47 protein-coding genes and 1 pseudogene are annotated in these 54,302 nt (G+C 73.3%); 16 read left to right on the top strand and 32 right to left on the bottom strand.

Going from position 1 to position 54,302, the window contains the following annotated elements; all coding sequences use genetic code 11:
• Positions 1–314: 314 nt before the first annotated feature.
• Together ACFWA9_RS14770 and ACFWA9_RS14775 are read right to left on the bottom strand one after the other, a co-directional pair.
• A complete protein-coding gene (locus ACFWA9_RS14770; protein ID WP_352294018.1) occupies positions 315–1,067 on the bottom strand; it encodes an alpha/beta fold hydrolase in 753 nt (250 codons plus the stop codon).
• 123 nt (positions 1,068–1,190) lie between these two features.
• Complete coding sequence (locus ACFWA9_RS14775) at positions 1,191–1,814, bottom strand: AAA family ATPase (protein ID WP_380387097.1); 624 nt, start codon at positions 1,812–1,814, stop codon at positions 1,191–1,193.
• 251 nt (positions 1,815–2,065) lie between these two features.
• Here ACFWA9_RS14775 and ACFWA9_RS14780 point away from each other — a divergent pair, with 251 nt between their 5' ends.
• The 4 genes from ACFWA9_RS14780 to ACFWA9_RS14795 all read left to right on the top strand — a co-directional run bounded on the left by ACFWA9_RS14780 (position 2,066) and on the right by ACFWA9_RS14795 (position 6,060).
• Entirely contained in the window at positions 2,066–3,682 is a 1,617-nt protein-coding gene (locus ACFWA9_RS14780) for an AMP-binding protein (RefSeq protein WP_380387100.1), read from the top strand.
• Between the two features lie 241 nt (positions 3,683–3,923).
• On the top strand, positions 3,924–4,109 hold the full coding sequence (locus ACFWA9_RS14785; RefSeq protein ID WP_352294024.1) for a hypothetical protein: 186 nt from the start codon (positions 3,924–3,926) through the stop codon (positions 4,107–4,109).
• A gap of 252 nt (positions 4,110–4,361) precedes the next feature.
• On the top strand, positions 4,362–5,171 hold the full coding sequence (locus ACFWA9_RS14790) for an aldolase (RefSeq protein ID WP_380387103.1): 810 nt from the start codon (positions 4,362–4,364) through the stop codon (positions 5,169–5,171).
• A 1-nt stretch (position 5,172) separates the two neighbouring features.
• Positions 5,173–6,060, top strand: a complete 888-nt coding sequence (locus ACFWA9_RS14795) for a dihydrodipicolinate synthase family protein (protein WP_380387106.1) — start codon at positions 5,173–5,175, stop codon at positions 6,058–6,060.
• Between the two features lie 7 nt (positions 6,061–6,067).
• Here the strand turns inward: ACFWA9_RS14795 and ACFWA9_RS14800 are convergent, their stop codons facing one another.
• The 4 genes from ACFWA9_RS14800 to ACFWA9_RS14815 all read right to left on the bottom strand — a co-directional run bounded on the left by ACFWA9_RS14800 (position 6,068) and on the right by ACFWA9_RS14815 (position 14,061).
• Positions 6,068–6,643 (bottom strand): helix-turn-helix domain-containing protein, encoded by a 576-nt coding sequence (locus ACFWA9_RS14800; RefSeq protein WP_380387109.1) that lies wholly within the window; start codon positions 6,641–6,643, stop codon positions 6,068–6,070.
• A gap of 122 nt (positions 6,644–6,765) precedes the next feature.
• A complete protein-coding gene (locus tag ACFWA9_RS14805) occupies positions 6,766–7,755 on the bottom strand; it encodes an ABC transporter ATP-binding protein (protein ID WP_380387112.1) in 990 nt (329 codons plus the stop codon).
• A gap of 160 nt (positions 7,756–7,915) precedes the next feature.
• Positions 7,916–10,789 (bottom strand): hypothetical protein, encoded by a 2,874-nt coding sequence (locus ACFWA9_RS14810; protein ID WP_380387115.1) that lies wholly within the window; start codon positions 10,787–10,789, stop codon positions 7,916–7,918.
• A complete protein-coding gene (locus tag ACFWA9_RS14815; protein WP_380387117.1) occupies positions 10,786–14,061 on the bottom strand; it encodes an FtsX-like permease family protein in 3,276 nt (1,091 codons plus the stop codon). The genes ACFWA9_RS14810 and ACFWA9_RS14815 overlap by 4 nt, the downstream gene beginning before the upstream one ends.
• A 356-nt stretch (positions 14,062–14,417) precedes the next feature.
• Between ACFWA9_RS14815 and ACFWA9_RS14820 the strand changes: the two genes are divergently transcribed.
• Positions 14,418–15,128: an ABC transporter ATP-binding protein gene (locus ACFWA9_RS14820; RefSeq protein ID WP_352294036.1), complete on the top strand. Its 711-nt coding sequence runs from the start codon at positions 14,418–14,420 to the stop codon at positions 15,126–15,128.
• A 114-nt stretch (positions 15,129–15,242) separates the two neighbouring features.
• Here the strand turns inward: ACFWA9_RS14820 and ACFWA9_RS14825 are convergent, their stop codons facing one another.
• From ACFWA9_RS14825 to ACFWA9_RS14835, 3 genes are all read right to left on the bottom strand, one after another.
• A complete protein-coding gene (locus ACFWA9_RS14825; RefSeq protein WP_329485884.1) occupies positions 15,243–15,518 on the bottom strand; it encodes a hypothetical protein in 276 nt (91 codons plus the stop codon).
• 332 nt (positions 15,519–15,850) lie between these two features.
• A complete protein-coding gene (locus tag ACFWA9_RS14830; RefSeq protein WP_380387120.1) occupies positions 15,851–16,633 on the bottom strand; it encodes an ABC transporter substrate-binding protein in 783 nt (260 codons plus the stop codon).
• A 528-nt stretch (positions 16,634–17,161) separates the two neighbouring features.
• Positions 17,162–17,704: an EF-hand domain-containing protein gene (locus ACFWA9_RS14835; protein ID WP_352294041.1), complete on the bottom strand. Its 543-nt coding sequence runs from the start codon at positions 17,702–17,704 to the stop codon at positions 17,162–17,164.
• 249 nt (positions 17,705–17,953) lie between these two features.
• On the opposite strand from ACFWA9_RS14835, the gene ACFWA9_RS14840 reads away from it, so the two are divergent.
• Positions 17,954–19,303, top strand: a complete 1,350-nt coding sequence (locus ACFWA9_RS14840; protein WP_380387123.1) for a hypothetical protein — start codon at positions 17,954–17,956, stop codon at positions 19,301–19,303.
• 111 nt (positions 19,304–19,414) lie between these two features.
• Here ACFWA9_RS14840 and ACFWA9_RS14845 read toward each other — a convergent pair.
• From ACFWA9_RS14845 to rho, 3 genes and pseudogenes are all read right to left on the bottom strand, one after another.
• Positions 19,415–19,699: pseudogene (locus tag ACFWA9_RS14845) on the bottom strand (hypothetical protein); the annotation flags it as partial.
• The gene (locus ACFWA9_RS14850; protein ID WP_380387192.1) at positions 19,594–19,947 is read right to left on the bottom strand and encodes a hypothetical protein; all 354 of its coding nucleotides are present in this window, start codon (positions 19,945–19,947) and stop codon (positions 19,594–19,596) included. The pseudogene ACFWA9_RS14845 and the gene ACFWA9_RS14850, both read right to left, overlap by 106 nt.
• Positions 19,944–21,341, bottom strand: coding sequence for a transcription termination factor Rho (gene rho, locus ACFWA9_RS14855; RefSeq protein WP_380387126.1), 1,398 nt, complete (start codon positions 21,339–21,341; stop codon positions 19,944–19,946). The genes ACFWA9_RS14850 and rho overlap by 4 nt, the downstream gene beginning before the upstream one ends.
• A 631-nt stretch (positions 21,342–21,972) precedes the next feature.
• Between rho and ACFWA9_RS14860 the strand changes: the two genes are divergently transcribed.
• The 3 genes from ACFWA9_RS14860 (at position 21,973) to ACFWA9_RS14870 (ending at position 29,103) form a co-directional block, all read left to right on the top strand.
• Positions 21,973–23,232 carry a phosphatidylserine/phosphatidylglycerophosphate/cardiolipin synthase family protein gene (locus ACFWA9_RS14860; protein ID WP_380387129.1) on the top strand — a complete coding sequence of 420 codons (1,260 nt, stop codon included), beginning with the start codon at positions 21,973–21,975 and terminating at the stop codon, positions 23,230–23,232.
• A gap of 328 nt (positions 23,233–23,560) precedes the next feature.
• A complete protein-coding gene (locus ACFWA9_RS14865; protein WP_352294051.1) occupies positions 23,561–24,061 on the top strand; it encodes a hypothetical protein in 501 nt (166 codons plus the stop codon).
• 62 nt (positions 24,062–24,123) lie between these two features.
• Positions 24,124–29,103, top strand: a complete 4,980-nt coding sequence (locus ACFWA9_RS14870) for a tetratricopeptide repeat protein (protein ID WP_380387132.1) — start codon at positions 24,124–24,126, stop codon at positions 29,101–29,103.
• Between the two features lie 94 nt (positions 29,104–29,197).
• Here the strand turns inward: ACFWA9_RS14870 and ACFWA9_RS14875 are convergent, their stop codons facing one another.
• The 3 genes from ACFWA9_RS14875 to ACFWA9_RS14885 all read right to left on the bottom strand — a co-directional run bounded on the left by ACFWA9_RS14875 (position 29,198) and on the right by ACFWA9_RS14885 (position 33,618).
• Entirely contained in the window at positions 29,198–30,172 is a 975-nt protein-coding gene (locus ACFWA9_RS14875) for a RimK family alpha-L-glutamate ligase (RefSeq protein ID WP_380387195.1), read from the bottom strand.
• 272 nt (positions 30,173–30,444) lie between these two features.
• Positions 30,445–32,322, bottom strand: a complete 1,878-nt coding sequence (asnB, locus tag ACFWA9_RS14880; RefSeq protein WP_380387135.1) for an asparagine synthase (glutamine-hydrolyzing) — start codon at positions 32,320–32,322, stop codon at positions 30,445–30,447.
• A gap of 36 nt (positions 32,323–32,358) precedes the next feature.
• Positions 32,359–33,618, bottom strand: coding sequence for an MFS transporter (locus ACFWA9_RS14885; RefSeq protein ID WP_380387138.1), 1,260 nt, complete (start codon positions 33,616–33,618; stop codon positions 32,359–32,361).
• A gap of 91 nt (positions 33,619–33,709) precedes the next feature.
• Here ACFWA9_RS14885 and ACFWA9_RS14890 point away from each other — a divergent pair, with 91 nt between their 5' ends.
• Entirely contained in the window at positions 33,710–34,249 is a 540-nt protein-coding gene (locus tag ACFWA9_RS14890; protein WP_352294059.1) for a TetR family transcriptional regulator, read from the top strand.
• A gap of 144 nt (positions 34,250–34,393) precedes the next feature.
• On the opposite strand, the gene ACFWA9_RS14895 is transcribed toward ACFWA9_RS14890, so the two are convergent.
• The 15 genes from ACFWA9_RS14895 to ACFWA9_RS14965 all read right to left on the bottom strand — a co-directional run bounded on the left by ACFWA9_RS14895 (position 34,394) and on the right by ACFWA9_RS14965 (position 48,505).
• Positions 34,394–34,816 carry a holo-ACP synthase gene (locus tag ACFWA9_RS14895; RefSeq protein ID WP_380387141.1) on the bottom strand — a complete coding sequence of 141 codons (423 nt, stop codon included), beginning with the start codon at positions 34,814–34,816 and terminating at the stop codon, positions 34,394–34,396.
• An 85-nt stretch (positions 34,817–34,901) separates the two neighbouring features.
• Positions 34,902–36,062: an acyl-CoA dehydrogenase family protein gene (locus ACFWA9_RS14900; protein ID WP_380387144.1), complete on the bottom strand. Its 1,161-nt coding sequence runs from the start codon at positions 36,060–36,062 to the stop codon at positions 34,902–34,904.
• Positions 36,055–36,696 (bottom strand): hypothetical protein, encoded by a 642-nt coding sequence (locus tag ACFWA9_RS14905; RefSeq protein ID WP_380387147.1) that lies wholly within the window; start codon positions 36,694–36,696, stop codon positions 36,055–36,057. Before ACFWA9_RS14905 ends, ACFWA9_RS14900 begins: the two co-directional genes overlap by 8 nt.
• Positions 36,696–37,541, bottom strand: coding sequence for a hypothetical protein (locus ACFWA9_RS14910; protein ID WP_352294068.1), 846 nt, complete (start codon positions 37,539–37,541; stop codon positions 36,696–36,698). The genes ACFWA9_RS14905 and ACFWA9_RS14910 overlap by 1 nt, the downstream gene beginning before the upstream one ends.
• An 11-nt stretch (positions 37,542–37,552) precedes the next feature.
• Positions 37,553–37,807 carry a phosphopantetheine-binding protein gene (locus tag ACFWA9_RS14915; RefSeq protein ID WP_329485900.1) on the bottom strand — a complete coding sequence of 85 codons (255 nt, stop codon included), beginning with the start codon at positions 37,805–37,807 and terminating at the stop codon, positions 37,553–37,555.
• 141 nt (positions 37,808–37,948) lie between these two features.
• On the bottom strand, positions 37,949–39,223 hold the full coding sequence (locus tag ACFWA9_RS14920; RefSeq protein WP_380387151.1) for a type III PLP-dependent enzyme: 1,275 nt from the start codon (positions 39,221–39,223) through the stop codon (positions 37,949–37,951).
• Positions 39,220–40,587 carry a hypothetical protein gene (locus ACFWA9_RS14925; RefSeq protein ID WP_380387153.1) on the bottom strand — a complete coding sequence of 456 codons (1,368 nt, stop codon included), beginning with the start codon at positions 40,585–40,587 and terminating at the stop codon, positions 39,220–39,222. Before ACFWA9_RS14925 ends, ACFWA9_RS14920 begins: the two co-directional genes overlap by 4 nt.
• Positions 40,584–41,543 (bottom strand): 3-oxoacyl-[acyl-carrier-protein] synthase III C-terminal domain-containing protein, encoded by a 960-nt coding sequence (locus ACFWA9_RS14930; RefSeq protein ID WP_352294074.1) that lies wholly within the window; start codon positions 41,541–41,543, stop codon positions 40,584–40,586. Before ACFWA9_RS14930 ends, ACFWA9_RS14925 begins: the two co-directional genes overlap by 4 nt.
• Before the next feature lie 88 nt (positions 41,544–41,631).
• Positions 41,632–42,459, bottom strand: a complete 828-nt coding sequence (locus tag ACFWA9_RS14935) for an SAM-dependent methyltransferase (RefSeq protein ID WP_352294076.1) — start codon at positions 42,457–42,459, stop codon at positions 41,632–41,634.
• A gap of 12 nt (positions 42,460–42,471) precedes the next feature.
• The gene (locus ACFWA9_RS14940) at positions 42,472–42,720 is read right to left on the bottom strand and encodes a phosphopantetheine-binding protein (protein ID WP_329485905.1); all 249 of its coding nucleotides are present in this window, start codon (positions 42,718–42,720) and stop codon (positions 42,472–42,474) included.
• Between the two features lie 178 nt (positions 42,721–42,898).
• Complete coding sequence (locus tag ACFWA9_RS14945; RefSeq protein WP_380387158.1) at positions 42,899–43,744, bottom strand: hypothetical protein; 846 nt, start codon at positions 43,742–43,744, stop codon at positions 42,899–42,901.
• Positions 43,744–44,610, bottom strand: a complete 867-nt coding sequence (locus tag ACFWA9_RS14950) for a diiron oxygenase (RefSeq protein ID WP_380387161.1) — start codon at positions 44,608–44,610, stop codon at positions 43,744–43,746. Before ACFWA9_RS14950 ends, ACFWA9_RS14945 begins: the two co-directional genes overlap by 1 nt.
• A 187-nt stretch (positions 44,611–44,797) precedes the next feature.
• The gene (locus tag ACFWA9_RS14955) at positions 44,798–45,796 is read right to left on the bottom strand and encodes a LuxR C-terminal-related transcriptional regulator (RefSeq protein WP_380387163.1); all 999 of its coding nucleotides are present in this window, start codon (positions 45,794–45,796) and stop codon (positions 44,798–44,800) included.
• Complete coding sequence (locus tag ACFWA9_RS14960) at positions 45,793–46,560, bottom strand: thioesterase II family protein (protein WP_380387166.1); 768 nt, start codon at positions 46,558–46,560, stop codon at positions 45,793–45,795. Before ACFWA9_RS14960 ends, ACFWA9_RS14955 begins: the two co-directional genes overlap by 4 nt.
• Positions 46,561–47,272: 712 nt before the next feature.
• Entirely contained in the window at positions 47,273–48,505 is a 1,233-nt protein-coding gene (locus tag ACFWA9_RS14965; protein WP_380387169.1) for an MFS transporter, read from the bottom strand.
• Positions 48,506–48,839: 334 nt separating this feature from the next.
• Between ACFWA9_RS14965 and ACFWA9_RS14970 the strand changes: the two genes are divergently transcribed.
• Both ACFWA9_RS14970 and ACFWA9_RS14975 read left to right on the top strand, forming a co-directional pair.
• Positions 48,840–49,187, top strand: coding sequence for an ArsR/SmtB family transcription factor (locus tag ACFWA9_RS14970; RefSeq protein WP_380387171.1), 348 nt, complete (start codon positions 48,840–48,842; stop codon positions 49,185–49,187).
• An 87-nt stretch (positions 49,188–49,274) separates the two neighbouring features.
• Entirely contained in the window at positions 49,275–49,901 is a 627-nt protein-coding gene (locus ACFWA9_RS14975) for a pyridoxamine 5'-phosphate oxidase family protein (RefSeq protein WP_352294090.1), read from the top strand.
• Positions 49,902–50,011: 110 nt separating this feature from the next.
• On the opposite strand, the gene ACFWA9_RS14980 is transcribed toward ACFWA9_RS14975, so the two are convergent.
• The gene (locus tag ACFWA9_RS14980) at positions 50,012–50,167 is read right to left on the bottom strand and encodes a BBE domain-containing protein (RefSeq protein WP_380387175.1); all 156 of its coding nucleotides are present in this window, start codon (positions 50,165–50,167) and stop codon (positions 50,012–50,014) included.
• A 100-nt stretch (positions 50,168–50,267) separates the two neighbouring features.
• Here ACFWA9_RS14980 and ACFWA9_RS14985 point away from each other — a divergent pair, with 100 nt between their 5' ends.
• The 4 genes from ACFWA9_RS14985 (at position 50,268) to ACFWA9_RS15000 (ending at position 53,331) form a co-directional block, all read left to right on the top strand.
• Complete coding sequence (locus tag ACFWA9_RS14985; protein ID WP_380387177.1) at positions 50,268–50,390, top strand: hypothetical protein; 123 nt, start codon at positions 50,268–50,270, stop codon at positions 50,388–50,390.
• A gap of 77 nt (positions 50,391–50,467) precedes the next feature.
• Positions 50,468–52,012, top strand: a complete 1,545-nt coding sequence (locus ACFWA9_RS14990; RefSeq protein WP_380387180.1) for a flavin-containing monooxygenase — start codon at positions 50,468–50,470, stop codon at positions 52,010–52,012.
• Positions 51,996–52,136 carry a DUF6891 domain-containing protein gene (locus ACFWA9_RS14995; RefSeq protein WP_380387183.1) on the top strand — a complete coding sequence of 47 codons (141 nt, stop codon included), beginning with the start codon at positions 51,996–51,998 and terminating at the stop codon, positions 52,134–52,136. Before ACFWA9_RS14990 ends, ACFWA9_RS14995 begins: the two co-directional genes overlap by 17 nt.
• A gap of 601 nt (positions 52,137–52,737) precedes the next feature.
• Entirely contained in the window at positions 52,738–53,331 is a 594-nt protein-coding gene (locus ACFWA9_RS15000) for a hypothetical protein (RefSeq protein WP_380387186.1), read from the top strand.
• A 142-nt stretch (positions 53,332–53,473) separates the two neighbouring features.
• On the opposite strand, the gene ACFWA9_RS15005 is transcribed toward ACFWA9_RS15000, so the two are convergent.
• Positions 53,474–54,076, bottom strand: a complete 603-nt coding sequence (locus ACFWA9_RS15005; RefSeq protein ID WP_380387189.1) for a hypothetical protein — start codon at positions 54,074–54,076, stop codon at positions 53,474–53,476.
• Positions 54,077–54,302: the final 226 nt, after the last annotated feature.

Below are 54,302 nucleotides of genomic sequence, written 5' to 3' on the forward strand. Positions count from 1 at the left end.
CCGTCGTGCCGGGGACGGCCAGCGCCAGGGCCGAGAGGACGGCGAGGGCGGCGGCCGGGCGACCGAGCCGCCGGGATATCAGGGGTGACACGTGTGTCCTCCGATCGGCCCGTGCGTGAGGGGTTCGCACGGAGTTTGAACGCAACATGCCAGATCAGTGAGCACTTGGGGAAGGCTTTACGCGTGACGGCTTGTCACAAGCGTGTCAACTTTTGATGTCGCCCCGGGGCCGCCGCCCGCGCCCGCGTCGCCCGGCGCCCCCGGCGCCGGGCTCGTTCGTGCACGAGCCCGACTCCCCCCGCCCCCACGGCCGTTCACCCACGGAGCCGCGCGGTCACCACCCCCAGCACCGCGTCCCGCTGTTCGGCCAAGTAGAAGTGGCCGCCCGGGAACACCTCCAGCTCGAAGGCGCCGGTGGTGTGGCGGGCCCAGCCGCCGGCCTCGTCCAGCGAGACCCGCGGATCCGCGTCCCCGGTCAGCGCGGTCACCGGCTGCGACACCACGGCGTCCGGCGCGCACCGGTACGTCTCGATCGCGGTGTAGTCGCTGCGCAGCGCCGGCAGGATGACGGCCCGCAGCTCCGGGTCGGCGAGGACCCGTGCGTCGGTGCCGCCGAGCTCGGACACCTCGGCGAGCAGCTCGTCGTCCGGGAGCCGGTACACCGCCGACTCCCGGGGCCGGGAGGGCGCGCGACTGCCGGAGACGAACAGCCGGGCCGGGCCGGCCCCGCCGTCCGCCTCGAAGCGGCGCGCCACCTCGAAGCAGACGGCCGCGCCCATGCTGTGCCCGAAGAAGGTCAGCGGCAGGTCGGTCCAGGGCAGCAGTGCCTCGTACACCCGGTCGGCGAGGCCGGTGACGGAGTCGATCCCGGGCTCGCCGAAGCGGTCCTGCCGGCCGGGGTACTGGACGGCGAGCACGTCGGCGTACGGCGCGAGGGCGGTCGCGTAGTCGAGGAAGTAGCTCGCCGACCCGCCCGCGTGCGGGAAGCAGACGACCCGGGCGGGCGCCGTGTCGTGGGAGTGGAACCGGCGGAACCACGGGCTCTCGGTGGCGGTACTGCGGGCCATGGGGGACGACCTCCCTGAAGACGGGTCAGCTGCTGCGCTACCTCCCCAGTGTCCCCTGCCGCCCCACCGCGCACCACGGGCCACCCGGCACCGCGACCGGCCCGCCGCCGCGGCGGAGCCGCGCTACCGGGCCGGCTCGGCCGGGCCGAAGCGGACGGCCGCGGCGCGTTCCCGGGAGACCCGGTCCAGCAGCAGCACCGAGGCGGCCTCCGGGGTGGGCGTGCCGGCCGCGCCCGCGGCGTGCCGGGTGAACGCCGCCAGCAGCCGGTCGAGGCCCCGGCGGTGGCGGGCGAAGGCCCGGCGCGGGGCCCAGCGCCCGCGCTCCCGCTGACCGTCGAGCGCGGTGACGGCGCCGACGTCCAGCAGGACGAGGTGCAGTTCACGGCCTTGGCGGGCGGCGACGCCGGACAGCCAGCGGCGCATCCAGGCCCGGCTGCCGCAGTCGTGCACCAGCAGCGGACCGCCCCGGCGGACGGAGGCGCGCAGCAGGCGGAAGTGCTCGATCCGGGCCCACGGCCGGTAGACCGCGTACGGCAGGGCGGCCGGCATCACCGCCGCACAGGCCTCGTGCACGGCCCGGGGGTCGACGGTGGCGGCCGCCCGGCTCCGGGCCGACCAGCGGCGCAGCAGGGTGCTCTTGCCGCTGCCGGGGAGTCCGGAGACCACCACGACCGCGCCCGGCGGGTAGCGGACGGTGAAGGACTCACCGGCCGCGCCCCTGAGGTCGACCAGGCCCCGCGGTTCCATCGCTGTCTGCGCCCCCTGCCGTACTGCGGTCCGCCCGCCCGGCGTGGTCGGCCTGTCCATGGTGCTCACTCATCCCCGTCGGTGCCCGGCCTGGAACGATAACAACACCGACCGCCCTCCGGACCGCACGGTCCCCGGCCCGGCCCCCGGGACCGTTCCCAGGCCTGCTCCCCCGGCCCGGCCGCCGGACGGCGGGGTGATGTGATGGACTGTCAGATCGGACGCGGGTATCGGGAGTCGGGAGACGGCGCGTGACGAGGACGCGGACGGCGGGGCCGGCGGCGGTCACCGGGACGGCCACGCACACCGGGCTGGTCCTCGACGGGCTGGCCCGCGATCCGGCCCGGATCGCGCTGCGGTACGGGGAGTCGTCGCTGACGGCGCAGGAGTGCCTGGACGACGTGCACCGGTTCGCCCACGCGCTGGCCGGCGCCGGTCTCGGGCGCGGCGACGGCGTCACCGTGCTGGCCGGGAACCGGCCGGAGGCGGTGCTGGTGCGCCTGGCGGCGAACCTGATCGGCTGCCGGGTCGCGATGCTGCCCACCGACCGGTCGGTGGCGGACCAGGTCGCGATGGCCGAGGAGGCGCGGACCGCCGCCTTCGTCTTCGCCCCGGAGCGGTTCACCGCGGCCGCGCGCCAGCTCGCCGGGGCGCTCCCCGCCGTGCTGTCGCTGGCCCTCGGCCCCACCCCGGTCGGGGCGGACCTCACCGCCCTGGCCGCGCCGCTCCCGCCCGTCCCGCCGGCACCCCGCTGGCGGCCGGACGACGTGATGGCGATCCGGTTCACCGGCGGCTCGACCGGACGGCCGAAGGGGGTGCTGCGCCGCTTCGCCCGGCCGCCCCGGCCGGAGCTGGTGGCGGCGTCCACCTTCCTGCTCTGCACGGCCCTGTGCCACGGCGGCGGCACCACGGCCGACCTGGCCCTCGCGGCGGGCGGCACGGTGGTGCTCCAGGACGGCTTCGAGGCCGAGGCGGTCCTGGCGGCCGTCGAGCGGTACCGGGTGTCTCGGGTGTACCTGCCGCCGCACCTGCTCTACCGGGTGCTCGACCACCCCGCACTCGCCCGGACCGACACCGGCAGCCTGCGCCGGGTGACGTACACCGGGTCCCCGGCCGCCCCGGAACGGCTGGCGGAGGCGACCCGCCGGATCGGCCGGGTGCTGCACCAGACGTACAGCCTGACGGAGTGCGGACCGGTCACCCGGCTCACCCCGGACGAGCACCTGGATCCGAGGCTGCTGACCACCGCCGGGCGGCCGCTCCCGGACACCGAGGTCCGGATCGTGGACGAGGCGGGCGTGCCGCTGCCGGTCGGCCGGACCGGGGAGATCTGCGTGCGGACGCCGACGGTGATGTCCGGCTACTGGCGCGAACCGGCCCTGACGGCCCGAGTGCTGCGCGGCGGCTGGCTGCACACCGGGGACCTGGGCAGCCTGGACGCGGCCGGGTACCTGACGGTGGCCGGGCGGCGGCGGCCGATGGCGATCGTGGACGCGCACAACGTCTTCCCGCGCGATGTCGAGCGGCCGCTGCTGGCGCATCCGGCGGTGCGGGAGGCGGTGATGTTCGCGACCACCGGTCCGGACCGGCTGGAGCGGGTGCACGCCGCGGTCACCACCCGGCCCGGGGCCGGGGTGACGGCGCGGCAGCTGCACCGGTGGGTGCGCGAGCGCGGCGGCCCGCTCGGTGCTCCGTCGACGATCCTGGTGCTGCCGGAGCTTCCGCTGAGCGCGACCGGGAAGCCGGACGTCGACGCCCTGCGGACCCTGCTGGCGCAGGCGGGACCGGAGGAGGGACCGGAGACCCCGGGGGCGGACGGCGGGGTCTCGGGCGGCGGGGCCACGGACGGCGGGGCCACGGACGGCTGACGGGATCGCGGGGGCGGGGGCACGGACGGCGGGGGCACGGGAGGCCGACGGGGGCGCGCAAAGGCTCCGGGGGCGCGCGTCAAGGAGCACCGCGCGCCACCGACGCTTCGAGTGCCCGCGCGTGCTCCCGGTGCTGCGGCGGATGTCCCACGGAACCGCCCGTGGACACTCGATCCTACGGCGCGTCCTGCCGATATCCCCGGCACAACTCCCTTCGCACCGCCCACCGGAGGCATCTGCCGTGACCTGGCTCCGCGTCCTCACCGCGCTCGGCATCCTCACCGTGGCGGCCAGCGCCGTACTCGTCTTCGCGCTCTGCACCGCCGCCGCCCGGGGCGACCGCGGCAGGCGCGGCGAGCCGGAGCGGGACCTCCGCTCCGAGGCCGAGCGCAGCGGGCTGATCCGACGCATCGGCGACGACGGCTGAGCCTGCCCCGGAAGCCCCAGCACCTCTGATCAGCAGGGCTGTTGCCGGGGAGCGGGGGTGGTAGGTGGGCGGGCAGCGGGTAGCGGCTTCGGGCCAACCGGTCGCGGGCACGCTATCGACGCCAGGACACAAGGTGTCCTAGGGTGAACGACGTGTTCTCACCCGTCGCTCCCGGCGGGCGGCACCGCGGCCACGCCTGCCCAACGGCCCCGCCGCGCCCGGGCGTTCCCCTACGAAGGAGAAGCACAGCCGATGGCAGAGACCCTCACCGCCACCAAGGCGGAGCTGGTGGACCTCGCCCACCGCAGAATGCAGAGCGCCATCCCCGACAACGGCTGGACCACCCGGCAGAAGCTCGCGCTCACCTGCCGGATCCTGTTCGACGCCGGACACGACTCCGGCCTGGCCGGCCAGATCACCGCCCGCGCCGAGGAACCCGGCACCTACTACACCCAGCGGCTCGGCCTGGGCTTCGACGAGATCACCGAGTCCAACCTGCTGCTGGTGGACGAGGACCTCAACGTCCTGGCGGGCGAGGGGATGGCCAACCCCGCCAACCGCTTCCACAGCTGGGTCTACCGGGCCCGCCCGGACGTCGAGTGCATCATCCACACCCACCCGCTGCACATCTCCGCGCTGTCGATGCTGGAGAAGCCGCTGATCGTCTCGCACATGGACCTCTGCCCGCTCTACGACGACTGCGCGTTCCTGGAGAAGTGGCCCGGCATCCCGGTCGGCAACGAGGAGGGCGAGATCATCACGGCCGCGCTCGGCGACAAGCGCGCCCTGCTCCTCGCCCACCACGGACAGCTGGTGGCCACCGGCACCGTCGAGGAGTCCTGCGTCCTCGCGGTGCTGTTCGAGCGGGCCGCCCGGCTCCAGCTGCTGGCCTCGGCCGCCGGACGGATCCAGGAGATCCCCGAGCTGCTGGCCCGCGAGGCACACGACTGGATCTCCACCCCCAAGCGCGGCCAGGCGTCCTTCGCCTACTACGCCCGCCGCGCCCTGCGCGCCGGCCACGGCGACGCACTCGACTCCCTCGCCCCGGAAGGCGGTCGCTGACATGGCCGGCCCGACCCTGGAAGGGATCATCGCCTACCCGGTGACCCCGTTCTCCCCCACCGACGGCGGTCTCGACACCGCACGCCTGGGCACCCTGATCGACCGGCTGGTCGAGGCCGGCTGCCACGCCGTCGCCCCGCTCGGCTCGACCGGGGAGAGCGCCTACCTCGACGACCAGGAGTGGTTCACCGCCGCCGAGGCCTCGGTGGCGGCGGTGGCCGGGCGGGTGCCCACCGTGGTGGGCATCGCCGACCTCACCACCCGCAAGGCCGTCCGCCGGGCCCGGTTCGCCGAACAGGTCGGCGCCGACGCCGTGATGGTCCTGCCGCTGTCGTACTGGAAGCTGGACGAACGCGAGATCGTCCGCCACTTCACCGAGGTCGCGGGCGCCGTATCCGTCCCTGTGATGATCTACAACAACCCGGCCACCAGCGGCGTCGACCTCTCCCCCGAGCTGATGGTCTCGCTGGTCGAACGGGTCGAGAACATCACCATGGTGAAGGAGAGCAGCGGCGACGTGCAGCGGATGCACCGGCTCAGCCAGCTCACCGGCGGCGAGCTGCCGTTCTTCAACGGCAGCAACCCGCTGGCCCTGGAGGCGTTCGCCGCCGGGGCCGCCGGCTGGTGCACCGCCGCGCCCTGCCTGATACCCGAGGCGGTGCTGGAACTCCACCGGGCGGTGCGGGTCGGCGACCTGGACGCCGCCCGGCAGTCCTTCTACCGCCAGCTGCCGCTCCTGCAGTTCATCCTGCGGGGCGGTCTGCCCACCACCGTGAAGGCCGGCCTGGCCCTGCGCGGGCTGGACGTCGGCGAGCCGCGCCAACCGCTGCTGCCGCTGGACGACGAACGCACCCGCCGCCTGGCCGAGTTGCTCGCAGCACTGGACTGACGAAGCGTCAGGGCAGGCTGGGCACCCGCTCCGACGGGCCGGCCGGATCGTCGTGGATCACCACGAGGATCGCGGCCGGCTCCGGACCGGTGCTCCGGCAGCGGTGCGGCAGCGCCGAGTTGAAGTAGACGCTGTCCCCCGGGGCGAGCCGGACCGTCCGCTCGGGGAACTCCAGCTCGACCGTCCCGGCGTGAACGAAGAAGAACTCCTCACCCGCGTGCGACTTGAAGGGCGAGTCGCCCAGCTCCAGCGGCGGGTACATCATGAACGGCACCATCCGCTTGCCGCTGAGACCGGTCGCGATGCCCTCGTAGTGCGGGGCGCCGGGGCCCGTGCCGTCGGCCATCGGCGTCCGCTCGCCGGCCCGGACCACCGTGATCAGCTCGGGCTCCACGTCCTCCGCGAACAGGCGGCCGACGTCGACCTTCAGCGCGTGCGCCAGCTTGAGCGCGGTCGAGATGGAGGGGTCGCTGAGCCCCCGCTCCACCTTGGAGAGGTAGCTCTTGGTCACCCCGACCTGGGCCGCCAGCGCCTCCAGGCTCAGCCGGTTCTGCTTCCTCAGCACTCTCACGCGGCTGCTCATGCGCTACCTCTCGCCCCGGAACGTCCGGTCCAGTATCCCATCGCGCCCGGCCCCGCCGCCCCGGGGCCGGGCGGCGGGTGCGGCCGGGCGGCGGGTGCGGCGCGTGCGGCCGGGCGGACGCGTCAGTGGCCCGCGATGTCGTCCGGGCGGACGGCGATGTGGTCGGCGCCCAGGTCCACCGCGACCCGGTGCTCCATCCCCAGCGCCTCCAGGAACTTGACCGGCAGCTGCACCCGGCCGGTCCGGTCCAGCATCACGTACTCGGTCTCGTTCACCGACTCCTCGCCGTACTCGTCGGTCACCGTCCGCCGCAGCACCTCACTGCTGGTACGGCCGTCCCGGATCGCGACCGTACGGCGCACCTCACCGGCGACCATCGGGTCGTGGGTGACGATGACGACGGTGGCACCCAGCTCGCGGTTGACCGTGCGGAAGGTCTCGAAGATCCCGGCCGCGGTCTCGGAGTCGAGCTCACCGGTCGGCTCGTCGGCGAGCAGGACGGGCGGGTTGTTGGCCATGCCGACGGCGATCGCCACCCGCTGCTGCTGGCCGCCGGAGAGCTCACCCGGGCGCCGGTGCGCGAGGTCGCCCAGGTCCATCGCCTCCAGGAGCTCGGCGACCCGGGCCGCCTGCTGGCGGGAGCGGGCCGCGCCGCCGCCGCGGCCCCGCAGCTGCATCGGCAGCGCGATGTTCTCCGCCGCGGTGAGGAACGGCAGCAGATTGCGGGCGGTCTGCTGCCAGATGAACCCCACCACCTCGCGCCGGTACCGCAGCCGCTCCCGCGCCGACATCTCCAGCAGGTCGCAGCCCGCCACGGTGGCCGTCCCCGCGGTCGGCACGTCCAGCCCCGCCAGGATCGTCAGCAGCGTCGACTTCCCGCTGCCCGACGCGCCCACCAGGGCCACCAGGTCGCCCTGACGGATCGTCAGCTCAAGCCCTTGGAGCGCCTGCACCTCCACGCCCTCGGCACTGAAGATCCGCACCAGGCGCTCGCAGACGATCGCCGCGTCCCCCGCGACCGCCCGCGGCGCCGAGGCCGCCAGCGCCCGCTCCCGCAACTCGTCGAGCGTCGGGCCCTCGACGACCGCCCCGCCCTCGGACACACTGCTCACCACTGATCTCCTGTCGCCGCTGCGCCTGGGTGCGCTCCTGGTCGCGATTGCCACGCGTTGGTTCCCCTGCCGAACGCCCGGCCGGGGGCCCCGCCAGCGCCGGACGCCCCGCTGCCGAACGCCCCGCCGCCGGCCGGTGGCCGCGCGGGCCGGGTGCCGGTCATCGCTGGTCCCCCGCCCGCAGTTCGGTGCTGATCTGGCGCCGGCCGGAGATCAGCGCCTCGGCCAGCACACCCGCGGTGACCAGCGCCGCCAGACCGAGGACCTGGAACAGCACCGGCAGCAGCGCCGGCCGCAGCCCGGTCGGAACCGGGGCGCCGACCAACGCGGACAGGTCGATCGCCGGACCGAGCAGGGCGACCGCGATCCACGCCACCACGCCGCCGCCGACGGCCGCGACCAGGGTCTGCGGCAGCGTCTCGGCCACGATCAACGCCAGCCCCTGCCGGGGCCGCAGCCCCATGGTGCGCAGCCGTGCCAGCACGGCCGCCCGCTCCGGAGCCGCCCGGAGCAGCGTCAGCAGGACGGCGAGCAGCGCGAACCCGGCGGCGCCGATCACCGCCGCCCAGAACAGCCGGGCCGCCGAGTGCTGCAACGGGTCGTTCGCCAGCTCGGCGGAGCGGGCGGCACTGGTGCGGACCAGGTACCCGGTCGGCACCGCGTCGGCGTCGGACTCGGCCGGTGCCTGGGCCGCCGGGGCGGTCCCGGACGGCGAAGGCGCCGCGGCCGGCCCGGGCGTCGACGCCGAGGCCGAGGCCGACACCGCGGCGCCCTCCGGGGAGCCGTCGCGCAGCTGCACCGGTGCCAGCTCGCGCATCAGCCCCTTCAGCTCCCGCTCGTCGATGTCGCCGGTGGCGAACCACAGGTTGGCACGCTTGAGTTCGGGAAAGCGCGCGGTCGAGGGGCCGGCCGGGAGCACCACGAAGCGTCGGGTGGAGCTCTCCAGTGCCGGGGTGCCGTCGAGGGTACCGGCCGACCTGGCGAGCAGCTCCCACCCGTTGGGCATCCGCAGCCGGTAGCCCCCGTCACCGATCCTCCGCGCGAGTTCGGTGCTGAACAGGGCCGGTACGGGGGTGTCGATCCCGCCGTCGTCACCCGCGAGGGCGGCCGGGTCGAAGGCGCCGCGACCGACGGCCCGGGACAGCTCGGCGTACGTCCGCGGGTCCACGACCAGGGTGCTGACCCGGATCGGCCCGGCGTCGCTGCCCAGCAGGAACACGTCGTTGTCCCACCACACGGCGGTGGCCGTCCGCACCCCGGGCAGCGCGCCGGCCGCCGTGAGGAAGCCGGGCGGGAGCACGGCGCCGGTCGGTGCCCCGACGACCGCGTCGCCACCGACCGCGCTCCGGACGGCCTGCGCCCGGCCGCGGTCGACGGCGTCCAGCACGGTGGCGCCGAAGCCGGCCGTCGTGACCGCCAGCATCAGCGCGAACACCGGCAGCACCGACGGGCGCGGTCGGCCGCCCGATCCCCGCGCGGCCCGCGCCAGGCCCAGGAAGCCGACCACCCCCGGACCCCGGCCCGCCGCTCGCGCCAACAGGCCCACCAGCACGGGCTGCACCCGGGCCAGCACCAGCCCACCCGTCAGCGCCAACAGCAACGGCGCCGCCACCAGCAACGGGTCCAGCCCGTCGCCGGGCGGCACCACACCCCGGCGCCGGACCTCCAGCACCGCCGCGACCGTCACCGCCCCGACCACCAGCTCACCCACCAGCCGGCGCCAGCCACCCGGCGCACGCCGCGCCGACCACAGCAGCGCCGCCTGGACCGGCAGACCCAGCGCCGCGAGCAGCAGCACCACCAGCGCCGCGACCATCGATCCCCACCACCGGGGGGTCGGCAGCCACCACCACACCAGTCCGGTCGCCACCACCGCGGCCGGCACCACGGTCACCGCGCCCTCGCCGAGCAACCGCCGTACCACCCCGCCCCGCGAACCGCCGCGGGCCTGCAGCAGCGCCAGCTCACCGTGCCGCCGGTCCCCGGCCAGCCCCGCCGCCAGGCAGAGCACCACCACGGCCACCCCGGCCAGCCCGGCCGGACCGACCGCCGCCAACGGCGCCGCCGCGTCCCGGCGGGCCACCGCCTGCCCGAACAGCTCGGGCAGCTCCGAGCCGACCCGCAGGTCCTCGCGGCCGGTCAGCGTGGTGAGGCGCAGCGCCGTGGAGCCGGCGAGGTAGGAGGAGATCTCCTCCTTGGTCCGGTCCAGCTGGTCGGCGCGCAGAGCGGCGGTGTCGACCGGCAGCCGCCAGAAGTCCGTCGCGCCGCCGCCCCACGGGGCGATCCGGTCCGTCGCGTCGGGGGAGACCACACCGCCGGTGCGCCATTTGACCTTGGCGGTGGCCTCCCGACAGGCCCGCTCGGGGCACGGCAGGCCCACCCAGTACGGGTCGTCGGGGTCGTTGGCCACGTAGACGCCGACCACCTCGGCCCGGACCGGCTCGCCGGTGAGCGAGGATCCGGCGTCGACGAGGTCGCCGAGGTGCATGCCGATGGTGTCGGCGGCGGCCTTGCTGATCGCGATCGGCACCGGGCCGTCGCCACCGCCGGCGCCGGGCCACTGGCCGGCCACCAGGGTGACCCGGTCGGTGAGGCCGTGCAGCGAGACCAGGTCGAGCTGGGGCGGCACCTCGTCGGGGCGGGCGTACCCGGTGTTGAGCATCGGGCGCGACTTGTTGCTGCGCGTTCCGTAGACCGGGCCGCTCGCCACGAACCGGAAGGTCTCGTTCGGGTAGGAGGCGAGCTTCGCCGCCACCCTGTCCAAGTCGGCGGCGTCGTACTGGTGGCGCCCGGTGGCCAGCAGGCTGGTCCAGGACGGGCCTCGGTCGTGCAGGAACTCGCGCAGCGCGTCGTCGGTGCCCCGGTCGACGGCGCGCGGGAAGGCGGCGGCCAGCAGGACGGTGACGAAGGCCAGCGCGGCCATCAGCGCGGCGGCCAGCGGCGCCGTCCGCAGCCTGGTCCGGACCCAGGGCGCGGGGCGGTGCTCCGGCCTCGGCGCGGGGCGGGGGGTACCGGTGTCGGCCGGGGTGGTCACATCTCCTCCACGTACCGCAGCCGGGCGGCCACGTCTCGACGGCGGCGGCGCCCGCTCAGGGAGGCCGACAGCAGGGCAACGGCCGTGATCGCGGCCGCGAGGAGCAGGGCCGGGCCCACCGGCAGGTCGACCAGCACCTCGGGCACCGGCCGGTGGGCGGACGGGGTGAGCACCACCAGCGGCACCACCAGGTGGACGGTCAGGGCGCCCAGGGCCAGCCCGACCAGGCTGCCCAGCGCGACCAGCACGCCCTGCTCGGCGGCGACCGTCCGGCTCAGCCGGCGCCGCGGGGTGCCGAGCGCGAGCAGCACGGTGAACTCCCCCGCGCGTTCGCGGGCCGAGGCCGCCGCCGCGGCGGCGAAGCCGATCGCCGCCAGCACGGCGCTGACCAGGGCGATCGCGGCGAGCGCGTTCTGCGGCGCGGCACCGATCGGGTCCGCGAGCAGCTCAGCCGCCACCTCGTCGCGGACCACCAGCTGCTGGCCCCCCGGTTCGGCGCGCAGCTTCGCGGCGGCCGCGGCCGGCACGCCGTCCCCCGGCCCGGTGGCGGGCAGCCACCACTCGGAGACGGCCGGCAGCTGCCGGCCGCCCGCGCCGATCTGCCGCGCGACGGTGGCCAGGTCGACGACGACCGCCCGGTCCCCGACCACCGGCAGCGACTCGACCACGCCCGTCACCTCGACCTGCAGCGTGACGCTCGCGAACGGCACCTGGACGAGGTCGCCGACCGCCGCTCCCACCGCGGTCAGATAGGCGCGGGTGGCGACCCCGGAGATCCCCTTCGGAGCCGGGGCGCCGGCGGGGGCGACGATCGCCTCCGCGCTGTTCCTGCCGCCGTGCCCCTTCTCGTAGTGGAGCTTGAGCAGCTGCCGCTCGCCCTCGCCCTCCGCCACCGGTAGGACCGCGGAGGAGGACAGCTCGTCGTCCGACGCGGCGACGGTGGTCCAGGCGAGGCCGGCCGGGGCCGCGACGGGGGTGGCCGGTCCGGTGGCGCTGTCGGCGAGGCCGATCCGCCCGACGGTCAGCGTGCCGCTGAGCGGGACGACGCGGTCCGAGCCGAACACCACGACCAGCCCGGCCATCGTGAGCGGCGCGGCGGCGGAGCCGACCGGCGCGCCGGTCAGCGCCGAGAGGTCGGCGGTGGCCACCGCGCCGCCCTGCTCGGGGACCCCGGCCAGCGGGGCCCGGAAGGTGGCGCCGAACCGGTCGCGCAGCATCAACCAGACCTCGGGGCGCGCGTCGGCCGGCGCTGCCGGCACATTGGTGAGCTCGACGTCGATGCGCCGGGGGCTGCCCGGCAGCGGGAGCCCGGCCTGCGCCCCGGTCGGGGCCGGCCCGGCCAGCGGCGCGAACACCTCCCGGGCGCTCTGCCCGCCCAGCAGGTCCGCCCGCACCGGCACCCGGTCCGCGAACCCGGCGGCGTCCAGCGCCAGCAGCTGACCCGCCGCACCGCCCGGCAGCGAACTCTCCTGCCGGACCACCGGAACCAGCCGCTCACCGCCCGACAGCGCCCCGTACCGGCCGCCCTGCCCCATCGACGCCGTCGCCGACCCGAAGATCCGCAGACCGCCCGCCGACACGAAGTCCGCCTGGTCCCGCTGCGATCCCGACCAGCTGGCATGCTGACCCAGCGCCAGCACCCCCGTCGACACCGCCAGCACCAGCAGCAGCACCGGCCCCGCGGCGCGCCCGGGCCGGCGTGCCAGCTGCCACCCCGCCAGGGCCGGCGCCAGGCCCCGGCCCCGCGCCGCCAGCCTGCCGCCCAGCCGGGCGGCGAACGGCAGCAGCCGCAGCACCAGCAGGGTGCCGGCGCACAGCAGCAGCGTCGGAGCGGCCACCAGCACCGGGTCCAGGCCCAGCTTGCCGTCGGAATCCGCCGACAGCCCGCCGCTGTAACGCGCCAGCTGGAAGTAGGCCAGCACCGCCAGCGCCACCACCGCGAGGTCGGCACCCGAGCGCACCGCGCCCGCCACCAGCGCCTGCCGGCGCCCCGCCCGGCGCAGCACCGCGCCACCGGCGCCGCGGAACACCGCCGGAGCCGCCGTCAGCACCACACAGGCCAGCGCGCACACACCCGCGACCGGCCACAAGGTCCAGCTCAGACCGGTGTCCAGCGGTACCCGGGACAACGCGCCGAACCGGGTCAGCGCCCGCAGCAGCACCGGGACCAGCAACGGCGCCAGCACCGCCGCCGGCAGCGCCAGCAGCACCGACTCCGCCGCCGAGAACGCGCCCAGCCGCACACCCGAGGCACCGCGCGCCGCGAGCAGGGCGTTCTCCCCCACCTGCCGGGCCGCCATCAGGTGCACCACCAGTACCAGCACCGCGGCGGCGAGCACCACCAGTTGCAGCGCGCCGATCAGCAGGGTGGAGCGGGCGACCAGCGCGCTGGAGTCCAGTTCCTGGAGGAACAACGGCAGTTCGGTCGAGACCTGGAGGCCGGCCGAGGTGCCGAGCTCCGCGGCGAGGCCGGCGGCGCGGTCCCGGACCGCGGCGGCGTCGGCGGCGCGGACGGTGGAGAAGTCGGCGCCGAGCAGCCAGCTCCGGCCGTTCTGCGGAACGCCGGCGGCGGTGAAGGCGCTGTCGTCGACCAGCAGCGGCCCGTAGGTGGTGAAGCCGCCGACCAGGATCTCGCGGCCGCCCACCGGGTCCAACCGCCAGTACGGGTCGGCGAGGTCGGTGGCGCGGTAGACGCCCGTGAGCCGGACGGTGAGCGGCGCGCCGCTCAGGCGGTCGTCCAGCCGGACCTCGGCGGGCAGCGCCCCGGCGCTCAGGCCCAGCCTCGCGAGCGCCGCCTGTGGCACGGCCGCCTGGACCGGCCCGGCCCCGGCCGCGGCCGCCGGCCACGCGCCCGCCAGCAGGGTGACCCGGTCGTGGTCGAGCGTGGCGAGCAGGGTGAGATCGGTCTGCTTCGCGGCGGCCTGGCCGGTGGCGGCGGTAGCGGTGGCGGCGGCGGCCGGAAGGCCGTAGGAGCGGCTGCGGGTCAGGCTCTCGTGGTGCACGGGCAGGCCGCCGAAGAGCCGGCCGGCGTAGCCGGCGACCGCCGCGTCGTCGGCGGCCCGCTTGTCCTGGCCGTGCTCGGCCTTGACCAGAACGGTGGTCCGGGCGGCCTGGCCGGGTGCCTGGAGCGCCTGCCGCAGCCCCGCCTCCCCCACGGTGCGGTTGAACGCCACCAGCGCGGTGAGCACCGCCGTGGTGATCAGCACCGTGAGCAGGACGGCGCCGGCCAACGGCAGCCGCCCGCGCAGACGGCGCACGACGAAGCCGAGCATCCTGTTGCCTCCCCCGGAACATCCCGGTCGCGCCCGGCGCCGCCGTCCGGGCACTCTCCGGCCACGGGATGGACGCCTGTTACGCACCGCTACGGTGATCACCGGCGCTTGATCACCGGATAGCGGACGATGCTGTCAGATTCGCTCTTCAAACGGAAGGGACTTGCGCGAATCATGTAACTAGTGAGCAAATTCTCCGCGTTGGCAGTACATCGGACCCCCACCCGGCAAGACAGGAACAACGGGCCGGCCGTGGCACGCGGTTCAGTGTTCGATCAGAATGCCATGCACACCTCAGCTTGAACGCCCGCCATCAGTACTTCACTTCAGTCGAGGAACACCCAGGGGGACGCCCAATGACGCAGCAACCGGCCGCCACCGTCACCACCGACATGGTCACCGTCACCGACCTCACCCACAGCTTCGGCACCGGCGACCGCACCGTCCACGCCCTGCGCGGCGTCTCCTTCACCGCCCGACGCGGCGAACTCACCGCCCTCAAGGGCCGTTCCGGCTCCGGGAAGACCACCCTCCTGAACCTGGTCGGCGGCCTCGACACCCCCACCGGCGGCACCATCACCCTCGACGGCACCGATCTCGCCGGCCTCGACGAGAACCAGCGGCTCGCCCTGCGCCGCGACCGCATCGGCTTCGTGTTCCAGTCCTTCGGCCTCCTCCCCGTCCTCACCGCGAGCGAGAACGTCGGGATCCCGATGCGCCTGCGCAACGTCCCGACCCCCCAGCGCGAGGAGCGCGCCCGCACCCTCCTCGCCCTCGTCGGCCTGAGCGCCCACGCCAACCAGCGCCCCGCCGAACTCTCCGGCGGACAGCAGCAACGCGTCGCCATCGCCCGGGCCCTGGCCAACCAGCCCGACCTCATCATCGCCGACGAACCCACCGGCCAACTCGACTCCGAGACCGGCCGCGCCATCATGGAACTGCTGCGCGCCGTCGTCCGCAGCGAAGGCGTCACCGCCCTCGTCGCCACCCACGACCCCACCCTCATGGAACTCGCCGACCACGTGATCGAACTCCACGACGGCCGGATCACCGAACCCACCCCCTGACCCGGCGGGTCGGCCCTTTCGGGGCAGCGGACCGTGCCCGGAGAGGCACGGCCCGCTGCCCGGCCGGCCCCGGTCCACCCGCTCAGAGCACCCTGAGCTCAGAGCACCCTGAACTCAGAGCACCCTGAGCGCGGACTCGCAGGCGCGGCACCGACGGGTCCGCTGGGACGGCGGGTACCAGGGCTGCCCCGGCCCGGACGGCCGGTAGTTCTCGCGCTCCAGGTCGCCCGTGCCGATCCCGCAGAACGTGACCGGCCCCGGGTCCTCCGGCACCTCCGGGTCGGCCGGGGCCGCGTGCACCCAGCGGATCCGGGCGCCCACGTCGACCTCTCCCGCGTCCAGCACCTCCGTGGACGGCTCCAGCTCGACCAGTACGATCACTCCGCTCATACCTCGACCCTGCCCCCGCCCCGCACCGGCCGCATCCCGACCGCCGGGGCGGCGCCCGGAATCCCCGCCGGAGCGAATACCCGAATCCGGAGCCGGACCCGCCGGGATCCGCCCCGCACCGGAATTCCCGCGGGCCCGGACAAGGCGGAGCGCATTCCGAAGTACGGCGGCTTGCAATTCCCGGCCCGCACCGCCGAGCGGCCGAAATCCCCCCGCCACCAGGGCCTCACCGCGGAACACCCGGTCCGTCGCCGGGAATCACCCCTGCCCCGCGAAAACGCTTCCCCGGACGGCAGCGCGGGGCGCCCGGGCGGCGGCGGACCGGGCATTCCTCAGGCGCGCTGCCGGTCGATCTCGGCCTGGGCCTGCCTGGCCGCGTCGGCGAGGATCTGCGCCGCGTCTCCCCCGCCAACGACCTTGACGGCGGCCGCCGCGAACAGGGTGTTCACCGTGCTGTTCCACAGGGCGGGGCCGTACCTGCCGCACGTGGCGGCCAGGTCGACGGCCTCCTGCGCCGTACCCCCGCGCAGTCCCTCCGAACGCGCGGCCACGGACAGGCGCGGCGGCACGTGGAAGCCGTAGCTCTCCGACCAGTCCTTCTGCAGTTCGGTCCGCTCCACCCGGAGCCAGCGGACGAACGTCTTCGCCGCGGCCACGTTCCGGCTCCTGGCGTCGACGCAGCTGGTCCAGCCGCCGACGCGCACCACCGGGCCGCCGCCGGGCCTGAAAGCGGGCCAGGGCAGCACGCCGAAGTCGTCGCCGAGCGCCGTCCTGAGGGCCGGCATCGCCCAGAGACCGCACCACCGCATCGGCACGACGCCCTGGGTGAACGCGGACGGGTCCCACCCGTCGGTGGTGAAGCCGAGCAGCAGGGACTGGTCTTCGCGCAGCCGCTTCAGGGCGCTCATCGCCTCGACGGCCTGCGGTGAGTCGAAGTCCGCCCTGCCGTCGGTGACCAGCGCACCGCCGTGGGAGAACACCGCGAGGGCCGGCAGGTCGCCGATGCCGTCGTTGCCGACGAACAGACCCTTGGTGCTCCTGGTGGTGAGCGCCCTGACCGCGGCCGCCAGCGCGTCGAAGCTGCGGGGCGTGGCGATCCCGGCCTTGGCGAGCAACCGGCCTCCCCGTAGGCGTGGGACCGGACGTTCGACGTGGTCGTGACGCCGCTCGCGCCGGACCCGCCGGTCGGCCGGTGCTGCAGCCGACGGCCATACCGGCCACCGCCAGCAGGGATCCGCCCAGGAAGCCTCTTCGGCCGGGCTCGGCTCGCTGTGCACGCATGTCGCATCCTCAAAGCTGGGTGGCGGGGCAGGGCCCGTCGTCCGACGTTCGGTACCGGCGCCGTCGCCGCATCGGTGCTCGGCGGGGGCGCCGCCATGACAACGTTGTCTCCAGTGACGGACGAGCCGGTCGCCCACGCCCCATGCCCGGGCGACGACACGTCACGCCGATCCGGAAGCACGGATGCAATGCAGCGTCGAATTAACAACGTCGTTCAGTATTGATGGTGGAAACCGCGACCCTTACCGCTGGGGAACCGCCGTGACGGACACCGTCCACGCCGGCCGCAGCCGCCCGCGCACCGGCCGGGACAGCGGGTTCAGCCGTTCAGCCGGGTGACGCTCGCTCGCTCGGCGGCGGCGTCACCGCTCCGGGATGCGGCCGCACATCACGTTGCCGGGCTCCGCCGGGTCGGCGCTGATCCAGAACTGCGCCCACAGGAGCGCGAATTCGGCCCGGCTGAGGTACCCGTCACCGTCCAGGTCGAGCAGCTCGAAGACGTCGTCGGTCGCCACGCTCCGGCCGTGCCAGATGTCGACCAGACGGCGGTGCTCGGCGCGCGAGATGCGGCCGTCCCCGTTCTCGTCCACGGCGTCGAAGACGGTGTCGGCCGTCGCCGTGACGACCTCGCGCAGGGCGGGGAGCCGGTCGACGAGCGCCAGGAACTCGTCCATGTCGACCGTGCCGTCGTGGTCGGTGTCGGCGACCGTGCGCAGGTGGTCCCACCAGCCCGTCATGAGCGCCTCGACCCTGGCCCTCAGCCCCGCGTCCCGTTGAACGGCCGGCAGCCGGCTCCACCGTTCCGCCAGGGCCCCGAAGTCGCTCTGCCGCAGGCAGCCGTCCCCGTCCGTGTCGAACGCGGCGAAGACGTTGCGGAGCTTGCGCTGCTGGAACTCGCTTGCCATCGACGGGCCTCCCCTGTGCCGAACCGCTGCCGTACCGGACCGCTGCTGTACTGGCCTCCTGCGCCACCACGTGTGGCGACAGTATGGTGACGATAGGTCACCAACGCCGGCCCCCGCCGAATAACGGGAGTCTTCCGGCAGATCCACCGCCACCTGTGCTAGAAGCCACCCCGCCCGGGGAGTTGAGCGACGCTGCGGCCGGGGTACGTGCCGGGGACGGCGCTCGGTCGGGCGGGGAAGGAGCAGACTGTGTCGGAGCAGCGGCGGTCCGTCCTGCGGTACACCTGGCGCGGGAGCGAGCGGGTGGCGACCAAGGTCGTCGCCTACGGCGTCGAGGGCGAGCCGCTGCCCGGCCGCCCGGGTGTGCCCCCGTGGGAGGCCGTCGGGGGGCGCACCACCGACCGGGTGCGCCTGACGGTGACGGACGACGAGGTGCGCCGCTGGCAGGACGCGCTCGCCGCCTACGTCCGCGCGGTCGATTCGGCCTCCGCCCGGCTCAGGGAGGTCTGGGCGAAGGTTTCCCGCCGGGGCGCGCTCAGGAGGGTTCCGGGAGCCCGTCGGCGCGGGGCGGTGCGCCTGGGCCGCGCCGAGGAGGTGTACACCGCCGACCTGGCGGCGGCCACCCGGGCCTACCGTCCGGTGCGTCAGGAGGTCGAGGCACGCGTCGCGGTGGCGCGGGAGGAGGAACGAGCGGTCCGCGCTCGCGAGCGGGACCGCGCGGAGGCCGCACGGCTGGCCCACATCGCCGCCCTGCGGCAGTGGAAGCAGCGGTGGACCGACCTCGCCCGGGCGGCGGACCTCCGGACGTGGACCTGGCGCTACGAGGGGCAGGCCCTCCTCGTCCTTCCCCAGGACGCCGGCCGGCCCGGGCAACCGGCGCTGACCGCGCGCGAGGTGGCGAAGCTCCTCGTCGTACTGGCCGGACGCGGGTGCACCCGGGTGGAGTGGGAGCGGGAGGCCCGCCGCTCGGTGGAGGAGATCGTCGGCCCCGGGCAGTTCCCCGCATGGTGGCGGGACGTGCTGAGCGCGACGGTGAACACCCGGCCCCGGGAGGCGGCGGAGCAGGAGATCACGTCCACGGCCGAACGGCTGGGCGCCGCCCTCGACACGGCCGGCCGACCCGGCATGCGGGTCTTCACCGTGGGCAGCCAGCAGTCCGTGTCCGGCTGGCACCTCGCCCTCGACCGGCCGCCGCGCCTCGCCCGGCCGGGCGTCGAGCTGCCGGTCGTCCCCTCGGAGCCCGCCAATCGCGGCTGGATACTCTGGAACTACGACGGCAGGGTCCTCCCCTACGACACGCTGACCCTGACGCTCGACCGGTGGCGCCGCGATCCGGTCGGCTTCGCCGAGGTGAGGAAGGAGACCATCTACAGCACCTTCACGCGCTCGGTGTGGTACCGCCGGACCCCGGCGCAGTTCGCCCGGTCGTTCCTCGACGACGAAGCCAGGCACTACAGCCCCTGGCACGAGAACGACCTGAGCTTCCGCCTCGCCGACCACGCGGACGCCCGCGAGTTCGTGCCCTACGTCATGGCGCTCGCAGGCATGGTGACGTCCGCCCTCCTCGCCGTCGCCCAGCACCACGGTGTGGCGCTCTGACCGGCTTCAGGCCGGTGGACTCCACGAAGGCCACGGCGCCGGCGCCGAGCGCCGGGACCGGCGTGGCCGGCGTGGCCGGCCGTCGGTCGGGGCCCGCCAGGCGGCGCGGAGTCACGCGCCGACGGCATGCCGGCGGGTCTGCGGGTACCTGGCGTGATCACCTGCCGGCCAGTCCTTCAAGTCGTCCGCGCAGGCCGACAGCGCCCGGTGGGTGTCCGGGGTGAGCTGGCCGGCACGTTCCGGCGGTTCCTCCCGTACGGGCCGGTCGAAGCAGGCCAGCCGGGCGTTCATCAGGTCGCCGACGTGGTCGACCGCGCTTTGCGGTGAACAGCGCAGGAAGTGCTGGAACACCGGAACGGCGTCGTTGCCGTCGCGTTCGACCTCGGTCTCCTTGCGGTGGGAGTAGAGGCGTTGCGCAGGTCCCCGTTGTCCGCGAAGGCGTCGATGCGTTCCTGCACGGTGGGATGGCCGGGCAGTTCCGCCGGGAGGCCCCGCCCGTGGGCGTACCGGGGCAGGATCGTGGAGAGCGAGGTCCCGGCGGTTCGGCGGCGCGTCCCGAGGTACTCCACCGGGTCGGGGACGCGGCCGTGGAGGGTGTTCGACGGCGGTAGGCCGTCAGCGGTCCGCGGGTGTCTTCGGTTCAGACCGTGCGGGCCGGGGAGCCGATCGCCACCTGGCGCAGGAGTTCGTCGTTGCCGCCGGTCCGCTTCAGCCGGTCCAGGAGCAGTTCGGCGGCCTGCTGGACGTCGAGAGCGCTCAGCGCCCGGCGCAGGGTCCACGCCGCGGGCGTGCGGGCGGGGCCGAGGAGGAGCTCCTCGCGGCGGGTGCCGGAGGCCTTGACGTCGACTGCCGGGAAGACGCGCTTGTCGGCGAGCCGGCGGTCGAGTCGGAGTTCCATGTTCCCGGTGCTCTTGAACTCCTCGAAGATCAGGTCGTCCATCCGGGAGCCGGTCTCGACCAGGGCGGTGGCCAGGATGGTGAGCGAGCCGCCGTTCTCGGTGTTGCGGGCCGCGCCGAAGAGCTTCTTCGGGAGCTGGAGGGCCGCGGCGTCGATGCCGCCGGTGAGGGTGCGGCCGTTGGCGGGGGCGGCGGAGTTGTGGGCGCGGGCGAGACGGGTGAGGGAGTCGAGCAGCACGACGACGTCGTGGCCGAGTTCGACCAGCCGCTTGGCGCGCTCGACGGCGAGTTCGGCGAGCGCGATGTGCTCGCGGGCGGGCCGGTCGAAGGTCGAGGCGATGACCTCGCCCCGGACCGAGCGCCGCATGTCGGTGACCTCCTCCGGACGCTCGTCGACCAGGACGACCATCAGGTGCGCCTCGGGGTGGTTCCGGGCGATCGCCGCCGCGATCGACTGCACGACCATCGTCTTGCCGGCCTTCGGAGGTGCCACGATCAGACCGCGCTGGCCCTTGCCGATCGGGGCCACCAGGTCGACGGCCCGGCCGATCAGCTCCCGCGGACCGGTCTCCAGGCGCAGCTGCTCCTGCGGGTACAGCGGCGTCAGTTCGTGGAACGCGGGCCGGTGCCGGGCCCCGTCGACGGTGCGGCCGTTGACGGTGTCGATGCGGGTCGACGCCGGGCGGACGGTGCCGCCCCCGCGCGGGGCGGGCGTGCGCGGGGCGGGCGGGCGCGGGGCGGTCGCGCCGGTCAGCACGTCGCCGGTCCGCAGGCCGAGTGCGCGGACCTGGTTGGCGGGCAGGTGCACGTCGGTGGGCCCGGGGAGGTAGCCGGAGGTGCGCAGGACGGCTTTCCCCTCGCGGATGTCCAGCACGCCGGCGACCGGTAGGAGGTCGCTGTCCGCGGCGGCGGCCGGCTCGCTGGGCCGGCTGCCCCGGCGTTCCGTAACCGCGGGCCGGGAACCGGCCGCCGGCGCCGGTGGCCGGCTGGGAGAGCGCTTGGCGATGATCGCCTCGACGAGTTCGTCCTTGCGCAGCCGGGCGGCGCCCGGAACGCCCAGGGCGGAGGCGAGTTGGTGGAGGTCGGTCTTCAGCAGGCCGTCCAGCGGCGCGAGGGTCGACGGTTCGGTGGTGGTCGTCACGAGAAGGTACTCCTGTGCTGTCGGATGATGGCGAAGGGTGAGGGCGCCGGGCGGCCCCGGTGGGGCGGCAGGAACCGGCGACGAGAGCTGTACGGCCCGGCGGGGCGCCCGGAGCGGGCTGCGCCGACGCTCGGGCGGGACACGCGGCCCCGGCGCGGCCACGAAGGGGCCGGGCACACGAAGGGGCTGGGCAGGGGAACTTGGCTGCCTGCCGGGCGGGCACCAGTCGGGTGCCGGCGATGCGTCGGGCAGGAGACCGCCGGAAGAAGCGGTTGGTACGGCGGGATCCGGGCCGCTACGGCGGGGATTCCGGTGTGCAGTGGCGCCTGGTTCCCGCACCCTGGGGGTGGGCTTCCAGCATCGCCATAGGCAGGGTAACACCTGGGGGCCTCGGCGTGACGCGGCATTTCCGTGCCACCCGGCCACGGTGCCCGCACCGGGGTACCCGCTGCCGCCCGCTCCTGCCCGGGATACCAGCTGCCCCCGCCCCTGCGCGGACGGGTCCGGTGAGCGGGGCGCCCCGGAGTGCCCCCACCCCTCGCCCCTCTGTTGACCGACCCATGATCACTCTTAATGATCATGGCCAGTACAGTGACCTCCTGTATCGATGTATCGACAGAGGGGGATACAGATGAAGGTCCGTACGACGGCGGGGCTGGCGGCGCTGGTCGTGGGCGCGTCGCTGCTCGGGGTGCCGATGGCAGCGGCCGAGGACACGCCGGTGGCGCTCACCACCACGTTCAACAACCCGGCGGGGCCGACCGCCGCCCAGGACGCCATCCGCAACCAGCTGATCTCCCTGATCAAGCGCACGCCGGCCGGAGCCGAGATCAACGGCTCGATGTACCTGTTCACCGACGGCGGTGTCAGCGCCGCGCTGATCGCGGCCAAGCAGCGCGGCGTGAAGGTCAGGCTCGTCGTGGACGGGGACGCCGTGCCGGACTACGAGCCCGGCAGCAACCCGCCCAAGGCCACCGGGTCCGAGTACGCGACGCTCGCCGCGCCGACCGGCCTGGGCACCGACCAGAACGCCGACTCCTGGGTGCTGGCCTGTCCGGACACCCGCGGTTGCATCGGCAACCGGGCGCTGAACGACGACGACGACGGCGCGATCAACCACAACAAGTTCTTCCTGTTCTCCAAGGTCGGCAGCACCGAGAACGTGGTGTTCCAGACCTCTGCGAACCTCACCACCAGCCAGCGCAAGAACCTCTTCAACAACGCCGTCACCATCCCCGACGCCGGCTCCGGCCTCTACGCCGCCTACCGGACGTACTGGCAGGACCTCGTGACGTACGGCTCCTCCGGCAACGGCCTGGCGTCGAACTACCTGAGCCAGCAGGCCGGCCCGTACAAGACGTACTTCTTCCCCCGCCAGGAGAGCGCGGGGACGGCCTACAACGACGACGCGTCCACCGACACCGTCGTCTCCCTGCTCGGCAACACGGACTGCGCGGGCGGCGCCACCCGGATCCGGATCGCCATGTACGCCTTCACCCGGGTCCAGGTCGCCGACAAGCTGGTCGAGCTGAAGAAGGCCGGCTGCCAGGTGGAGCTGCTGCACAACGGGGAGAGCGGCAACCTCGGCACCACCGTGAAGAACGCGCTGGCCAGCAAGCTCGACCTGGCCGCCCGCTGCTGGGGCACCGCGCCGAACGCCGACGGCACCACCCGGTCGATCGGCATCCACTCCAAGTACCTGCTGATCGAGGGCACCTACCTGGGCGCCGCCAACCGCAAGCTGGTGTTCACCGGGAGCCACAACTACACCTACCCGAACCTGCGGTCCCACGACGAGACCCTGCTGAAGATCGACGACCCGGCCGTCCACGACGCCTTCAAGGCGAACTTCGAGGCGATCAGGACGAGCGGAGCCTGCACCGCCTGGTGACCTGCCGCCGCACCGGCCGGCCGCGGGCAGCCAGGAGCGGCCGGGCTGGCCGGTGCGGCCGGTGCGGCCGGTGCTGCTGAACGGTCGGCAGGCCCCGGCCGCACCCGCGAAGGCGGCCCCCGATATGTCCGACCGTGGATCGACCGCGAACCCCGGTGCTCGGCGAAGAGCTCCACCGAGGTGGGACAGCCCACGCACGGACGGCTTCGGCCAGGGTGATGCCAGGACCCCTGCGACCGCGCTCACCCCGCTCGTTCCGCCCCCACCGCCCGCCGCTGATAATCCGTCACTTGTACGCTGTCGGCACCGGAAATCAACGGAGGGGGCAATGATGACCAATCTGCCGACCACGGTCGACGGACTCGGAGGTCTTGCCGAGGAGGGCGCCATCGTTCTCGCCGGTGCCCTGGCCACGGGTGCGTTCGGTGTGGCCCGCGCGAGGATCGCCGCGATGTTCGGACGGCTGGGCCCGAACCACGAGGCGGGCGTGGAGACACAGTTGGACGCCGACCAGGAGCTCGTCCGCGACGCGGCCCCGGAGGAGCAGGACGAGGTCCGCCAGGACATCGCGCCCGTCTGGCGGCGCAGGCTCGCCCGTCTGCTCAGGGACTGCCCCGAGGTCGAGCCGGAGCTGCGCGACCTGCTCGCCGCGCTCCGCGAGGCGCTGCCCGAGGAGCGCCGGGGATGGGTGCAGACGATCGTGGCCCGCGACAACGCCACGGTCTACGGCGCGCAGGGCGGGAACGTCATCCACTACCAGGGCGCCCACGCCCGTGAGGTGCCACCCCCGGACGGCGCTGCCGCGGACGGCGGGCAGGCCGAGGCGTGAGCGACGCCCGTACGGGACGCTCCGACGGGACCCCGCCCGACCGACAACAGGCCACACCGCCCGTGCCGGCCCCACTGGCCCCACCCGCCCAGCGGGTCCAGGGGGCCCGGCACGTCCAACACGTCCGTGCCGAGGGCGGCTTCGCCTACGGTGCCGCGGGCGCCGACATCCACGTGTTCGGTGACGGTACGCCGGTCTACCTGCTGCTGCGCCACCGGCGCCCGGCCGGTCCCGACCCGGCCTGGCTCAGGTCACAGCCCAGCCGACTGCTGGACGCGCGTGCCGAGGTGGTCGACTTCACCGGCCGCGACACCGAGATGGCGGAGCTGCTGGCCTGGCGTGACGCCGAACCGAGGTTCGCGGTGCGGTGGCTGCACGGGGAAGGCGGCCAGGGCAAGACCCGGCTGGCCGGGCGGCTGGCCGAGGAGTCCGAGCGGGCCGGCTGGGTGGTCGCGGACGCCGTCCACGGGACGGACACCCATCCGCCGGCCGACGGCAGCCAGGATCTGCGTCTCGACGGGAGCGCGGGGGTGCTGGTGCTGGTCGACTACGCCGACCGGTGGCCGCTGTCCGACCTGAGCTGGCTGTTCCACAACATGGTGCTCCGGCAGCCGGTCCCCGCGCGGGTGCTGCTCATCGGCCGGTCGGCGGGCCAGTGGCCCGCGCTACGGGGCAAGCTGGACCGGCTGCGGGAGAGCATCCACACCTCCGACCAGCTGCTGCGACCGCTCGCCGACGACGGACAGCTCCGGGGCGCGATGTTCGACGCGGCCCGGGACTGCTTCGTCCGCCACTACCCCGAACTCGGCGCCCCGGCCCCGATCCGGCCGCCCCGGGACCTGCGTCACGCCGACTTCGGGCTGACGCTGGCCCTGCACATGGCCGCCCTCGTCGCGGTGGACGCGGCGGCCTGCGGCCGCACGCCACCGACGGACATGATCGGCCTCACCACCTACCTGCTGGACCGCGAGCGTGAGAACTGGAGCCAGCTCCAGGAGAACAGCGGGCGGGGCCTGGACTACGGCACGCCCGACGAGGTGATGGCGCGGACGGTGTTCACGGCGATCCTCTCCGGGCCGGTCGCCCGCACGCGAGCCGTGACCGTCCTGGAGCGGGTCCTGCCCGGCGTGCCCGTCGACCGGGCCCTGGCCGACCACGCCGTCTGCTACCCGCCCTCCGACCGCGGCACCGCACTGGAGCCGCTGTTACCCGACCGGCTGGCCGAGGACTTCCTCGCCCTGCTCCTGCCGGGCCACCCCGTCACCGGCTTTCCCACGGACGCCTGGGCCACCGCTGTCCCCGCACGGCTGCTCACCGACGAACGCACGGCCTTCTGCGCGCCCCGCGCCGTCGCCTTCCTGGCCGCCGCGGCCGACCGGTGGCCGCATGTGGGCGGCACCGTGCTCTACCCCGTGCTGCGGGACCGGCCCGACCTCGCGCTCCGAGCGGGCAGCGCCGCCCTGAGCGGCCTCTCCGCCATCGGCGCCGACAGCGCCGACAGCCGCCCGATCGACCCGGAGCTGCTCACGGTACTGGAGCACGTGGAGCCGCTGCTGCCCGAGGGCGAGCACATCGACCTGGACGCCGGCGCCCTGGCCGTGGTCGAGCGGCTGACCGCGCACCGCCTGGACGGCAGCACGGACCCGGCCGAACGGGCCGGGCTGTACGGGACGCTGGGCAGGCGCCGGACCAACGCCGGCAAGTGGGGGCCCGCCCTGGCGGCGGCGGAGGAGGCCGCCAGGCTCAACCGGTGGCAGGCCGGGAACGACCCCCGGCACCGGGCCCGGCTGGCGGGCTCGCTGACCGAACTCGGCAACGCCCTCGCCCGGCACGGGCGCTGGAGCGAGGCGCTCGCCCAGTCCCAGGGCGCCACCGCCCTCCTGCGCGAGCTGGCGGAGCACGACCCGGGCCACCGCCCCGCCCTGGCCCGGTCGTTGACGGATCTCGGAGGACGGTTCGCCGACTGCGGCCGGGCGCGCGAAGCCCTCGACGTCACCGAGGAGGCGACGGCCCTGCGCCGGCAGCTCGCGGCCGAGGACCCCGACCGACAGTCGGCCCAGCTGGCCCGGGCCCTCAGCGGCCTGGGCGCCCTGCGCCTGCGACAGGGCCACCGGGACGAGGCCGTGGAGGCGGCGGAGGAGGCGGTCGCCGTGCTGCGCGGCCTGGCCGCGGTCCGGCCGGGCGACCACCTCGGGGATCTGGCACGGGCGCTGGGCAGCCTGGGGCGGGTGCGGCTGGAGGCCGGACGCCGCGAGCAGGCCGTCGAGGCGGCGCAGGAGGCGGTCGGCCTGTTCCGGCGCCTGGCCGAGGCCAATCCGGCCGTGCACCGGCCGCACCTGGTGACCTCCCTGGTCCACCTGAGCGCGACGCTCCCCCGCCGGACCGAGGACGGCGACCGGACCTCCGGGCCTGCCCTGACCGCAGCCGAGGAGGCCGTGGTCCTGGCGAGGGCACTCGCCGAGGTCGATCCCGCGATCCACCGGCGCGGCCTGGGCCGGGCCCTGGAGGCGCACGGCGACCGGCTGGCCGAGCTCGGCCGGCGGGACGAGGCCGTCACGGTGCTGCGCGAAGCCGCCGACCTCTATCAGGCCCTGGGCTCCGGCGGCAGCACGGCACCCTGGGAACTCACCGGCCTGCTGCGGCGGTTGGCGGCCCTGTACGGCGAGTCCGGGGCGCCCGGCGACAAGGCGCACATGCTCCTCAACCTGAGCGCCCTGCCCTTCGGCGCGCCCGAGGAGCGCGTCGAGGCGGCCCGGCAGGCCGTCGAGCTGTACGCCGGGACGGACGAACGCGCGGTCGAGGCCGCCGCGCTGCTCAACCTGGGCACGGCGCTGGCCCGGGCCCGGCAGTACGAGGAGGCCGTGTCCGTCGGCCGGCGCGCCCTCGGGATCTCCCGCGAGCTGGGCTTCCGGGAGTTCGAGGCCGTGTCGCTCAGCAACCTGGCGGACCACCTGCGGCGCGCCGGGCGGTACGGGGAGGCGGTCGAGGCCGCCGACGCCGCCTGCGCCCTCGACGAGGAACTCGGCCGGGAGCACGGCCACCCCTTCTACACCCGCGGTGAGGCGCTCCTCCAACTGGGCCGGAACGAGGAGGCGGTGGTCGCCCTGGAGCGGGCCGCCGACCTCTACGAGCGCACGGGCAGGCGGCAGTACGACGACAGCGGCGATCCCCTGGAAGAGGTCGACGCCCGGCACAGCCTCGGGACGGCGCTGTCGCGGAGCGGGCGACTCGCCGAGGCGACCACCGCGCTGCGACGTGCGGTGGCGCTCTACGAGGCCGCCGGAGAGCCCCGCCGGGCCAGGCAGGCCTCGCTCACCCTCTGCGCCAACCTGGTCGGTTCGGGGCAACTGGACCAGGCCCTCCCCCTCGCCGAGCGACTGCTCGCCCGCTGCCGGGCGGCGGGCGACCGGGAGCAGGAGGCCGTGGCGCTCTCCCAGTACGGCGCCGCCCTCCTGGAAGCGGGCCGGGTCGACGAAGCCCTCCCGCTGTGCCGCGAGGCGGCGGCGGCGCTGAACGGCCCGACCAGGCCGGACGATCCCCGCCACCCGGCGGCGGCCTGGCACAACCTGGGCCGGGCCCTGGAGCGCTCGGGGCGGCCGGCGGAGGCCGTCGCACCGTGGCGCGAGGCCGCGCGGATGTGGGCGGAGCTCGGCGACCGCCGGTACGAGCGGGACGCCTGCTACGGGCTCGGCGTCGCCTGCTTCGCCCTCCACGACAACGCGGAGGCCGTCGACGCCTTCGAGCGGGCCGTGCGGCTGAGCCGGCGGACGGCCGACCGGTCGAGCGAGGCCGGGGCCCTGCTCGGCCTCACCGGCGCGCTGGTGGACGCGGAGGAGTTCGCCGAAGCGGTCGACGCCGGGCGCCTCGCCGTCGAACTGCTGAGGGAGTTGGGCCAACACGGCAGCGAAGGACTGGCGCTCGGTCAGCTGCACGACGCACTCACCCGGCTCGGCCGACCGGACGAGGCCACCGCCGCACTGGAGCAGGCGGCCGCCGCCCACCGCGCCGATCGCGACGCACGTGGCGAGGCCGCGGCACTCGTGCGGCTGAGCGACAGCCGGATTCGGGCGGGCCGTCCCGACGAGGCGATCAGCGGTGCCCGGCGTGCCGTCGATCTCTACGCGGCGGCCGGCGACCGGCTGGGCGAGGGGTCGGCGCTCCACAGTCTCGGCACCGCGCTGTCGGACGGCCGGCGCTTCGAGGAGGCCGCGGCGGTCAACGGCCGCTGCGCCGACCTGATGCGGGACCTCGGTGAGCTCTGGCGCGAGGGGTCGGCCCTGCTCAATCAGTGCTCCGCGCTCCAGGAGACGCAGCGGTTCGACGCCGTGGCCGACGTGGCGGACCGGGCTGCGGCCGTCCATCGGACGATCGGCGACCGGCCCGGAGAGGTGAAGGCGCTGATCCTGCTGGCCATGGCGTCGCGGGAGACCGGCCGGGCCGAGGAGCGCCTCGCCGCCGCCGGCCGGGCCACGACGGTGCCGCTGGAGCTCGGCGACCCGCTCCGGGCGATGGCCTGGTTCGAGTTCGGCGCGGCGCTCCACCAGGCCGGGCAGCAGGAGCGGGCGGCCGGAGCCTTCACCGAGGCCGCCGCGTCGTACCGGGCCTCGGGCAACCCGCGCTCGGCCGCGACAGCGTGGCTGAACGCGGGCGAGATGCACCTCTGGATCGAGCAGTGGCCCCGGGCGGTCGAACCGTGCCGACAGGCCGCCACCCTCTTCGCGGCTCCCCCCGCCGACCACGGCAACGAGCTCACCGCCCAGGTCTCGCTCGGCAAAGCCCTGCTGGGAGCCGGTCACTACGTCGAGTCGACCCCGGTGTGGCGGCGGGCGGTCGATCTCGCTCGGGCCCTGGGAGCGCGCGAGACCGAGGGCACCGCCCTGTTCATGCTCGGCGCGGTCCTGGTCGACCTCGGAGAACTGCAGGAGGGCATCACCGTCAGCCGCGAGGCCGCGGCGCTCCTCCAGGCCTGCGGTCTGCGCTCCCAGGCCGAAGGGGCGATCCGCAACATGCGGGTGGGACTGGGAAAGCTGCGCGGCGGGTGACCGGAGCAGCCGGCCGCGGCGTGCGGGCCCCGCGGTGTCGGGGAGCCGCACGCCGCCGGAGGAACGGCAGGGGAACCCTGCGACGCGGCGGGGCTCACGCCGGTCGGCGGTCGCCTCGTCGGCCGGCACCGTTGGACGTCAGGTCCGGGTCTGCCGACAGGTGGGCGCGGACGTAGGGGATGGCGACAGTCTCCACGGGCCGGTCGGGGTTGAAGGCAGGATGGACGTTCACTTCGAAGACGACACCGCCGCTCTGCGCGGCGAGGTCGACGCCGGCGAAGGGCAGTCCGACGGACGCGGTGGCGGCCACCGCGAGTTCGGCGAGCCTCGGGGGAAGCCGGTCGGGACCCAACACGGTGGTGCGAGCCCCCTGGGAGACGTTGCACGGCCGGTCCGGGTCACTCTGGTGGCGTTCGAAGGCGTGGACGACCTTTCCGTTCAGCACGATCACACGGTGCTGGTTGCGGCGGCCGTCGGCCGTGAAGTTCCCCGCATCGCGGGAGATGAGCCAGCCCTGCCCGGTGCTCCGGTAGAAGGCAGCGGCGGCCTCCAGCTGCTCGGTGCCGGTGACGTGGAAGACGTCCGCTCCGCCCATGCCGAGTACGGGCCGTGCCCACACGTCCCGGCCCAGGCGGCGGAACGCGCTCAGCATGTCGTCCCAGGAGCCGTTCATTCGCAGAGTCTCCATCTGCGCGACGGAGTCCCGGCTGAACCGTTCGACCATCAGGGACTTGTCCGTCGCGACCCGCCACGCCTCGGGATCCGCCGCGAGCGTCCGCGCTCCGAAGCGGCGCAGCAGGTCCTGGAATCCTTCGAGGTGGCGTCTGCGGTGGGGAGGTATCTCGAAGACCACGACCACCGGTTCGACGGCCACCGGGGCGCGGCCCGGCCGGCGGACCGTGAGGAGGCCTCCGGCCCGCTCAAGGCTTGCCGTCACGGGCCCGTCGTCGTACAGGAGCCGCGCGTCCAGCCGCACCGGACCCTGGCCCGTCACCCGGGCGATGGCGTCGGCGAGGATCTCGCGGCTGCCCTCCTTGGACCCGTGGTCGGTCACCAACAACAACGGCATCATCGTCTCAGCCAACACCATCGCGGCGCCAATTCCGAGTGAGAGAACACGAATTGGGCGTCGATCTGGTCCTGGTGGCATCCCTGTCCGGGTCTTCTGCCCGAGGCGTTCGTCGTTCGCTGACCGCCGGGGACCGCGACCCGCCCAGAGACCGGGGAGAGCGGGTACCCGGTGTCCCGAGTACCCGCTCTCCCAGGCGGCTCGACGGTCGCCGATGGTCCCGGCGGCGCCCTGACCGGGCACCGGTGCCGGACGGTCAGGAGGTCACGCGGTCACGCGGTCAGGAGGCCGTCGTCGAGCCGGACGTCGTGGAGCCTGAGCCAGGCGTCCAGCCGGACCGGGGGCTCGGTGTACACCGATCGCTGCATCATGGAGTAGGCGTTCTCGACCGGCGCGGCGAGGTGGGACCGGACGGCGTCGAGGTTCAGCAGCGGCCGCGCCGGGGCGTCCCGGTCGCCGGCGATCCGGGCGAGTTCGCGGTTGATGGCCCGGTCGTAGCCGAGGTCCTGGGTCGAGGGGTAAGGGGCCTTCCGGCGCTGTGCGATCGACCGCGGCAGCAGGTCCTTGGTGGCGTGGCGCAGCAGGCTCTTCTCCCGCCCGTCGAAGGTCTTGAACGCCCACGGCGTGTTGTAGACGTACTCGACGAGCCGGTGGTCGCAGAACGGGACCCGGACCTCCAGGCCGGTCGCCATGCTCATCCGGTCCTTGCGGTCGAGCATCATCTGGAGGAAGCGGGTGATGTTGAGGTGGCTGGCGAGGCGCATCCGGCGTTCGAGGTCGCTGTCCCCGGGCAGGTGGGTGACCTGGCCGACGGCGGTGCGGTACTCGTCGGCGACGTACTCGGCCAGGTTGAGGGACTTGACCAGGCCGGGGTCGAGGAAGCTGGTCGCCTGCTCGCTCACCGGGACCCGGTTGATGGCGTGCCACGGGAAGGTGTCGGCCTGCGAGGCCACCGGGTCGTGGAACCAGAGGTACCCGCCGAAGACCTCGTCGGCCGACTCGCCGGAGAGGGCGACGGTCGAGCTCTCGCGGACCGCCTTGAACAGCAGGTAGAGCGAGGGGTCGTGGTCGCCGATGCCGTAGGGCAGGTCCCAGGCCCGCAGCACGGTGTCGCGGACGCCGGGGTCGACGAGCTGGGCGGTGTCGAGGAGGATCTCGCGGTGCTCGGTGCCGACGTGGCGGACGAGTTCGGCGGCGAACGGGGCGTCCGGCGCGTCCCGGAACTGCTCGGGCTTGAACTCCCCGGCCAGTCCGGCGAAGTCGACGGAGAAGGTCCGGACCCGGCTGCCGTCCTTGGCGTCGAGCGAGCGCTGGGCCAGCGCGGTGAGGGCGCTGGAGTCGAGGCCGCCGGAGAGCAGCGCGCAGAGCGGTACGTCGGAGACCATCTGCCGGCTCACCGCGTCCTCGATGAGCTCGCGGACGGTGGCGACGGTGGTGTCGAGGTCGTCGGTGTGCGGGCGGGTCTCCAGCGACCAGTAACGCTCCTCGCGCAGCCCGTCGCGGCCGACCCGCAGGATGTGGCCCGGCCGTACCTCGTAGAGGTTCTTCAACGGGGTCCGGCCGGGCACCCGGGCGAGGGCGAGGGCATCGCGCAGCCCGTCCAGGTCGAGCGTCGCGGTGCTCCGCGGGTTGGCGAGGATGGCCTTGGGCTCGGACCCGAAGAGCACGCCGCCGTCGATCGGGTAGTAGAAGAGCGGCTTGACGCCGAGGCGGTCGCGGACCAGGAGCAGCTCCTGCGTCCTGGTGTCCCAGATCGCCAGGCCGAACATGCCGTTGAAGCGGTGGACGAACTCGCTCCCCCACTGGAGGTAGGAGCGCAGCACCACCTCGGTGTCGCTCCTGGTGAGGAAGCGGTGGCCGAGCAGGACCAGTTCCTCGCGGATCTCCTGGAAGTTGTAGACCTCGCCGCTGTAGCTCAGGACCACGAGCGGCCGGCCGTCCGGACCGGTCTCCGGGGTGGTCATCGGCTGGGCGCCGCCCTCGATGTCGATCACCGCGAGCCTGCGGTGGCCGAGCATCGCGTGCGGGGCGGTCCAGACGCCTTCGGCGTCGGGCCCCCGGCAGGCCATGGTGTCCGTCATGGCCTGCGCGGTCGCTCCCTCCCTGGTCAGGTCGCGACCGAAGTCCACCCAGCCGACTATTCCGCACATCTCGGACATCCCTTTCGTCGAGTGATCGAGCGCGTTTCAGTGGTACGTATCGACCTTCGACGGCTCCGCCGCCGGGGTGCGCGAGGACAACCGGTGCGCCAGCTCGGACAGGCCGAGGGCGGCCACGGCCAGCCCCGCTCCGATGAAGCTGATCCGGTCCGCGCCGATCGAGCTCATGCCGACCGCCCCGATGACGCCGGAGAAGGCGATGGCGAGGTAGAGGAAGGCCGCGTTGAGCGAGATCAGCAGGGGCGCGGACTCGGGTTCGAGGGTGATCAGACGGGTCTGCTGGGGGGCCGTGATGGCCCAGGCCGCGACACCGTACGCCACGATGACGACCAGCGCGGCCGGGTAGGAGCCCGTGGTCAGCGGGAGGACGACGAGGCTGAGGGCCAGCAGCACGATGGCGCCGCCCACCACCGGCCGGGCACCGATCCGGTCGACCAGCGCGCCGGCGTAGAAGTTGCCGACCGTCCCGGTCAGACCGAAGGCGAACATCAGGACCGCCAGCCTGGTGCCACTGCCGCCGGTCGCGTCGGAGAACACCTCGGCCATGTAGGTGTAGACGATGTAGGCGGCGGTGAAGGCGACCAGCGTGGTCGCGAGCACGGTGACCACCCGGCGGTCGCCGAGCGGGGCGAGCCGCTGGCGCAGCCCGCCGGGGGCCGGCACGGACACCCGGGGCACCAGGGCCAGCACCCCGATCAGGCCCAGCGCCGTCAGCGCCGTGATGAACCACATCGTCGCCCGCCAGCCGAGGACGCTGCCGACCACGGTGCCGATCGGCGCGCCCAGGGCCGTCGCCGCCGTCAGCCCGGTGGTCACCGCGGCGATGGCCCGGCCCCGGCGTTCGGGTTCGACCAGACTGGCGGCCGTGACGCTGGCCGCGGGGATGTAGAGGCCGGCGCCCGCCGCGGCGATCATCTGCGCGACCAGGACGACCGCGAAGGACGGGGCGAGCCCGGTCGCGATCACGCCCGCCATGTAGAGCAGGACGGCGAGCTTGAGCACCCGGTGGCGGGGCCAGCCGGCGGTCAGGGTGCCGAGGACCGGCGACATCACGGCGCAGGTCAGCGCGAACACCGTGACGGTCTGGCCGGCGGTGGCGATCGAGACGTCCAGGGACTCGCTGAACTCGGGCAGCACCCCGGCGAGCACGAACTCGTCGGTACCGAGCGCGAAGGTGCCGAAGCCGAGCATCAGGACGGCTCGCCACGCACTCTTCGCCGATACCGCCTCGGGGTCGTCCTCGGCCATCAGCGTTGTTCCCGTGCCGGAATCGGTCAGCCGGGCCATGGGCCCTCCTTCATTCGGTACCGATCGGTTCTGTTTATGAGGACGGTACCGCTCGGTGCCGTTTGGGGTCAAGATCCGCTACCGTGGACCCATGGCGACCCATGCACGCGACCGCCTCCTCCAGACCGCGGAGGAGCTCTTCTACGCCGAGGGGATCCACGCCGTCGGCGTGGAGAGACTGCTGGCCGTCTCCGGGGTCGGCCGGGCCTCCTTCTACCGGCACTTCACCGGCAAGGACGCCCTGGTGGCGGCCGTCCTGACCCGTCGGGACGAGAGCTGGCGCGCCTGGCTCGAAGACGCCGTGGACGCCCGCGGGGGCGGACCGCTCGCGGTCTTCGACGCCCTCGCGGAGGGGGCGGCGGACGTCAACTTCCACGGCTGCGCGTTCATCAACGCGATGGCGGAGGTGTCCGACCCCGCCAGCGAGGTGTACCGGCTGGCGGCAGCGCACAAACAGGCGGTGACCGACTTCCTCGACCGCCTGCTCGAAGCCGCCGGGCACAGCCGGCACTCCGAACTCGCGCCGCAGTTCGCCCTGCTGATGGACGGCGCCATCGTCACCGCGATGCGCGAGCGCAACGCCGCACCGGCCCTGCTGGCCCGCCGGATGGCGGAGCGGCTCCTCGACTGAGCGCCGCCCCCGCCCCGGGAGGACCGGCGCGGCCCCGGCGGCCCCCGCGTCGGTCGGGCGGGCGGCGGCCCGGCCCGGGGCGGGCGGCGTCTGCGGCGGCGGTGGCACGGGCTCTCCCCCTCTCTCGACTGTCCGGTTCGTCGGTCAGGGCCGGTGCCCGGACCGGGCCACCGGCGGTGCGTCCGCCGCGGCCCTGCCCGCTGTCCCGATGGCGGCGGCGATGACCAGACCCCGCTTGTGCGTGATCGAGACCCCGATGGCCGCGATGCCGCGCTCCCGGGCCCTCAGCGCGGCCTCGCCGCCGAGCCGGACCACCGGCGCCCCGCCGTCGGTGCGCAGGACGCTCACCTGCCGGGGGGTCACTCCCCCGCCGAAGCCCGTGCCGATCACCTTCAGCACGGCCTCCTTGGCCGCGAACCGGCCGGTGAGGAACTCCCGGGCCCGCTCCGCCCCGTAGGAGTCCGCGATCTCCAGCTCCGCCGGCGCGTAGGCGTACACCCGGAACCAGGGCTGCCCGAGCAGCGCCGCCAGCTCGCCCTCCTGGAGGACGTCGACACCGATCCACACGGTCAGCGCACCCCCCGCCGAGGCGGCCGGACGACGCCGGCGCGGACGACGGGCACGGCGCGGACGGCGCCGGCGCGGACCGGGCTCACCGGAGGAACGTGCCCTTGAGCACGCCCTGGAAGACGGCCAGCCGCTGGATGTGCCCGGTGCCCTCCATGAACTCGAAGGCCCGCGCGTCCCGGTACAGCTTGTCGAGCAGCGGATCCGCCAGCAGGGCGCCCGGGCCCAGCAGCTCGGCGGCGGCCAGGGTGCTGCGCTCGGCGAGCTCGGCGGCACGCGTCTTGACCCCGGCGATCCGGTCCGCTCCCGTCCGGCCCGCGTCGATCGCGGCGGCCACCTCGTAGTTCCGGTGCCGCAGCGCGGCGAGGGCGTCCACCAGCTCGTCCAGCCGCAGCCGGTCCGTACCGGTGAGCCCCGGTCGCTCCTCCCGCACGTGGTCCAGCACCGCGCGGACCAGCCCCAGCGCCGTCCCGGCGAGCACCGGACGGAACCGCTGCAAGGTCCGGATGGCGCCGACCAGCCCGCGCCGGCTGGGCTTGAGCGTCTCGTAGCCGAGGATCTGCTCGCGCTCCACCCGGACGTCCTCGAACCAGATCGCGGAGATCCGCGCGCCGCGCAGGCCGACGGTCGGGATCAGCTCGGCCCGCAGGCCGGGCGCCGTGGTGTCCAGCAGCACCGCCTCGATGCCGAGCGGTCCCGGTGCCCGGCGGCAGAACACCACGCCCAGCTGGGCGAAGGCGGCGTTGCCCACGTAGCGCTTGGCGCCGTTCAGCCGGAAGCCGTCCCCGTCCGGGGTGAGCGCCGTCTCCAGTTCGGCGGCGGCGGACCCCTTCTCGGGCTCGGTCAGTCCGAAGAAGGTCCAGGTCGACCCGGGGGCCGCCACGCGCTCGTAGTAGGCCTGCCGCTGCTTGTCGTCACCCAGCGCGGCGACCGCCACGCCGGACATCAGCGGGCCGGGGCAGGCGAGCATGAAGCCCGCGTCTCCATAGCTCAACTCCTCGATGGCAATCGAGTGTTCGAGGCAGGAGCTCATGTCGTAGGTGTGTCCGTCGATGCGCAGCGGCCGCTCCAGGTACTCCACCGGGACGGTGGCCTTGCGCATGATGTCCACCACGGGGAGGTGCAGCCAGCGGTCGATCGCCTCCGGGTCGCGGTCGATCTCCAGACCGATCCCGCGCAGCTCTCCCGCGGACTCGCGGATGTGGGACCTGAGCGCGGCTGTCCGGTGCGGGTCCGGCTCACTCATTCCCGTCCTCGTCTCGTTCTCGGCGGTCCGGCAGGAGGTAGGTGTTGCCCAGCAGTTCGGCGAGGTACAGCAGCCGGCCGGGGCCGTCGGCCTCGAAGCCGCTCGCGCCGTACAGCTTGATCGCGACGCGGCCCGCGTCCACCAGCCCGCGGTGGATCCGGTGGCGGCGCGCGGCGGTGCGGTCGGGGATCGCCAGTAGGTCGGCCGCCTCGGTGAGGGCCAGCGCGACGTCGGCCACCGCGCTCCGCACCAGCTGACGGTTGAGCAGGGTGGCGCCCTCCGAGGTGCGGTCGTTGAGCCGGACCACGACGGCGTCGAGCAGCCCGCGGAGCAGCTCCCGGTGGAGCCGGAGCAGCCCGTCGGCGAACAGCTCCCGGGCCCGGTCCGGCGACGGCACCCCGGGGCCGGTCACGGCGAGCGCGTCGAAGCCGCCCGGCACCGGGGCGCCCTCCGGCAGGCGCCCGGCCGAGGCGACGGCCCAGCCGGCGGCCGAGCTGACCAGCGCGCCCGGGCCTGCCAGCTCGTGGCAAGCGTCGAGCGCGGCGGCGAAGTTCCGCAGGGCCGCCGCGGCCCCGGCGCTACCGGTGCCGGCGCCGCCGGGCGCCGTCCAGGGCGGGGTGTCGACCGGCGGCATCAGAGCGCTCCCTCGCCGGAGGCCGCGGTCCCGGCGGAGTCCGAGGCCAGCACGGCCAGGTGGCTCTCGCCGGAGCGCGGGTCGGTGTCGCAGAGGAGCACCGTGGCGTACCGGTGCTGCCAGGAGCGCCAGTTCCGGGCCAGTGCCAGCCAGACGCTGGTGCAGTAGCTGCCGGGCTCCACCCGGTGCCGGGGGCCGTCCTGGTCCAGCCCCCGCCGGTCGAACCAGGGCCCGGTGACCACCAGCGTGCCCGCCGGGTCCTTGGCGGCCAGCTCCCCGAGGCGGTCGAGGGGCGACTCGGTGGCGGGGATGGTCTCGACCCCCGCCACCCGGGGTCCGCCGGTGGTGCCGAGGACCAGCACCACCCCGGAGTCGACCAGGCCGTTGTCGTGGACCAGGGGGAACCGGGTCGGCAGGGTGGTCTGTTCGAGGACGGCGAGCACCGCCGTGCGGCTCCGGCCGGCCCGCTGGAAGGCGGAGACGACCCGCAGCGCGGTGAACGGTGCGGCCAGGCCCTGCTGGCCGATGCCGAGGTTGTTGGCGGACCCGCCGCCGAGCAGCCGGTCGAGGTAGGGCGCGATGGCGACGAACGGCGTCACGTCCGGCAGTGCCTGCGCCACGATCACCAGGTCGGGCGCGCTGTCCCGGACGCCCTCGATCGCCGCGAGCCGGTCGACCAGGTCGCGGTGGGTGACGTTCGGCGCGGCGCGCAGCAGGTCCGGCGCCACCTCCAGGCCGAAGGGCTCGACCAGGTCGCGGTAGTAGGAGAGCGTCGCCGGGTCCTCGTCGTACGGCCGGCGCGGCGGGGAGACCACCGCGCCGGCGCCCTGGAGGGTCGTGGACATCGCGGTCTCCCTCATGCCCCGTCGGCCTGGGCCAGGACGTAGTCGGTGAGGGTGCCCACCGACTTGAAGTCGTCCATGTCCAGGGCTTCCGGGTCCACCGAGATCTCGACCGTGTCCTCCAGGACCATCAGCAGTTCCAGGACGGATGTGGAGTCCAGGTGCAGGTCCTCGAAGAGCCGGGCGTCCTCGGTGATACCGGTGACGGCCCGCTCCAGGACCTCGCTGAGAGCGGCCTCCACCGCGGACACCACGTTCTGACGTTCCATCTTCCGGTTCACTCCTCTGTGCCGGGGCTGTCGGGGTCTGTCGGGGCTGTCGGGTTGTCGGTGGCTCTGCCACGGTCGCGCGGTCGGGGACTTCGCGGCTGCCGGGGCTGCCGGGAACGGCCGGGAACGGCCGCCGACCGGTCAGTCGAAGTCGACGAGGTGCTGCTTGGCGAGGATCTCCTCGTGGCGGTCCCGCTCCCGGACCAGGTGCGCGGCACCGTTGTGGACCAGGACCTCGGCGGGGAATCCGTGGCTGAGGAAGAGCCCGGGGGAGGCGGTCGGCCCGTAGGCGCCGGAGCGCTCGACGCCCAGCAGGTCGCCGGCCTCGACCGGCGGCAGGGCGACCTTCTTGCCGATGACGTCGTTGGGCGTGCAGAGCGGCCCGGTGACGGTGTACGTGTCGCTGGGCTCGTCCCGGTACCTGGTGAGCGAGCGGATCGGGAAGTTGCGCTTGACGAAGCTGCCGACGCCGACCGCCGCCATGTGGTGGTTGGTGCCGCCGTCGGCGACCACGAAGCGTTCGCCGAGGGACTCCTTCACGTACAGCGCGCGCACCACGTACGTACCGGCGTGCGCGGTCAGGTAGCGGCCGAGCTCGTTGATCAGCCGGCAACCGGGGTGTGTCCGGACGAAGGGCTCGACGACCTCGTTGATGCCGGCGAGGACGGCCCCCAGGTCGAGGTCCTTCTCGTTGTCGAAGTAGGCGACGCCGAAGCCGCCGCCGAAGTCGACGGTCTCCAGCGGGATGCCGAGCGTCTGCGACAGCTCCTCGGCGGTCGCCAGGATCTGCCGGGTGTTGTGCACCAGGTCGTCGGCGTTCAGGAACCGGGTGCCCATGTAGGCGTGGAAGCCGCGGACCCGGACCCGGCGCAGTGCGTCGATCACCGGGCGGGAGCGGCGCAGCAGTTCCGCGTCGATGCCGAACTGGCGCGGTTTGCCGCTCATGGCGAGGCCCGAGCCCTTGGTGTGGAAGTCGGGGTTGACCCGGAGCAGGACCGGCACCTCCGCCCGCCCGGCCTGTTCGGCGATCTCCTCCAGGAGGCGCAGCTCGTCCAGCGACTCGCAGACGATGGCGTGCAGGTTCGCCGCGACGCACGCCTCCAGCTCGGCGCGGGTCTTGCCCGGCCCCAGGAAGATCACGTTCTCCGGCGCGATGCCGGCCCGCTGGACGGTCATCAGCTCGACCAGGGAGGAGATCTCGGCGCCGGCGCCGAGCGAGCCGAGGTAGCCGCAGACGGCGACGTTGGGGTTGGCCTTGAGCGAGAGGAAGACGTCCACCGCGGGGTGGAGCCCCTCGCGCAGCGACTGGTAGACGGTGCGCAGCACCTCGGCGTCGTAGACGAACAGCGGGGTGCCGAACTGCTCGGCGATCCGCGAGACCGGTACCCCCTGCACCCTCAGTTCGCTGGTGTTCATGGCGTCCTTTCGGTGGTGCCGAGACGGTGGAGCGCCTCGGTGGTCCGGCGGTCGAGGTCGCCGAGGCCGTGCCGGTCGGCGGCGAAGAGCAGGGTGTAGAGCCGGCCGTCGAACGGGAGGGAGGTGCCGGCCTGCGCGTTGACCGTGCCGAAGCAGGTGACGACCAGCCCGGTGCCGTCGACGGGCGGCCGGGCGAGGTCCCCGAGGGCGTGGGCCACCTCGTCGAAGGAGACCGGGGCGGAGATCCGCAGTGGGTAGTGCTTCGCCAGCGCGGCCCCGCCCGGGGCGAGGAAGCGCTCGGTGACCTGCCCCTGGTAACTGGACATGTTCAGACGGGCGTTGATCTCCAGGACGGGGTACACCAGATCGTCCTGCCCGAGCAGCGCGTCCACGCCGACCACGCCGAAGAAGCCGTCCTCGAAGAGCCGGGCGCCCAGCCGCTCGGCGGCGGCGACGAGGCCCTCGTACTGGACGGGCGAGAGCGCGGCGGGCATGGCGTGCCCGAGGTGGACACCGCCGGAGGTCAGGGCCTCCTTCGCGAAGTCGAACCTCACCCGCCCGTCCCGGGCGATGGTGAACTGGTAGTTGAGATCGAACCGCTTGGGCAGGAACCGCTCGACGACGACGTGGATCGCGTCGTCCCCGCTGCTCCGCGCGCGGCGGTCGACCATGCGCAGCAGCCGGTCGGCCTTCTTGCGGCTGTCGAGCACGATCAGGCCCTTACCGGAGACGCCGTAGGCGTCCTTGACGATCACCGGCCCGCCGTCGCCCAGCGAGTCATCGAGCGCCCGGTGGAGCTCGCCCACCGTCTCGCAGGTGAAGCCGGGGATCGCCCGCAGGCCGAGCTCCTCGGTCAGCCGGCGGCTGTAGATCTTGCTGTTGACCCGCGCCGAGGTCTCCGGACCGGGCACCGCGGGGCGCAGCCCGGTCCGCCGGCAGATCTCCTGCTCCAGGGGGGAGTTGCCCATCGGCATCAGATAGGCGCCGCCGCCCGCGAGCACCCGCAGCCGGTCCAGCAGCTCCGGGGAGTCGAGGACGGCCCCGCTGGTGCCGTCCTCGCCGGCCGGCGCCCGGGTGATCAGTTCGGTGGGCGCGCCGAGCCCGGTCTTCTCCGCGTACGCGCGGTAGCCGGGATCGAGCGGGCGGTCGAGCAGCAGGTGGTCGGTCGGCTCGGCGAGCAGGGCGCCGAGCTCCTCCATCCGCTGCACGGTCGCGGCGGTGGTGGTGATCCGCGCCGCCGGGAGCCCGGTGTGGCCGCGCGCCCACTGGTTCTCCACCTCGAAGTTGCAGAGCCAGACGAACCGCGCTTCGCGGTCGCCGGTCAGCGCCTCCTTGAGGTCCGCCGTGTAGGCGGTGCCGGTCATCGGGTGCCTCCCTCGCGGTGGGTGATGACCATGGCGCCGAAGGTGGCGCCCAGGCCGACCGAGACCAGGACGTAGTGGCCGCCGTCGACCAGCCGGCCCCGCTCGCGCAGGGTGGTGTAGTTGAGGAACACGTCCGAGGCGAAGCAGTGGCTGTAGAGCGGGATGTTGTCCAGGAAGAAGCGGTCCGGGTCGGCGCCCATCCGCTGGATGGTGTGGCGCCAGGACACCGCGTTGACGTTGTGCGGGATGACCAGGTCGATCTCGTCGAAGCTCAGGCCGGCCCGGCGGACGGACTCCTCGATGACCTCGCCGAGCACGGTGGCGTAGTCCTGGCCGAAGGCGCTGATCTCCTGCGGGGTCATCTCCAGTCCCGCCGCGTAGGCGCCGAGGGTGCGGGTCAGGTACGAGCGCACCTCGTCGCCGGGGCCGCCGACGGTCAGCAGGCAGGCGGAGGCCGCGTCCGCCATCACCGCGCTGTTCGGGATCAGCTGGACCTTCGGGGAGTACGCCCGCTCCCCCGTGACCATCAGCGCGTACGCGCCCTCGGGTGCCTCGGCCCGCAGCAGCTCGCCGGCCAGGTCGATGGCGCCGAGGCTGCTGACGCACGCCTGCTGGGTGAGGGCGAAGGCCTCGGCGTCGTGCAGCCCCAGCTTCGCCCGGATGACCCGGGCGGCGTCGATGTGCGGCGGGGCGAGCGTCTGCATGGTGTGCGCGTAGATGACGTAGTCGACCCGCCGTCCTTCGGGAAGCGCCGCCAGGGCACGGCGGGCCGCGGGAAGCACCAGGTCGAAGAGGCCGGTGCCGGGATCGAACCGCAGCCGGTCGAGGCCGTAGATCTTCCGGAACACGCCCACCTCGGCGCGGCGCAGCCCCAGGCTCTCGGCGAGGTCGTCGATCCGCACGCTCCGTTCGGGGAGGAACGACTCGATCCGCTCCAGTGTGGTCACGCCACCCATCCGGGAACTCCTCTCATCCGCCCGCTCCTCCTCCGCTCGCTCCTCATCCGCCCGCTCCTCCTCCGTTCCCTCCTCATCCGCCCGCTCCTCAGCGGCCGGCGAACTCGGCGCGGACCAGCCAGCTGCGCGCCACGCCCCGGCGGTCGCGGGGCTGCACCTCGTACGGCCAGCGCCCCTGGCCCGCGCCGGGCTCGCCGGGCTCGCGCAGCTCGCGGACCTTCCAGCCGGCACCGGCCAGGAACTCCTCCGGCTCGTCGGTGCCGAAGAGCCAGGGCGTGCCGTCCTCGCGCAGGCCGGCCAGGAAGGCCCTGGAGAAGGGGCTGCGCAGCAGCGCCCGGCTGGCGAAGTCGACGGCCAGCCGGCTGCCGGGGGCCGAGACCGAGCCGAGCACGCCGAGCAGGTGGGAGGCCTGCTCCTCGGTGAGGAAGAACATCAGCCCTTCCGCGACCCAGAGCGTGGGCAGTTCCGGGTCGAAGCCGGCGCGGTGCAGCGCGGGCAACCACTCCGTGGCGAGGTCGGCCGACACCTCGCGGCGCTCCACCGTGGGCTCGGCCCCGAGCGCGGCCAGCCGGGCACGCTTCTCGTCGATGAGGCCGCCGTGGTCGACCTCGTACACCGTGCTGCCGGGCGGCCAGGCCAGCCGGAACGCCCGGGTGTCCATCCCCGCGGCGACCAGGACCACCTGCCGGATGCCGCTGTCCGCCAGCAGCGCCTCGATGCTGTCGTCCAGGTACTTGGTGCGGATGGCGATGAACGGGATCAGGCCGCCGCCGCCGTACTTGTCGAGGAGCTCGAAGCCGCGCGGGGCCGCGAGATCGCGCGCGAACCTGTCCTGGAACATGGCGTCACCGGGGCGCTCGGACTCGACGGCGCGGGCCGCGGCGGTCCACTGGGCCGTGTACGAGACAGCTTCCATGGGGACGGCCTCCTACGGGAGTCGGGCCGGGGTGAAGAAGGCCTTCTCGATCGACGAGAGGGTCTGGAGGTCCTGCATGTCGATGCTGTCGAAGTCGATCTCGACGCCGCTGGCGCTCTCGATCGTGTAGACCAGCTCCACGAAGGAGAGCGAGTCGACGAGGCGGCTCTCGATGAGGTTCTCGTCGGGCTCGATGGATTCCCGGTCCGGGTGCCTGGCCAGGATCCACTCGCGGACCTGGTCGATTCCTGCCGAAGCCATTGCCACTCCTCGGGTGTTGGGGCGATAGGGCGATAGGGCGATAGGGCGATCCGGGCATGCTCGGGCCGTGCCGGATGCGCTCGGGACGTACGGGATCCAGGCGGCCCGTGCCGGATGCGCTCGGGCCGGTGCGGGATCCACTCGGCCCGGTGCGGGATCCACGCGGAGGCTCCGCGGCTCAGGCGAGCTGCCGGGCCGCGGTCCGCACCGCGTCCAGGGCCTCGACCGCGTCGCCGTGGTGCAGGTCGACCAGGACCGAGAGCCACCGCTCCAGGCCGAACGCCACGCAGCTGGTGAAGACGAACTCGTTCTCCGGCCCGCGGATGTCGCAGCGCTCGCCGAAGAAGTTGCGGTGCGTGTTGACGGAGGAGACGGCCAGGTCGCCGACCTGGAACTCGTACTTGACCGGGCTGAGCTTCTGGAGCAGGGCGCGGGCGCCGTCGGCCCGGAAGAACGGGTCGAAGGCGGGCACCTTCTCCAGCCGCAGGGACAGCGCGTCGGCGAACGCGGCGATCCGCTCGGCGAAGGACCCGAGGACCTGCTGCGTGTGCTCGTACGAGCCGAGTGCGACGACCTCGCGCATCTGGAAGCTGAGCAGCCGCCGCAGGCCCTCGTACCGCTCCTCGTTGCGGAAGCAGCGGTTGACCAGGGTGATCAGCGCATCCGCCGCCACGACGGACTTCTCGTAGTACAGGAAGGCGCTGTAGCAGGTCGCGTGGGGCAGGCCGACCTGTGCGCCGCGCAGTGCGGCGGGCGCGAACCGGCCGTCGACGGGCTTGTTCTCGCCGCTCTCCAGGTCGAGTCCGGCACCGACGAGGGCGAGGTGCGGGAAGTTGACGTAGACGTCGAACTTCTCCAGGTCCGACACCGGGTACAGCGGCGGCGGGAGGATCTCGCGGGCTCCGGCGGAGCGGCCCCAGCCGGCGAACGTCCGGTCGAGTTCGAGGAGCAGGTCGGTCTGGTCCGGGTCGAGGATGACCAGTCCGCCGGTGGGGCCGGTGGTTCGGGGGGCGGTGCCGGCCATCAGATGAGCCCCGTCTTCTCTAGGTACTTGGCGGTCTTGCGGTAGACGCTCTGCTCGAACTCGGCGCGCTGCGGGGATTCGAGGAGCTGCCGGCGCAGGCCGTGCGGGTCCTTGATGCCCGCGTCCCGGTACACCTGCGGGCTGTAGAGCGTCTCGAAGCTGTAGGTCATGTAGCGCCGGATGTAGCCGGCGATGTCCCGCATCTCCTCCTCGGTGGAGGTCTGCCGGACGTCGGCGGCCAGCGCGGTGACCAGTTCACGGCCGAAGGCGATGTGCCGCGACTCGTCCTGGTGGTGGATCCGGTTGATCCCGCGGATCGTCTCGTGCAGGCGGTCGTCCAGCGCCATCCGGGAGTTGAAGTGGTCCACCAGCTCCTCGAAGATCAGGATCCGGGCGAAGACCAGCAGGCTCTCCACGTTCGAGCGGGGGATCTCGACGTTCGCACCGACCGGCTGCCGGTAGATCTTCCTGCCGTAGCGCAGGCAGAACTCGGCGAAGAACCACATGTGCTCGTTCTCCTCACCGATGAAGTGGTGGAAGAAGTCCGAGGGCGTCTCGAAGCCGGTGGTGTGAATCCGCTTGGTGACCTCGATGAGAAGTTCCCGGATTCCGTGCACATTGAGGCTGTAGAAGTTGATGCTCTCGTACCGCGACAGTGCGTGGAGCTCCCTTTCGGTGAGCCGCCGGGCGGCCTCGGTACCGTGGGTGGTGGTGAGTTCGGGGCTCATCCACCACATCTCCTCGGGCAGGCTGTCCGGCCATTCGAAGAGTTTGTAGGGGTTGTAGTAGTCATCGATCGACTTCGTGGTCAGACGGTCGAGTATTTCCAGGAACCGGCCGTCCTGGTCGATCAGTTTGCTGACCATGCTGGCGTTGACCTCCGAGTTTCCCCGGCCGCCTCGTGGTGACCGGCGGCTCCAATGCCGTGCCGTTTTCCGGCACTCTTCGAAGGTAGGGAAGTCCCGGCGGGCGCCGCAATGACCTGATGTGGTGTGGCCACATACGGCCATATCGAAGCGGCGACGCCCGCCGGGACCGACGGCACCGGGCCGGTCAGCCGGCGGCGCCCCGGACCGGCAGGAGTCCGGCCTGGACGGCGGCCGCGCCCGCCTGGAACCGGCTCTCGGCGTTCAACTCGTCCATGATGGTGGCGAGGTGACGGCGGAAGGTGCGCGAGGACATGCCGATGCGCCGGGCCACCACCTCGTCCTTGAGCCCCGAGGCGAGCAGTTCCAGGATGGCGCAGCGGACCTCGTCCAGGGTCTCGCCGTACCTGACCACGTTCGAGTCGATGTCCGTCCCGGACGCCCAGGCGTGCTCGTAGGAGCGCACCAGCCGGGCGACGATGGCCTGCTCGTAGACGACGGTGACGCCCGCGTCGTCGCCCCCGGGGTCGGCCAGGAAGGCCACCTCGCCACCCACGATGACCAGGCGCTCGAAGGCCTGGGTCGAGGTGCGGACCCGCGCGCTCGCCTCGGCCAGCGTCCGCAGGCTGCCGCGTGAGGCCAGGCTGCTGCGGGCGGTGTGCGGGTACAGGACCTGAATCGGGACCCCGGGCGGCAGCGCCGACAGGCCCAGCACGTGCGAGTCCTGCCCCTGGACCGGGGCGAACGGCTCCATGACGAGGATCTCGGACGGGCGGTCGCGCAGGGCGTCCGCCATCCGCAACCCGGTCTGCTCCCGGTCCAGCCCGCTGAGCACCGGCTCCCTCCGCAGCCGGGTGCGCTGGAGGCTGCTGTAGGTGTCGGCGAACGAGCCCAGCGTGTCCTGGAAGTCCGTCAGTTCACGGCGCTTCTCGCGGATCGTCTGCTCCAGCGGCATGAGCAGTTCCAGTTGGGCGATCTCGGGGCTGCGCGCCACGAAGCGCCCCTGCTCCTGGCAGTACCTGACGAGCTTCAGGCAGCGCAGGGCGGCGAGCGCCTGTTCCGCCCGCTCGGCCGTGATGCCCAGGTCGGTGGCGAGCTCGGGGAGGGTCACCCCCTTGGCCACCAGCAATCGCTCGTAGACCCGGACCGCCAGCTCCTCGTCGATCGAGCACAGTCCCCGCTTCACGCTCTGTCTCCGTCCGCTCGTCCGGTGGATCCGACACCCAGATCCGCGGTGATCGTCGCGACCACCGCGGCCAACTGCTGATCGAGGAAGAAGTGGCCACCGGGGAAGGAGGTGAGCCGGAACTCCCCTGTGGTGTGGCCCTTCCAGCCGAGCGCCGCCGCCGGGTCGAGATACGGGTCGGCGTCCGCGAACAGGAAGGTGACCGGACAGGTCACGGTGGTGTCGGGCCGGGCGGTGTAACGGGAGTTGGCCCGGTAGTCGTTGCGGATGACGGTCAGGATCGACTCGCGGTACTTCGGGCGGTCCAGCAGCCTCGCCGGGATCCCGCCCAGCTCCCGGAGTTCGTCCAGGACCTCGTCGTCGCCCCGGGGGATGTTCAGGCCGAGGCCGGCGGACGGCGAGCGGCGGCCCGAGACGAACAGCCGCACCGGCGCCCGCCCGGCCGCCTCCAGCCGGCGGGTCACCTCGAAGGCGACGACCGAGCCCATGCTGTGGCCCAGCACGGCCAACGGCAGGTCGTCGAAGCCGAGCAGTTCGGTGCCGATCCGGTCGGCCAGCGCGCCGATGTCGTCGATCCCGCGCTCCCCGGACCCGCCGCGCCGCCCGGGGTACTGGACCGACAGCGCCTCGACGCCGCCGGGAAGGGCGGCCGAGAGCCGGCGGTAGGTGCCCGCCGAGGCCCCGGCGTGCGGGCAACAGACCAGGCGCAGCCCGGCCTTCGGTGCGGGGTCGAATATCTGGATCCATCCCGTGTTATTGGTCAAGCCTTGTTCTTCCATCCCAGTTGTCCCGTCCTATCCGATCACTGGGCAGCGGAGACGCAAATGATTGACGCAGGCGTGGAAGTTCTTCGGTGAGGAGAGTCGGCAGAAGGCAGGTGCGGCGCTTTCCTCGGGCCGTGATCGCCGTCGGGGCGGAGTCGACGGCGGCAACTCGCGTTCTCCATGGTGAGGGCCGCAACACGGTTCGCGGCGACAGCAGTTGCCAGGACGTCAGCTTACCTTGCGCCACTTTCATGTCAACCAATCAGAGTCCGTGTGCGACGTGTTCTCCGTGGGACTGCTGGTGAGGATTGGAAGGCCACGAAGGAACACGCACCATCCTGCCCGGACGCACCCGGGAGGCGCCTCGACCACCTCTTTCGCGACCGCCCGCCCCCGGGATCGCGGTCCGTACCGCAACGAAGCGGTGGCGAAGGCCATTCACCTCTATGACAGAGATATCTCGACGGCGCACATCGCCTATCCGCGGAACGGCCCCGCGAAGTCCGCCCCTGCACCACCCGGAGGCCTGCACGGCCTTCTTCGGCGTCAAGCCCGCGTACTTCTTCGGTGACGAGGTCGCAAAGGAGGCCGATTCGGCGCCGTCGAGGTGGCTCCGCCGGTCGGCCCTGTCGGCACTGTCGGCCCTGTCGGCACTGTCGGCACTGTCGTCAGCGGCGGCAGCGGCGGCAGCGGCGGCCGCTGCCCGGCGGCCTCACTCCGCGGCCGAGGACACCGGTGCGGCAGGCGGCTCGGCGGGCGCCGTGCGGCCGTCCGCCCGGCCCGAGATCCAGGCGAGGCCGGCCGCCGACACGGCGAAGGCCGCCGCGACCGGGAGCAGGTGCCCGGCGGAGCCGAACGCCTTCAGGCCGACCGCCCCGAGGGCGCTGGACAGCGAGACCGCCAGGTACAGCACGGCCGCGTTGAGCGAGACGACGAGGGACTCGGAGCCCGCCGGGGCGAGCGCGATGATCCGCTGCTGCTGCGGCGCGGTCAGCGACCAGGAGGCCACCCCGCAGAACGCCACCGACACCAGCGCGGCCGCGAACGAGCCCCGGGCTTCCAGCATCGCCAGGAAGACGGCCGCGAGCCCCAGGGTCGCGGTGATCACCACCTTGCGCGGCCCGTACCGGTCGGCGAGGTGCCCGGCCATCAGGTTCCCGGCGGTGCCGGCCACCCCGAAGACCAGCAGCAGCAGCGACACCCGCGCACCGTGTCCCCCGACGGCCGGCGCGAAGACGGAGCTGATGTACGTGTAGGGGAGGTAGACGCCGACGAAGGCCAGCAGGGTGCAGGCGAGCACGCCGGCCACCCGCCGATCGGTGAGCGGGGACAGGCGCCGGCGCAGCCCGGCCGCGGTGCCGAGCCTGATCTCGGGCAGTCGCAACGCGATCACGGCGGCGACCGGGACGGCCAGGGCGGTGACGAACCACATCGTCGCCCGCCAGCCGATCGCGTCGCCGAGGGCGGTGCCCAGCGGCGCGCCGAGGGCGAGCGAGGCGGTCAGGCCCACGGTCACGATGGCGATCGCCCGGCCGCGGTGGCGCTCACCGGCGAGCGCCGCCGCCGTGGCGCCCGCGTTCGGAGTGAACATCGCCGCACCGGCCGCCGCGATCACCCGCGAGGCCAGCACCAGCCCGTAGCCGGGGGCGACCGCCGTCACCACGTTGCCCACCCCGAACACCAGCAGCGCCGTGACCAGCACGGTACGCCGTGACCAGGTGCCGGTCAGCGCCGCCAGAACCGGGGAGAGCACCGCGTAGGCGAGGGCGAAGACACTGACCAGCTGGCCCGCCGCGGCGACATCGACGTGCAGTGAGCCGGCGATGTCGGGGAGCAGGCCCGCGATGACGAAGGCGTCGGTGCCCACGGCGAAGGTACCGAGGGCCAGGAGCGTCGCGGCGGGTCCCCAGGGGGCCGCCAGGGACGCGTCGGCGGGGTCGGTCACGGTGCGACTCCTGGTTCGATGATCGGCGTCTGTTACGACCGGCATCGTAACGGTCGGGGACTCCCCCACTGGTGCCGACAGCCCGGCCGACCGTCGGGTTCCGGCCAAATGCCCGTCGGAGAAGTTCCGTTGAAGCCTTCGACGGCCGACGACCACGCGGCGGGGTCGGTCACGGTGCGACTCCCCCGCGGCGGCCGAAAGACGCCAGAAAGGTCGATGTCCATCGGACAAGACGACTACTATCGAAGCACGGAGAGCCTCCTGCCGAGCGGCCCGGGCGGATGGGTATCGTCGGCACCGGTGCACGGCCGCACCGACGAGCAGGGTGGAGCGGATGAACGCGATCGAGGAGACCTGGCTGCCACAGCCCGACCTGGCGGCGGTGGACATCGGCACCGTGCTCCAGGCGCTGGCCGATCCGGTGCGCCTGCAGATCCTCCGGGCGCTCGACGCCTCCGCCGAGGAGTCGTGCACGTCGCTGGACCTCCCGGTCAAGCGCTCGACCGTCTCGCACCACCTGCGCACCCTGCGCGAGGCCGGTGTCGTGGCGACCAGGCTGGTCGGCAACATGCGGCTCAGCCGGCTGCGCCGGGACGACCTCGAAGCCCGTTTCCCCGGACTCCTGACCTCGATCCTCACGGCCGCCCCGGCGACCGCCCCACCGGCCGTCCCGACCGGCTGACCCGGCGGGCCCGGTGATCCGGACCGCCACCGCACCGCCGCGCCATCGCGTCCACCCAACCGCCCCACCGGCGAGAAGGAGCACAGCATGGGCCGCTACGCCCACCTGGCGTACACCGACGAGGTGCGCCTGGTCCAGAAGGAACAGGGAAGCGAGTTGTCGGCCATCCGCCAGCTCGCGCACGGCGACGAGCCCGAGGAGCTGACGGACGCCGAGACCGACTTCATCCAGTCCCGCGACGGGTTCTACCTGGCCAGCGTCAGCGAGACCGGGTGGCCGTACGTCCAGTTCCGCGGCGGCCCGCCCGGCTTCGCCCAGGTCGTCGACGAGCGGACGATCGCCTTCGCCGAGGTGCGCGGCAACCGCCAGTACATCAGCACCGGCAACATCCGCGCGGACGGCCGGGTGGCGCTGTTCTTCATGGACTACGCCCGCCAGGCCCGGCTGAAGCTCTTCGGCCGGGCTTCGGTGCAGGACCTGGAGACGAATCCGGAGCTCGACCGGCGCCTGCTCGCCACCCGGACCGGGGGGCGGGTCGAACGCCTGATGACCATCCACGTCGAGGGCTACAACTGGAACTGCCCCCAGCACATCACCCCGCGCTTCTCCGAGGCCGAACTCCGGCCCCACCTCGACCAGTTGCAGGACCGGCTGGCCGCATTGGAGGAGGAGAACCGCCTCCTGCGGACGCAACTGGAGCAGCGCGCCGGGTAGACCCGCCCGAAGGTGCGCGGACCCGAGAACGCCGCCCCTCCTTTACTCCGGCGCCTTTCACCTGCATCTCCTCTGCTGACCGGATGGCCGGCATGGCTCTGCGTGTGCGGTCAGGACGGCAGGGTGACCGACTGGGCGCGGTGGAAGACGTTCTTCTCGTCCCAGGTCTTCTTGGCCTTCAGCAGTCGGGCGTAGTTCTGCTCGTTATCACGCGGTCGGCGTCTCCGCGCAGCCCAGGGGCGCGATCCATCATCCGGGGTCAGCAAAAGGTCAGCAAGACCCGGGGGTCAGCCAGCATGGCAAGCACACGTCTCATCCGCGGCCACCCTCACGAACCACCTCCTGCCTACCCTTGGCAGCCGCCGCATGAGCACCTTCGACCACAAGGTCGTGGAAGGGTTCCTCACCGGCGGCGGCCGCTTCTTGGAACTGGACCACTGGCTCAAGCCCTCGTGCCCGGGGCCTTTCCCAGGGCGCACCCATGCGTGAGCGAAAACGTACCTCTGTGCCGTGCCACTCGTTGGTACTTCTGTAGCGGTCGCGAGCATGGGACGGGGAGACTGGCGATGGGTGACGTAGCGGCGCTGGACGGTCCACAGGAGGTGGAGACGGTGGTCATCGGCGCCGGCCTGTCGGGAGTGGCTGCCGCCGTCACCGTCCTCCGGGCCGGCCTCGACGACGTCGTCGTCCTGGAAAGCACCGACCGGCTCGGCGGCACCTGGCGCGACAACACCTACCCCGGATGCGGCTGCGACGTGCCGTCGTTGCTGTACGAGTACTCCTTCGCGCCCGGGCCCTGGACGCGCACCTTCGCCACCCAGCCGGAGATCCTCGCCTACCTCCGGAGCACCGCGGCTAGACACGGCATCGACCATCTGATCCGCTACAAGACCGAAGTCAGAGGCGGCCATTGGGACGCCACGAAGGGACGCTGGCTGCTGGAGACCTCGGCGGGGACGTACGCCGCCCGGGCAGTCATCGTCGCTACCGGCTCCTGGAACCGGCCCCGCCACCCCGACCTGCCCGGACTCACGGCCTTTCCCGGTGACATCTTCCACTCCGCCCGATGGGACCACGACGTCCAGCTGGCCGGCCGCCGTGTGGCCGTCGTCGGTAACGCTGCCTCCACCGTGCAGTTCCTACCGGACCTTCAACGCCACGCGGCGAGCGTCGACATCTTCCAGAGCACCGCCCCGTGGGTGCTACCCAAACCGGACGTATCCCTGCCCGAAACCGTACGCCGCCTGCTCCAACGCAGCCCCGCTGCCCGGCGCTTCGCGCGCGCCGCGCAGCTGGCGGCGCAGGAGACCATCGGCCTGGCCCTACGCCATCCGCACCTGCTGCCGCCACTCGAAGCCGCAGCGCGCCTGCACCTGCGCCGCTCGGTGCCCGATCCCGACCTGCGCAGGTCCCTCGCCCCTGGCAACCGCCTCGGCGCACGACGCCTGCTCACCTCGGACACCTACTACAAGGCCGTCGCTCGGCCGCACGTGCGCCTGCACCCCACCAGGGCGTCGCATATCGAGGGCGACGAGATCGTCGGCGACGATGGGCGGAGGGCGGCGGCGGACGTCCTCATCCTGGCCACCGGCTTCCACATCGGTGAACTGGCAATCGCCCCAAAGCTCTATGGCCCGCGCGGCCAGAGCCTGGCGGACGCCTGGCGCGCGGGGCGCCATGCCTATCTGGGCACCACCGTCAGCGGCCACCCCAATCTCTTCCTGCTCCTAGGACCGAACCTGCTCAGCGGCACCACCGCCGTGCCCACCATCCTCGAAGCGCAACTCCGGTATGTGACGGCCGCCCTCACCCATCTGCGCCGCAGCGGACAGGCAGCGATGGACGTCCGCCAGGAAGTCCAGGACGCGCACAACACGGCCCTGCAGGCAGCCCTCACCACGACCGTCTACGCCACCGATCCGACCGGCTACTACTTCACCCCGCCAGGTCTGAACACCTTCTGCTGGCCGTGGTCCACCCGCCGCCTGCGTCGCGCGCTCCATTCCTTCGACCCCTCCGTCTACACCTGGTACCCGCCCGGTCCGGCCGCACTGCCACTCCCGACCCAGCGCACGAGGAAGGTGCCCGCTCCGTATGTCGACCCGAGCTGACACACCAGCGGGCCAGGGGCTGATGCTGCTCTACGGCGGCTTCGACGGCTCGTCCGAGACCACCGCGACCATCGGCCACGAGGTCGTAGCCGCCCTCGAAGCGGTAGACCTCCCCGTCGAGTGAGACCTCGACCCCGGCCGGGCCCTCATCATCACGCCCCTGGCCTGGCGGCGCCTGGTCGGATAGAGAACCTCGTCAGACCTTTCGGCAGCACGTCAGAAGCACCGTGAAGTCAGCTGCGACGCGCTGCTGCGGCGCGAGGGCCCTCATGCCGTCAGAGGCAGGTGGACGGGGGCGGGATGCGGGCCAGAAGTTGGTGAGCGGCTCCGGGCAGGTGCGCGGGGATGTCGTCCGGGTACGCGGGTCCGGACGGGCCCGTGAGCGCCCGTACCGCGCCAACCATGGGTGCCAACGGTGTTGTCAGGTTGAGCGGTGTCCTTCTTCGGTGGCGTGATCATCTCATGGGACCGTGCGACTGTTGCGGCCCGAAGCAGGCGGAACTACCCGGCGGTCGCTCTTCTACCTGCCGCTTGAGCTGATTTCATCGGGGTGAAGTAGAGCCACGGATTCGGTCTGTTGGGGAGCCGCTGGTTCTTCGGTGAGTTCGGGAGCCAGTAGGTGTGATGGTGTGGAACATGCCGCTTTCGGAGTAATCGCGGTGGCTTGGGCCGTTCGGCCGTCACGCCGTGCCTGTTGATCACGGTCCAGGTCAGGGAGACCGCTGGTGCCCAGGTCACGTGAGTGGCTGTTCGAGAGGATCCGCCAGGCTCACCGCGAGCAGGGGCTGTCGGGACGGGAGCTCGCCGCGCGGTTCAAGGTGTCGCGGAACACGGTGAAGAAGGCGTTGGAGTCGCCGGTGCCGCCGAAACGCAAGTCGCCGCCGCCGCGCAAGAGCGTGCTGGAGCCGGTGAAGGGCGTCATCGACGCGATGCTGCGCGAAGACCTGGACGCGCCCGCGAAGCAGAAGCACACGGTCCCACGGATCATCGAGCGCCTGGCCGCGGAGCACGACTTCGAGCTGGCCCGGAATCCGCAGCCGCCTGGCGGACCTTCGTGCCCGGTGTCGAGCCGCGGCGGTGCCGGCCGAACCACCACAACCGCCGTCGGCACCTTCTGGCTCGACCGCCTCGTCAAACGGCTGCCCGTCGGCCTGGACCGGCTCCGACAGGACCGCATCCTCGAAGAGGCCGCCGCCACCGGAGCCGACCCCCTGCATCTCGCCCACGTCTTCGCACTCAGCGCCAGGGCCAGGGCCAGCCTCCGTTACGCCAATGCCGCTTCCGAGTCTGCCGCAGAACAGACCGAAAGAAGGCCCTGAGCAGCCACTTCGACGCCTCGCTGGCAGCACGGTTCATTGGTCCGTATCTGGCGATCGGCAGGTACGGACCGGGGCCACCGCTCCAACAGGCCTGGCCTTGTTCGACATCCCACCCCGAGGGTGATGTCACCGAACGGAATAGCTACTCCCAGGGGTTGTTGCCCGACTCCCATTCCGCCGCCTCGTCTTTGTCGTGCAGGAAGCGCGGGTCCGCCATGCCCTGGAGCGAGCTGTCGCTGATCGGCCACTGCTGCCACTCGTCGCGCAGCAGCTTGAGCAGGAACTCGGCCATACCGCACGGGTACACCGACCATTCGAGGTTAACGCGCGAGTACACCGCGACCGGCCATCGGTCCGGGTCCGGATCCGTCGTGATCCAGCACAGCGTGTCGGCCGCGGCTGTCCCACCCCATATGAGCAGGTCCTCCAGCCGATGCTGGCCCCTGTCGGCGGGAGCCCACTGGTTCGCCGCGTAGTCCGCGAGCGCTGCCTCCGAGAGCCTTGAGACCGTGATTACCTGCAGCTCGTTCGAAGTGACGGCGGGGATGTGAACGCCGACCATTTCCTCGATCGAACCGCTGCCGAAGGCTGCGACGAAGGCCCGGTAGTCAGCTGGGAATGACGTTCCGTAGACCCTCTCCGCCGCACTCCAGTCGACAGTGTCCCCGCAGGTGGGCCCGATGCACGACAGCACTTCTCCGATGCTCGCCATGGCGGCGATTGCGGCGGACTGGTCGTCATTCACGCTACGGCTCCCATCGGGTCGGGGCGTCCTTGCCCATGTTGTGCCATTGTCCATCCTTCAGTCGTACCGGGTTCCGCACCCCAGGAGGACAGGACCCGAAGACTGCTCACGACCACACACCGGCCCTAGTGCTGCAACGGTGCTTACCGTGACTACTGTTGGGTTCGCTCGTTGGGCTGTTCATGGGTGGGGACATATCCGAGGTCGATGCTCGTCGGTGGTCAGA

This window comes from Kitasatospora sp. NPDC059973, assembly GCF_042737525.1.
GTDB lineage: Bacteria > Actinomycetota > Actinomycetes > Streptomycetales > Streptomycetaceae > Kitasatospora.

Excerpts from the sequence above, each read along its gene's own strand:
- ACFWA9_RS14770 (WP_352294018.1), bottom strand. The coding sequence starts at position 1,067 with ATGGCCCGCAGTACCGCCACCGAGAGCCCGTGGTTCCGCCGGTTCCAC.
- ACFWA9_RS14775 (WP_380387097.1), bottom strand. The coding sequence starts at position 1,814 with ATGGAACCGCGGGGCCTGGTCGACCTCAGGGGCGCGGCCGGTGAGTCC.
- ACFWA9_RS14790 (WP_380387103.1), top strand. The coding sequence starts at position 4,362 with ATGGCAGAGACCCTCACCGCCACCAAGGCGGAGCTGGTGGACCTCGCC.
- ACFWA9_RS14795 (WP_380387106.1), top strand. The coding sequence starts at position 5,173 with ATGGCCGGCCCGACCCTGGAAGGGATCATCGCCTACCCGGTGACCCCG.
- ACFWA9_RS14800 (WP_380387109.1), bottom strand. The coding sequence starts at position 6,643 with ATGAGCAGCCGCGTGAGAGTGCTGAGGAAGCAGAACCGGCTGAGCCTG.
- ACFWA9_RS14815 (WP_380387117.1), bottom strand. The coding sequence starts at position 14,061 with ATGCTCGGCTTCGTCGTGCGCCGTCTGCGCGGGCGGCTGCCGTTGGCC.
- ACFWA9_RS14820 (WP_352294036.1), top strand. The coding sequence starts at position 14,418 with ATGACGCAGCAACCGGCCGCCACCGTCACCACCGACATGGTCACCGTC.
- ACFWA9_RS14825 (WP_329485884.1), bottom strand. The coding sequence starts at position 15,518 with ATGAGCGGAGTGATCGTACTGGTCGAGCTGGAGCCGTCCACGGAGGTG.
- ACFWA9_RS14835 (WP_352294041.1), bottom strand. The coding sequence starts at position 17,704 with ATGGCAAGCGAGTTCCAGCAGCGCAAGCTCCGCAACGTCTTCGCCGCG.
- ACFWA9_RS14860 (WP_380387129.1), top strand. The coding sequence starts at position 21,973 with ATGAAGGTCCGTACGACGGCGGGGCTGGCGGCGCTGGTCGTGGGCGCG.
- ACFWA9_RS14865 (WP_352294051.1), top strand. The coding sequence starts at position 23,561 with ATGATGACCAATCTGCCGACCACGGTCGACGGACTCGGAGGTCTTGCC.
- ACFWA9_RS14875 (WP_380387195.1), bottom strand. The coding sequence starts at position 30,172 with ATGCCGTTGTTGTTGGTGACCGACCACGGGTCCAAGGAGGGCAGCCGC.
- asnB (WP_380387135.1), bottom strand. The coding sequence starts at position 32,322 with ATGTGCGGAATAGTCGGCTGGGTGGACTTCGGTCGCGACCTGACCAGG.
- ACFWA9_RS14885 (WP_380387138.1), bottom strand. The coding sequence starts at position 33,618 with ATGGCCCGGCTGACCGATTCCGGCACGGGAACAACGCTGATGGCCGAG.
- ACFWA9_RS14890 (WP_352294059.1), top strand. The coding sequence starts at position 33,710 with ATGGCGACCCATGCACGCGACCGCCTCCTCCAGACCGCGGAGGAGCTC.
- ACFWA9_RS14900 (WP_380387144.1), bottom strand. The coding sequence starts at position 36,062 with ATGAGTGAGCCGGACCCGCACCGGACAGCCGCGCTCAGGTCCCACATC.
- ACFWA9_RS14905 (WP_380387147.1), bottom strand. The coding sequence starts at position 36,696 with ATGCCGCCGGTCGACACCCCGCCCTGGACGGCGCCCGGCGGCGCCGGC.
- ACFWA9_RS14910 (WP_352294068.1), bottom strand. The coding sequence starts at position 37,541 with ATGTCCACGACCCTCCAGGGCGCCGGCGCGGTGGTCTCCCCGCCGCGC.
- ACFWA9_RS14915 (WP_329485900.1), bottom strand. The coding sequence starts at position 37,807 with ATGGAACGTCAGAACGTGGTGTCCGCGGTGGAGGCCGCTCTCAGCGAG.
- ACFWA9_RS14920 (WP_380387151.1), bottom strand. The coding sequence starts at position 39,223 with ATGAACACCAGCGAACTGAGGGTGCAGGGGGTACCGGTCTCGCGGATC.
- ACFWA9_RS14925 (WP_380387153.1), bottom strand. The coding sequence starts at position 40,587 with ATGACCGGCACCGCCTACACGGCGGACCTCAAGGAGGCGCTGACCGGC.
- ACFWA9_RS14930 (WP_352294074.1), bottom strand. The coding sequence starts at position 41,543 with ATGGGTGGCGTGACCACACTGGAGCGGATCGAGTCGTTCCTCCCCGAA.
- ACFWA9_RS14935 (WP_352294076.1), bottom strand. The coding sequence starts at position 42,459 with ATGGAAGCTGTCTCGTACACGGCCCAGTGGACCGCCGCGGCCCGCGCC.
- ACFWA9_RS14940 (WP_329485905.1), bottom strand. The coding sequence starts at position 42,720 with ATGGCTTCGGCAGGAATCGACCAGGTCCGCGAGTGGATCCTGGCCAGG.
- ACFWA9_RS14945 (WP_380387158.1), bottom strand. The coding sequence starts at position 43,744 with ATGGCCGGCACCGCCCCCCGAACCACCGGCCCCACCGGCGGACTGGTC.
- ACFWA9_RS14950 (WP_380387161.1), bottom strand. The coding sequence starts at position 44,610 with ATGGTCAGCAAACTGATCGACCAGGACGGCCGGTTCCTGGAAATACTC.
- ACFWA9_RS14970 (WP_380387171.1), top strand. The coding sequence starts at position 48,840 with ATGAACGCGATCGAGGAGACCTGGCTGCCACAGCCCGACCTGGCGGCG.
- ACFWA9_RS14975 (WP_352294090.1), top strand. The coding sequence starts at position 49,275 with ATGGGCCGCTACGCCCACCTGGCGTACACCGACGAGGTGCGCCTGGTC.
- ACFWA9_RS14985 (WP_380387177.1), top strand. The coding sequence starts at position 50,268 with ATGAGCACCTTCGACCACAAGGTCGTGGAAGGGTTCCTCACCGGCGGC.
- ACFWA9_RS14990 (WP_380387180.1), top strand. The coding sequence starts at position 50,468 with ATGGGTGACGTAGCGGCGCTGGACGGTCCACAGGAGGTGGAGACGGTG.
- ACFWA9_RS14995 (WP_380387183.1), top strand. The coding sequence starts at position 51,996 with ATGTCGACCCGAGCTGACACACCAGCGGGCCAGGGGCTGATGCTGCTC.